The organism is Myxococcus eversor, assembly GCF_010894455.1.
Taxonomy (GTDB): Bacteria; Myxococcota; Myxococcia; order Myxococcales; family Myxococcaceae; genus Myxococcus; species Myxococcus eversor.
In genome coordinates, this window is sequence record NZ_JAAIXY010000039.1 from 1 (window position 1) to 46468 (window position 46468).

36 protein-coding genes are annotated in these 46468 nt (G+C 70.6%); 17 read left to right on the forward strand and 19 right to left on the reverse strand.

The annotated features are described in order from the left end of the window. Nucleotides 1-678: 678 nt before the first annotated feature. The gene (locus G4D83_RS44280) at nucleotides 679-1209 is read right to left on the reverse strand and encodes a GNAT family N-acetyltransferase (RefSeq protein ID WP_240357173.1); all 531 of its coding nucleotides are present in this window, start codon (nucleotides 1207-1209) and stop codon (nucleotides 679-681) included. 146 nt (nucleotides 1210-1355) lie between these two features. Between G4D83_RS44280 and G4D83_RS44285 the strand changes: the two genes are divergently transcribed. Both G4D83_RS44285 and G4D83_RS44290 read left to right on the forward strand, forming a co-directional pair. Beyond that, complete coding sequence (locus G4D83_RS44285) at nucleotides 1356-1880, forward strand: hypothetical protein (protein ID WP_163871008.1); 525 nt, start codon at nucleotides 1356-1358, stop codon at nucleotides 1878-1880. Nucleotides 1881-2517: 637 nt separating this feature from the next. Next, nucleotides 2518-3267 (forward strand): DUF1338 domain-containing protein, encoded by a 750-nt coding sequence (locus tag G4D83_RS44290; RefSeq protein WP_163871009.1) that lies wholly within the window; start codon nucleotides 2518-2520, stop codon nucleotides 3265-3267. A 5-nt stretch (nucleotides 3268-3272) separates the two neighbouring features. On the opposite strand, the gene G4D83_RS44295 is transcribed toward G4D83_RS44290, so the two are convergent. After that, on the reverse strand, nucleotides 3273-3833 hold the full coding sequence (locus G4D83_RS44295; protein ID WP_163871010.1) for a maltose acetyltransferase domain-containing protein: 561 nt from the start codon (nucleotides 3831-3833) through the stop codon (nucleotides 3273-3275). A 235-nt stretch (nucleotides 3834-4068) separates the two neighbouring features. Between G4D83_RS44295 and G4D83_RS47060 the strand changes: the two genes are divergently transcribed. Then, on the forward strand, nucleotides 4069-6162 hold the full coding sequence (locus tag G4D83_RS47060; protein WP_163871011.1) for an alpha/beta hydrolase family protein: 2094 nt from the start codon (nucleotides 4069-4071) through the stop codon (nucleotides 6160-6162). A gap of 18 nt (nucleotides 6163-6180) precedes the next feature. On the opposite strand, the gene G4D83_RS44305 is transcribed toward G4D83_RS47060, so the two are convergent. The 4 genes from G4D83_RS44305 to G4D83_RS44320 all read right to left on the reverse strand — a co-directional run bounded on the left by G4D83_RS44305 (nucleotide 6181) and on the right by G4D83_RS44320 (nucleotide 9043). Further along, nucleotides 6181-6501 carry a DMT family transporter gene (locus G4D83_RS44305; RefSeq protein WP_163871012.1) on the reverse strand — a complete coding sequence of 107 codons (321 nt, stop codon included), beginning with the start codon at nucleotides 6499-6501 and terminating at the stop codon, nucleotides 6181-6183. Nucleotides 6502-6516: 15 nt separating this feature from the next. Further along, nucleotides 6517-7110, reverse strand: a complete 594-nt coding sequence (locus G4D83_RS44310) for a GNAT family N-acetyltransferase (RefSeq protein WP_163871013.1) — start codon at nucleotides 7108-7110, stop codon at nucleotides 6517-6519. A gap of 239 nt (nucleotides 7111-7349) precedes the next feature. After that, on the reverse strand, nucleotides 7350-8660 hold the full coding sequence (locus G4D83_RS44315) for an OmpA family protein (protein ID WP_163871014.1): 1311 nt from the start codon (nucleotides 8658-8660) through the stop codon (nucleotides 7350-7352). Nucleotides 8661-8683: 23 nt separating this feature from the next. Beyond that, on the reverse strand, nucleotides 8684-9043 hold the full coding sequence (locus tag G4D83_RS44320; protein ID WP_163871015.1) for a DUF4398 domain-containing protein: 360 nt from the start codon (nucleotides 9041-9043) through the stop codon (nucleotides 8684-8686). 213 nt (nucleotides 9044-9256) lie between these two features. Between G4D83_RS44320 and G4D83_RS44325 the strand changes: the two genes are divergently transcribed. Then, nucleotides 9257-10141, forward strand: a complete 885-nt coding sequence (locus tag G4D83_RS44325; protein ID WP_163871016.1) for a 5'-3' exonuclease — start codon at nucleotides 9257-9259, stop codon at nucleotides 10139-10141. A gap of 6 nt (nucleotides 10142-10147) precedes the next feature. On the opposite strand, the gene G4D83_RS44330 is transcribed toward G4D83_RS44325, so the two are convergent. Continuing rightward, nucleotides 10148-11767: a sensor histidine kinase gene (locus G4D83_RS44330; protein WP_205522862.1), complete on the reverse strand. Its 1620-nt coding sequence runs from the start codon at nucleotides 11765-11767 to the stop codon at nucleotides 10148-10150. Between the two features lie 203 nt (nucleotides 11768-11970). On the opposite strand from G4D83_RS44330, the gene G4D83_RS44335 reads away from it, so the two are divergent. The 6 genes from G4D83_RS44335 (at nucleotide 11971) to G4D83_RS44360 (ending at nucleotide 19659) form a co-directional block, all read left to right on the forward strand. Beyond that, nucleotides 11971-12411 carry a group II truncated hemoglobin gene (locus G4D83_RS44335; RefSeq protein ID WP_163871018.1) on the forward strand — a complete coding sequence of 147 codons (441 nt, stop codon included), beginning with the start codon at nucleotides 11971-11973 and terminating at the stop codon, nucleotides 12409-12411. A 55-nt stretch (nucleotides 12412-12466) separates the two neighbouring features. Beyond that, nucleotides 12467-13066 carry a TetR/AcrR family transcriptional regulator gene (locus tag G4D83_RS44340; protein WP_163871019.1) on the forward strand — a complete coding sequence of 200 codons (600 nt, stop codon included), beginning with the start codon at nucleotides 12467-12469 and terminating at the stop codon, nucleotides 13064-13066. A 40-nt stretch (nucleotides 13067-13106) separates the two neighbouring features. Next, nucleotides 13107-14069, forward strand: coding sequence for an alpha/beta hydrolase (locus tag G4D83_RS47065; RefSeq protein WP_163871020.1), 963 nt, complete (start codon nucleotides 13107-13109; stop codon nucleotides 14067-14069). A 94-nt stretch (nucleotides 14070-14163) separates the two neighbouring features. After that, nucleotides 14164-15006, forward strand: coding sequence for a hypothetical protein (locus tag G4D83_RS44350; protein ID WP_163871021.1), 843 nt, complete (start codon nucleotides 14164-14166; stop codon nucleotides 15004-15006). A gap of 124 nt (nucleotides 15007-15130) precedes the next feature. After that, the gene (locus tag G4D83_RS44355; RefSeq protein WP_163871022.1) at nucleotides 15131-16063 is read left to right on the forward strand and encodes an ABC transporter ATP-binding protein; all 933 of its coding nucleotides are present in this window, start codon (nucleotides 15131-15133) and stop codon (nucleotides 16061-16063) included. Then, entirely contained in the window at nucleotides 16060-19659 is a 3600-nt protein-coding gene (locus G4D83_RS44360; protein ID WP_163871023.1) for an ABC transporter permease/M1 family aminopeptidase, read from the forward strand. The genes G4D83_RS44355 and G4D83_RS44360 overlap by 4 nt, the downstream gene beginning before the upstream one ends. Nucleotides 19660-19709: 50 nt before the next feature. Here G4D83_RS44360 and G4D83_RS44365 read toward each other — a convergent pair whose 3' ends face one another. Next, nucleotides 19710-20264 (reverse strand): hypothetical protein, encoded by a 555-nt coding sequence (locus G4D83_RS44365; protein ID WP_163871024.1) that lies wholly within the window; start codon nucleotides 20262-20264, stop codon nucleotides 19710-19712. Between the two features lie 352 nt (nucleotides 20265-20616). On the opposite strand from G4D83_RS44365, the gene G4D83_RS44370 reads away from it, so the two are divergent. After that, nucleotides 20617-21267 carry a hypothetical protein gene (locus G4D83_RS44370; protein ID WP_163871025.1) on the forward strand — a complete coding sequence of 217 codons (651 nt, stop codon included), beginning with the start codon at nucleotides 20617-20619 and terminating at the stop codon, nucleotides 21265-21267. Between the two features lie 14 nt (nucleotides 21268-21281). Here the strand turns inward: G4D83_RS44370 and G4D83_RS44375 are convergent, their stop codons facing one another. From G4D83_RS44375 to G4D83_RS44400, 6 genes are all read right to left on the reverse strand, one after another. Beyond that, the gene (locus G4D83_RS44375) at nucleotides 21282-22214 is read right to left on the reverse strand and encodes an acyl-CoA desaturase (RefSeq protein WP_176436880.1); all 933 of its coding nucleotides are present in this window, start codon (nucleotides 22212-22214) and stop codon (nucleotides 21282-21284) included. A 166-nt stretch (nucleotides 22215-22380) separates the two neighbouring features. Beyond that, nucleotides 22381-24117: a caspase family protein gene (locus tag G4D83_RS44380; protein WP_163871027.1), complete on the reverse strand. Its 1737-nt coding sequence runs from the start codon at nucleotides 24115-24117 to the stop codon at nucleotides 22381-22383. A 154-nt stretch (nucleotides 24118-24271) separates the two neighbouring features. Continuing rightward, a complete protein-coding gene (locus tag G4D83_RS44385) occupies nucleotides 24272-25132 on the reverse strand; it encodes a hypothetical protein (protein ID WP_163871028.1) in 861 nt (286 codons plus the stop codon). Nucleotides 25133-25149: 17 nt separating this feature from the next. Then, nucleotides 25150-25836, reverse strand: a complete 687-nt coding sequence (locus tag G4D83_RS44390; RefSeq protein WP_163871029.1) for an RNA polymerase sigma factor — start codon at nucleotides 25834-25836, stop codon at nucleotides 25150-25152. Between the two features lie 13 nt (nucleotides 25837-25849). Next, the gene (locus G4D83_RS44395; RefSeq protein ID WP_163871030.1) at nucleotides 25850-27064 is read right to left on the reverse strand and encodes an RCC1 domain-containing protein; all 1215 of its coding nucleotides are present in this window, start codon (nucleotides 27062-27064) and stop codon (nucleotides 25850-25852) included. Between the two features lie 108 nt (nucleotides 27065-27172). Continuing rightward, complete coding sequence (locus G4D83_RS44400; RefSeq protein ID WP_163871031.1) at nucleotides 27173-28642, reverse strand: DUF4397 domain-containing protein; 1470 nt, start codon at nucleotides 28640-28642, stop codon at nucleotides 27173-27175. A gap of 211 nt (nucleotides 28643-28853) precedes the next feature. Here G4D83_RS44400 and G4D83_RS44405 point away from each other — a divergent pair, with 211 nt between their 5' ends. Together G4D83_RS44405 and G4D83_RS44410 are read left to right on the forward strand one after the other, a co-directional pair. After that, on the forward strand, nucleotides 28854-30881 hold the full coding sequence (locus G4D83_RS44405) for a S9 family peptidase (protein WP_163871032.1): 2028 nt from the start codon (nucleotides 28854-28856) through the stop codon (nucleotides 30879-30881). A gap of 193 nt (nucleotides 30882-31074) precedes the next feature. Further along, the gene (locus G4D83_RS44410; protein ID WP_163871033.1) at nucleotides 31075-31620 is read left to right on the forward strand and encodes a hypothetical protein; all 546 of its coding nucleotides are present in this window, start codon (nucleotides 31075-31077) and stop codon (nucleotides 31618-31620) included. Between the two features lie 20 nt (nucleotides 31621-31640). Here the strand turns inward: G4D83_RS44410 and G4D83_RS44415 are convergent, their stop codons facing one another. Further along, nucleotides 31641-34349 (reverse strand): sensor histidine kinase, encoded by a 2709-nt coding sequence (locus G4D83_RS44415; protein WP_163871034.1) that lies wholly within the window; start codon nucleotides 34347-34349, stop codon nucleotides 31641-31643. Between the two features lie 231 nt (nucleotides 34350-34580). Between G4D83_RS44415 and G4D83_RS44420 the strand changes: the two genes are divergently transcribed. Next, entirely contained in the window at nucleotides 34581-36542 is a 1962-nt protein-coding gene (locus G4D83_RS44420) for a potassium transporter Kup (RefSeq protein WP_163871041.1), read from the forward strand. Between the two features lie 579 nt (nucleotides 36543-37121). Next, nucleotides 37122-38141, forward strand: coding sequence for a hotdog family protein (locus G4D83_RS44425; RefSeq protein WP_163871035.1), 1020 nt, complete (start codon nucleotides 37122-37124; stop codon nucleotides 38139-38141). On the opposite strand, the gene G4D83_RS44430 is transcribed toward G4D83_RS44425, so the two are convergent. Both G4D83_RS44430 and G4D83_RS44435 read right to left on the reverse strand, forming a co-directional pair. Continuing rightward, nucleotides 38142-38723 (reverse strand): TIGR02265 family protein, encoded by a 582-nt coding sequence (locus G4D83_RS44430; RefSeq protein ID WP_163871036.1) that lies wholly within the window; start codon nucleotides 38721-38723, stop codon nucleotides 38142-38144. A 63-nt stretch (nucleotides 38724-38786) separates the two neighbouring features. Beyond that, nucleotides 38787-39524, reverse strand: coding sequence for a metallophosphoesterase (locus tag G4D83_RS44435; RefSeq protein WP_163871037.1), 738 nt, complete (start codon nucleotides 39522-39524; stop codon nucleotides 38787-38789). A 452-nt stretch (nucleotides 39525-39976) separates the two neighbouring features. Here G4D83_RS44435 and G4D83_RS44440 point away from each other — a divergent pair, with 452 nt between their 5' ends. Both G4D83_RS44440 and G4D83_RS44445 read left to right on the forward strand, forming a co-directional pair. Continuing rightward, nucleotides 39977-41608: a golvesin C-terminal-like domain-containing protein gene (locus G4D83_RS44440; protein ID WP_205522863.1), complete on the forward strand. Its 1632-nt coding sequence runs from the start codon at nucleotides 39977-39979 to the stop codon at nucleotides 41606-41608. A gap of 25 nt (nucleotides 41609-41633) precedes the next feature. Further along, nucleotides 41634-42716 carry a TolB family protein gene (locus G4D83_RS44445; RefSeq protein ID WP_163871038.1) on the forward strand — a complete coding sequence of 361 codons (1083 nt, stop codon included), beginning with the start codon at nucleotides 41634-41636 and terminating at the stop codon, nucleotides 42714-42716. 7 nt (nucleotides 42717-42723) lie between these two features. Here G4D83_RS44445 and G4D83_RS44450 read toward each other — a convergent pair whose 3' ends face one another. Together G4D83_RS44450 and G4D83_RS44455 are read right to left on the reverse strand one after the other, a co-directional pair. After that, complete coding sequence (locus tag G4D83_RS44450; RefSeq protein ID WP_240357174.1) at nucleotides 42724-45111, reverse strand: sensor histidine kinase; 2388 nt, start codon at nucleotides 45109-45111, stop codon at nucleotides 42724-42726. Between the two features lie 164 nt (nucleotides 45112-45275). Then, nucleotides 45276-46145: a carboxypeptidase regulatory-like domain-containing protein gene (locus tag G4D83_RS44455; protein ID WP_205522864.1), complete on the reverse strand. Its 870-nt coding sequence runs from the start codon at nucleotides 46143-46145 to the stop codon at nucleotides 45276-45278. Between the last annotated feature and the right edge of the window lie 323 nt (nucleotides 46146-46468).

A 46468-nucleotide genomic window follows, 5' to 3' on the forward strand; every position in this document is an offset into this window, starting at 1 on the left:
GGCGGCGGCGGCGCGATGGGTGGTGACGGCGGCGACGGCGGCGCGACGGGCATCACCTCCGGCGCTGGCGCGGCGGGCTTCACCTTCCAGACCGTGGTTCCCGCGCCGGAGAACATCTTCCTCTAAGCGGGGGAAGGCGCCCGCCGTCTCGTCCTCGAGACCTGACGGCGGGAGTCGTGATGTGGAGGCTGAGTCGCTGGAGCGGCTCACCTCGGCCTTCTTCGTGGGGCACCCAGGTATCCCCCGCCGTCTGTCTTCGGGACTGACGGCGGGAGTCGTGATGTGGAGGCCGGGTCGCCACGGGCGACCCACCTCGGCCCTCACGGGCCCACCCGGTGCTTCGTGTCGTCCGGCCCTCGCGGCCCGACGGCGGAGGGGCCGGGCGCATGTGCTGAATCGCTGGACGGGGCGGCTCGCATCCGAGTCGGGGGGACACCGCTGGCATCCAGGCCATGGACGTGGCGCGAGCGGCCCCGTGCCAGCCCATGGCTTCATCACCCGGGTCGTGCGAGCGACCCCGGAGCAAGCGCGCGGAAGTGTCCTCCCGTTGTCTGTCTTCAGGGCCTCCGCGCGCTTCTTCGCATTTCCCCGGCGGCGTCACGGTGCGCGCAATCGGCGCGCGGCCCGTTCGTGTTCCAGGGGCATGGCGCGCTTCCCCCAAGCCGGGCCTTGTCGCCCTCAGCCCGCATGTGACGCGGGCGTCCACTCCATGGCCACGTACGGAGAATCCTCCGGCGTGGGCGGAGCGCCGGACTCCTCCTGGAAGCCCAGTCGCGAGTACAGCTTTCGCGCGGGACTGTCGCGGAGGACGTGCAGGCGCACGCACACGCGCGCCTCGCCCGCGGCCTCCAGCAGCTCGCGCAACAGCCGTGCCCCCAGGCCCCCGCCCCGGCGCGTGGGCAACAGGGCGATGTCCACCAGCCGCCACTCCTTCTCGCCGCGCGCCACCAGCAACCTGCCCGCCGGCTGACCGTCCACCAACACCACCCGGTCCTCCGCTGTCGGATACCGCGCGGACCAGTCACGCCCCCGCGCCTGCCACTGCATGCGCAGGAACACCTCCGCCTGCGCGGGTGTCCAACCCCACGCCGACAGCTCGCCCTCCCGCGTGCTGGCGTACAGGGCGAAGAGGAAGTCGCTGTCGGAGGGGGAGATGGGACGCGAAGCCAGGGGCACGGTGCCGCGAAGCATGGCCGCGCGGGCCCGCACCCGTCCACCTCCCGACACCGCGCGCGGACCCCGTCCGCCACCCGACGCACGAGTGAAGCAACCGCGAACACCGACGTCCGTGGATTCGAGGTCCACACGTCAGACCCGGATGAGAGCTTGCGGGGCAATCCCGACAGGAGCACGAGATGAAGAAGACGCGAGACCCTGAGTTGACCCTGGCCCTCCAGGAGGCCCGCGAGACGGAGGACCGGTGGCGAGGGCTCGCCACGCGCCTGCTGGAGCTGGGGGACGATGCGATGGATGCGCAGCTGCTCGTCGCCTTCCGCGCCGCGCGCGAGGAGGGCGTGGTGCCGCCGGACGCGGGCTTCTTCCTGGTGGCCCACATCCTCACCGCCATGGCGGACGAGGCGCTGACGGAGGTACCGCGCGTCCAGCGCCTGGCGCTGGAGCTGGACCTGATGGAGCGCGAGTACGGCATGGAGGACGGCATCTGGCACGACGACGAGGAGCCGCCGCCGGAGGACTGGGAGGCCCTGCTCGCCGAATACGAGAACGCCTGTGACGAGGCCCGCGCCGCCTTCTTCCGCGCCTACGGTGAGGAGGACATGGCCCGGATGTACGTGGAGGACCGCGTCTGCTTCCACCGCCGCTTCGAGAGCGGACGCCGCTTCTTCCACGGCCTGCCCATGTTCCCCGAACACCTCCACTGACGCGCGTCCACCATGGAGCGGTGCGTCATTCTCGGGCGCTGATGAGGCGCGAGTCACAGGACGAGAAATCGAGAGGGCGGAGGGAAGATTCTCCGGGGCCCGCGTTCATCAGCGTGCCGACCGGGTCCGCCGTTTCGCGGAAGCTCATCCGCGCGTGCTTCTCCGCCCCAGTGGAGAGGTGACGCGTGCGCATCCGGCGGTGCTCGGGGGTCGTCCAGCGCGAGCCCGGTGTGGGGTTTCGTGGTGGAAGAGGGTGGAGGTGGGCCTGGGGGCTCGTCTCCGCCCTCGCCTGAGTCGGGCGCGTTGACGGCGACGTGACGTGTGCGACACAGCAACGGCGCAACTTTCTATTCACAATCGTGTCAATTAGTGGGGCTACAGGGTGGCGCAACGCGGCTTTGATGCTCACTCTTGCGCGGCACTGGCGTTTTCCAACGACGCACCCTATTTCGCCGCACGACTTCGGGTGGCGCCGAGCGGGCCGGAACGGAAGTCAATGCATACCAAGAAGGGTACAGAGACTCGAAACTCCAAGGCGAGTCTCTAGCGCGCGGCGCGCGTCTCCGAACGAAGTCCCCTCCAAGGGCTCGGAGTCGCGCGCCGCCGCACTTTTCTGGGCGGATTAGAGTGCGCCGCCATGACGACTTCTCAGGCCACCCGGCTGTTGGACTTGCTCTGGGAGCGCTACGCCTCCGAGGTGCCCTATGCGCGCACCTTCGTGCAGCTCTCCGGGGGCAGCTTTCGCAATGACCACGTCGCGCTGCGCTCGCTGGCTCGGCCCGGCGGCGGCATCGCCCTCTTCTCGCGTCCGTTCGAGCGGCTGGGCTGGAAGCCCGCGGGGGCGTACACCTTCCCCGACGCGCACCTCTCCGCCATCTACCTGTCGCACCCGGAGGGGCTGCCGCGCGTCTTCCTCTCCGAGCTGAAGTCGGAGGAGCTGTCGCCGCGCGCCCGGGAGCTGCTCGGCACGCTGCCGGACGACCCGCCGCCGCCGGAGGACGTGGACGCGCTGGCGGCGTGGTTCTGTTCGCCGCCGCCCCCGTCGGAGGCCGCGCTGCTGGAGCTGGAGAAGGAGTCGCAGTACGGCGCCTGGCTCCTGGCCTTCGGCCGCAAGGTGAACCACTTCACCGGCTCGGTGGACGACGTGGAGGCGTGGCAGCAGCGCATGCGCGACGCGGGCGTGCCCATGAAGGCGGACATCGAAGGCGCGCCGGGCACGTCGCTGCGGCAGACGGCCACCCAGGCCGCGCCGCTGTCGGTGACGCTGCGCGAGGGCGGCCGTCGGCCGTGGCCCTATGCGTACTTCGAGATTGCCGAGCGCTCGCCGGCCTTCGACGGGTTCCTGGGCCCGCAGGCGCGCGCGCTGTTCGACATGACGAAGCGCTGAAGCCCTCAGCGCAGCGAGCGGATGACGCGACAGGGATTTCCCGCCGCCAGCACGTGCGGCGGGACGTCCTTCGTCACCACGCTGCCGGCGCCGATGGTGACGCCCTCGCCGATGGTGACGCCCGCGACGATGATGGCGCCGCCGCCCACCCACGTCTTCGCGCCGATGGTGACGGGCCTCGCCAGCTCCGGGCCCTTGATTCGCGCGTCCGCGTCCAGCGGGTGCGTGGCCGCGTAGATGTGCACGTTGGGGCCAAATGACACGTCGTCACCAATGGTAATCTGGTTGCAATCCAGGATGACGCACTGGAAGTTCATGTAGACGCGTTCGCCCAGGGTGATGAAGGTGCCGTAGTCGCAGTGGAAGGGCGGCTCCAGGTAGCAGCCCTCGCCCCGCTTCCCGATGAGCTGGTCCAGCAGCCTCGCACGGGCCTCCTCGTCCTCCATCAGCGTGTCGTTGTAGAGGCGCAAGAGCCGGCGCGCCCGGGCCCTGGCCGCCGTCAGCTCCGCGTCCCAGCCGTTGTACAGCTCCCCCGCAAGCATCTTCTCGCGCTCGGTTCGTGCCATGGCCCGGCAGTCTTCACCGGCCCTGGCGCATGGCTCCCTCGAAGTGTGGCGTCTGTCGGGCGATGGACGCGCTGAGTCACTCCTCGCACGCCAAAACTTCCGAGGTCCAACGAACGACATGCCTGGCCTGGGCGCCGTGCGAAGGGTGCGCGGAGCAAGTGTCCGGATGCGAGGCCGTCCCACTCATGTAGTCTGGTGCTCTCTTCCAGACCCGTGGGGGGATGTGTTGATTCGGATGGTGGCGAGAGTCGTCGGCCTGGGGATGGCGCTGTGGTGCGCGGTGCCTCCTGCGTTCGCGCAGGTGGGGGAGTCGGCGCCCGCGCCCTCCGCGTTGGACCGTGAGACCGTCGTCGTCCGTGGGGCCGCGACGAAGACGGGCAAGCTGTCGGTGGAGTCCATCCTGGGCGCGGTGGGGCGCACCACGCGCTTCCGCCAGGTGGCGCTGTCTCCGGAGGGGACGTGGGTGGCGTGGGTGGAGGCGGCGTCGACGGGCGGTTCGCTCATCCACGCGGTGGAGTTGGACGTGAGCGAGCCCAAGGCGGTGCGCATCAGCGCCTGTCCCGAGGCGCGCGCGTGTGACGAGTCGTCCATCGCCTGGAGTCCGGACGGCAAGCGGCTGGCGTTCCTCTCCGACGCGCTCCAGCGGGGTCAGCCCCAGGTGTACGTCGCGGAGCTGGGGCAGGTGCCGGCGCGGAAGGTGACGTCCTTCACGGGGCCTCTGGCCTCGCCGCGGTGGTCGCCGGATGGCGCGTCCCTGGCGGTGCTGGTGATGGAGGGCGAGGGGGCCGCAGAGGCCAAGGGCCCCTCGGGTCCCGCCGCGCGCGAGACGGGCGTGGTGCGCGAGTCCAGTCCGGTGCGGCGCGTGGCGCTGGTGTCCGTGGCGGACGGCGCCCACCGCGCGGTGTCCCCCGAGCAGCTCTTCGTCTACGAGTACGCATGGAGTCCGGACGGCACGCGGCTGGCCTTCATCGCGGCGCCGCCTCCCGGAGACGCGAGCTGGTGGCTGGCGAAGCTGTACGTGCTGGAGACGGCCAACGGCCGCGCGCGCGTGGTGTACGCGCCCCGGTGGCAGCTCGCCGAGCCGGTGTGGAGCCCGGATGGGAAGCACGTGGCCGTCATCGAGGGGTTGATGAGCGACCAGGGCGTCAACGGAGGGGATGTGATGCTGGTGCCGCTGGATGGCGGCAAGGCGCGCAACCTCACGGAGGGGATGAAGGCGACGGCGACGACGCTGGAGTGGGTGGCGCCCCGCAGGCTGATGTTCGGCGCGCAGGTGAGGGGCGAGTCGGCGGTGGCCTCGGTGGACCCGACGGGGCAGGGTGGGGTGACGGTGCTGTGGAAGGGGCCGGAGCGGGTGAGCGCGGGCGGCTCCGTGGGGCTGTCGCTGTCGCGGGACGGCAAGCGCAGCGCGGTGGTGCGCGAGTCCTTCGCCCAGGCACAGAATGTGTGGGTGGGGCCGGTGGGGGACTGGGAGCGCCTCACGCGTCGCGAGGAGGACCTGCGCGCGCTGGTGGGCGAGACGAAGGACCTGTCGTGGAAGAGCGACGGCGTGGAGGTGCAGGGCTGGCTGGTGGCGCCCGCCCCGTCGATGGCGCCCACGTCGGGTGCTCGGGCGCCCATGGTGACGATGATTCACGGCGGGCCGGCATCGGGCGTGGTGCCCTCGTTCCGGCCGGACGTGCTGCTCTTCACGGCCCGGGGCTACTATGTCTTCCTCCCCAACTTCCGGGGCAGCTTCGGCCAGGGCGCGGACTTCACGCAGGCCAACCGGCGCGACTTCGGACGCGGGGACTTGCGCGATATCGTATCGGGCGTGGACGCGGTGCTGGCGCGCGCGCCGGTGGACCCCTCGCGCATCGGCGTCATGGGGTGGAGCTACGGCGGCTTCATGACGATGTGGGCGGTGACGCAGACGCAGCGCTTCCGCGCGGCGGTGGCGGGCGCGGGCATCGCCAACTGGCAGAGCTACTACGGCACCAACCGCATCGACGCGTGGATGCGGCCGTACTTCGGCGCGTCCGTGTACGAGGAGCCGGAGGTGTACACGCGCAGCTCGCCCATCAACTACGTGAAGCTGGCGCGCACGCCCACGCTGGTGCTGCACGGCGAGCGGGACGTGGAGGTGCCCGTCACGCAGGGCTACGAGTTCCACCACGCGCTGAAGGAGCTGGGGGTGAAGACCCAGTTCATCGTCTACGCGGACGAGGGCCACACCCTGCGCAAGCCGGAGCACGTGGTGGACCGGATGCGGCGCACGGTGGAGTGGCTGGACACGCACCTGCCCGCGGGAGCGAATGGCGCGCCCCGGGCCGTCGCGTCTCCGCGCTGAGTCGCCCCGCGCGGGCGCTCAGTGCGCGCCGCGCAGGTTGAGCAGCACGACGCCCGAGATGATGAGCGCCACGCCGAGGAGCTTCGTGGCGCTCATGGGCTCGTCCAGGAAGACGACGCCGATGGCGACGATGGCGGCCGTGCCCAGGCCGGACCACATCGCATAGGCGACTCCCACCGGCACCTGCTTCACCGCCTGCGACAGGAGCGCGAACGCCACCGCGTAGCCCGTGAGGCAGCCCACGGTGGGCCACAGGCGGGTGAAGCCCTGGGTGGATTTCAGCAGGCTCGTCGCCACCACTTCGCAGGCGATGGCCCCCAGCAGGAACAGATACGCCACGGTGCGGCCTCCAGACTATTCGGCGGCGGTGGGGCTGCCCTCGGGGGCGACGAGGGCGGTGAGGATGTGGTCCCTCCAGCGGCCGTCGATGCGCAGGAAGTCGCGCGCGTAGCCCTCCACGGTGAAGCCCAGCCGTCGCAGCACCGCGGCGCTGCGGAGGTTCTCCGGCAGGTGGTTGGCCTGGATGCGGTGCAGGCCCATGGTGGTGAAGGCGTGGGCGCAGACGGCGCGCAGGGCCTCCGTCATCAAGCCCTGTCCCTCGTGGCGGTGGTCCAGGCCATAGCCCAGCGTCACCGCCTGGAGCGGACCCCTGACGATGTTCGTGAGGGAGATATTGCCGATGACGGGCGCGGACGACAGCGGCTCCGCGCGCGGGAGGACCACCAGGCGCAGCGACATGTCGAAGCGCGCGTCTTCCAAGTCCTGCGCCAGCCGCGTGCGCCAGTACGTCAGCGTGTAGAAGTGGGTGGGCCGCGTGGGAGACACCGGGCCCAGGTGGTCGCGGTTGGCCTCGTAATAGGCCACGACGCGCGCCGCCCCGTCGGGGGGCAACTGCGTCACCCTCAGGCGCTCGGTGGTGAGCAGGACGGTGTGTTTGTCGGAGGCCATGGCGAAAGCGGCCCGCAGGCTAGCGTGTCCTCTCGCCGCGCGCGCCTGAACCGGAAGGCCCGAGGTGATGGGCCTGCTCCAGGGAACAGGGGCTCGGCGGGGTGGCCGAAGCACCACGCTCCGGGCCTCCCGGGGCCCAGGGGCCACCAGCAAGTCCGGAGCGAGGAGTCTTCACGCACATCACCGAGGCGCTTCATGCCAGGCCCACCCGGCGCGAGGCCGGGCGGGCGTCGGCGTGACTACTGCTTCCCGTCCGGGTTGGAGCCGCCCGCGCCATGGAAGTCCTCATGGTCGGCCGACGTGCCCTGCTGCCCCTGGCTCTCCGACGCGGGGATGTTGCCGCCGCCCCCCGTGCCGCCGTGGAAGTCCTCGTGGTCCGAGGCAGGGCCCTGCTGGCCCGAGGGCACCGCGCCGCTCGTGTTCTCCTGGGGCGGCAGGGTGTCATTGGAGGAGCCCGACTCCGGAGCCTGCTTCTTCTGCTCGGAGCCCGCGCCACCGGTGCCCTCGCCCTGGCCGCTGCCACCGACGGCGCGCTGGCCGCCCCGCTCGATGACGATTTCCACGCGGCGGTTGTTCGCGCGACCCTCGGCCGTGGCGTTGGTGGCCACGGGCTGGAACTCACCCATGCCGCGCGCCTCGATGCGATTGGCGGGCACGCCCTGGTCGATGAGGAACTCCTTCACGCGCTCGGCGCGCGCATAGGACAGCCGCTCGTTGAGCGCGTCCGAGCCCTGCGAGTCCGTGTGTCCCTCGATGAGCAGCGGCTTGTCGCCCTCCTTCAGCACCTGGGCCACGTCCGCCAGCCTGTCCCGGGCCACCGGCAGCAGGTCCGACGCACCGGAGGCGAAGAGGACGCTGCCCGACAGCGTCAGCACCGTGCCACGCGCCTCCTCCTTCACCTTGAGGTCCTTGTTGGCCCGGTCCAGTTGCGTCAGCGCCGCGCTGGCCTTGCGCTCGGCCTCCAGGCGCGCCTGTCGCTCGGCCTCGAGTTGCTGGGCGGTCTGCTGGTCCGCCTGGCTTCGCGCCTGCTGCTGCGCCTGCAGCTCCGCCGTCTGGCGTTGCAGCTCCTGGTTCTGCTGGGCCAGGCGCTGGGCCTCGGTCTCCAGTTGCTGGCGTCGGGAGGACTCCTCCGACAGCCGCTGGTCATTGACTTGCTGCTGCTGGGCCGCCTGGGTCTGCGACAGCCGCTGCTGCTCATGTCGGGCCTGGGCCTGGCTCAGGGCCCGCTCGGCCTGGGCCTGCTGCCTGGCGGCGATTTCCGCGCTGCCCCAGGCGTTGGCGGTCTCCGTCTTGCGCAGGGCCACGTACGCCAGCACCCGGGCGCGGGTGGAGTGGTCTTCGTTCTGGTACGCCTGCTCCGCCTCGCGCAGGGCATCGCGCGCCTCGGTCACCTCCCGGGGACGCTCACGCCCCTGGGGACTGGCAATCAACTGCTGGTAGGCCGACCGCGCCTCCACGAGCTCCTTGGGCGGAGCGGCACTCGCGCTCCCCGCCGCGAGGAGCGTCGTCGCTCCGACGAGGGCCTTCCATCCACGCTTGGTTCGCACCATGACGGTTTCCTCCGGGAGTGGGCTCACTGCAGGCCGCGTTGCAGCGCCTGGGCCTGCTGGGTGGTTTGCTGTGCCTGCCGCTCCAGGGGCAACGCACGTGCGAGCGCCAACGCGAGGTCCGCGTCCGCGTCCGCCTGCATGAAGCTCAGCTCCGCGCCTGGCGTGTCCTCATCCACCAGAAGCTGCTCGCCGTTGTTGACCTGCTGGCGGGCAAACTCCAGATGTCGCGCGGCTTCGGGGATGCGCGCGGCGCCGGCTCCTTCGGCTGCGCGCATGGAGGCGATGGCCTCCGTTCGTTTGCTGTTCGAGACGTGTTTCACGCTCTGGCCGGCGCACCCGAACAGGGTGGCGCACAGCATCGCGGCAAGCAGCTTCGGGCGCACGGTCTACCTCCAGCCGTCAGTCCACGGAGCGCGGGTGTCGCGCCCCAGGTCCTGAAGTGTGCTCGGGCCGACAACCCGGCAATCCACACCGGGACAAGCCGCCCGGAGAGGGAGCGGGCGGCCACGCGATATCGCAAGCCATCCTTGCGCGCTCGCGGCGTCGTGACGTCGGCGGAAGCTGGCTGGAAGGCGCCAGGAGCGGTAGGAGGAGGCATGCGCCTGCATCTGGTGGATGGCACCTACGAGCTGTACCGCGCCCACTTCTCGCCCCGGCCGGGACACGCCGCGCCGGACGGGCGGGACGTGAAGGCGTCGGTGGGACTGATGTCCTCGCTGCTGATGCTGTTGCACGACACGGACGAGGCCGTCACGCACGTGGCGGTGGCGTTCGACAACCCCATCCGCTCGTTCCGCAACGCGCTGTTCGCCGAGTACAAGAGCGACGAGGGCGTCCCGCCGGAGCTGCACGCGCAATTCAACCTGGCCGAGGAGGCCGTCGCGGCGCTGGGCGTGCGCGTGTGGTCCATGAAGGAGCACGAGGCGGACGACGCGCTGGCCACCGCCGCGGCGAAGTGGGCGGACCAGGTGGAGCAGGTGCGCATCTGCACGCCGGACAAGGATTTGGGCCAGTGCGTGCGCGGCCAGCGCGTGGTGCAGGTAGACCGGCGGCAGGAGAAGGTGCTGGACGAGGACGCGGTGCGCGCGAAGTTGGGGGTGTCCCCCGCGAGCGTGCCGGACTGGCTCGCGTTGATGGGCGATGTCGCGGACGGCATCCCCGGGCTGAAGGGCTTCGGGGAGAAGGGCGCGGCGTCGCTGCTGACGGCCTACGGGAAGCTGGAGTCGATTCCGGACGACGCGAGCACGTGGACGGTGCGCCCGCGCGGCGCGGACAAGCTCGCCGCGACGCTGCGCGAGCACCGCGCAGATGCGCTCCTGTACCGGCGGCTCGCCACGCTGGTGACGGACGCGCCGCTGCCCGGCACGAAGACGCTGGAGGACCTGGCGTGGCGGGGCGTGCCCCGGGCGACGTTCGAGTCCTTCTGCGACAAACTGGGTGTCACCACGCTGAAGCGCAGGCCGAAGCGCTGGGTGGAGTGAAGGCCGCTACCCCGCGGCCTGGCCGTCATCCTCGGCCGCCTTGGTGGCGAGCGCGACGGGCGGCTGACGGGGGAGGTGCACGGTGAAGGTGGTGCCCTGCTCCTGGGTGGAGTGCGCCTCCACGGTGCCGCCGTGCGCCAGGACGATGCTGCGCACGATGTAGAGCCCCAGGCCGATGCTGCGCATGCCCCGGTCCTCGGGACGCTCCACGCCGCGCTCCAGCGGCTCGAAGATGCGCGACTGGATGTCGCCGGGAATCGGCAGGCCCTTGTTGTGGACCTCCAGCACGATGCCCGAGTCCTCGCCCCGCGCCATGACGCGCACCACCGTGTCCGGCGGGCTGTACTGCATCGCGTTGCCCACCAGGTTGCCGAGCACTTGCACGATGCGGTCCGGGTCCCACGAGCCGGCGCCGGTGCCCTCGTACTCGGAGACGATGCGGCGCTCCGGCCAGGCCGCCTGGAGTTCGTCCAGCGCCGCGTGCACCACCTCGTGCAGGTCCATGGGGCGCGGGTAGATGGGCAGCCCCCGGCCCTGCCGGGCCCGGGTGAAGTCGAGCAGGTCGCGAATCATCCGCGTCGCCCGCTCCGCCGCGCGCAGGATTCGCTGCACGTTGCGCTGCTGCCGGTCATCCGCGTCCGGACGCTGCGCCAGGAGGGACGCCGCCAGCGTTATCGCGCCCAGGGGGTTGCGCAAGTCATGGCTGACGATGCCGATGAGCTGCCGCTCGAAGTCCGCCTGCGCGTGCACCTCCGACAAGAGACGCAGGCGCTCGGCCTCCGTCTGCTGCCACTCGGTGACGTCCTGCATCGCCCCCACCACCTGCACCGCCTGGTTGTCCGAGTCGCGGACGATGTGGCACCGGTCCACCACGTGGGCCCAGGTGCCGTCGCCGCGCTGGAAGCGGTAGGTGTCCTGCCACTCGTGGCTCTCGCTGGAGACGGCCTGCCGCAGGCCACGCACCACGCGCTCGCGGTCCTCCGGGTGCAGGCGCTCCGCCCACCAGGCGCGCGTGTCGCGGATGTTCCCGGACACATGGCCGAACAGCTCGTGCAGGCCGCTGGTCCAGTCCACCGCGTCCGTGCGCGGGTCCCACTCCCACACCGCGTCGCGCGTGGCCCGGGCGGCCAGCCGGAAGCGCAGCTCGCTGCGCCACGCGCGCTCCTCCGCGGCCTGCACCTCCGTCAGCGTGCCTTCGGCCAGCATGCGCCGCGCGCGCTCGTCCTCCAGCAACTGGCGGCGCTGGCGCTCCAGGCGGGCCAGGGCGAGCACGCGCGCCTCCAGCTCCACCGGACGGAAGGGCTTGAAGACGTAGTCGTTGGCGCCCGCGGCGAGCGCCTCCACCACGTCGTCCGCGCGCGTGTTGACGGTGAGCAGCAGCACGGGAATCAGCGAGGTGGCGGGCCCGGAGCGCACGAAGCGACACACCTCCAGGCCCGACATGCCCGGCAGGTACCAGTCCAGCACCAGCACCTCGGGCAACAGCCCGTGCTCCTGCCCCAGCTTCTCCAGCAGGGCGGCGCCGTCGATGAACGTCTCCACCTGACAGGCGGGCGTGAGCGCTCGGCGGATGGCCTCGGTCTCGACGGAGCTGTCGTCGAGCACCCAGACGCGAGGAGGAGGCATCGCGCGGGTCCGCGGAGGAAGGGTGGATGGGGGCACGGGTGGCGCAGGCTCTAGCAACCGAGTCTCACCCCGGTCAAATCTTCGATGGGCAACCCGCGAGGGCCCTGCCAACCTGTCGCCCTCTCGACAGCCCTCACGACGGCGCACCGAGCGCTCGTTCCACCGAGGGAAGACCCGCGCCCGCACCGATGTTGAAGGATGTCATGCCCGTTGAGCTCAAAGTTGCCCCCTCGGATGATTGGGTGCCCACGTTGGATGACACGCCGTACCAGCGCATCGGTGGCGCGGATGCGGTGATGGCGCTGGCGGGGGCCTTCTATGACGCGATGGACGCGCACGAGCCGGTGCTGGCGAAGCTGCACGAGTTGGACGAGCAGGGGCGGGTGAACGGCGGGACGCGCGAGCGCTTCGGCCTCTTCCTCATCGGGTGGCTTGGCGGGCCGCAGCGTTACGCGGAGCGGCATGGCCACCCGCGCCTGCGGATGCGCCATGGCCATGTGCCCGTGGATCTGTCCATGCGCGACGCGTGGCTGCGCGCCATGGGCAAGGCCCTGGACGCGCGGGGTGTCACGGGTGGGCTGCGCCGCTTCCTGGATGACCGCTTCGCCCAGGTGGCGGATTTCCTGCGCAACTCCGAGGGCTGAGCGGTCTCCCGTTCATCGACTTGCGGAAAAAAGCACGAGCGTTTAGAAAGAGCCCATGCGCAAGGGCGAGCTCACCCATCAGGCGATTCTCGAGCGGGCCATCCAGCTCGCCAGCCGGGTGGGCTTGCAGGGGTTGAGCATTGGCGGGCTGGCGGAGGAGCTGCAGCTCTCCAAGAGCGGCCTGTTCGCGCACTTCCGTTCCAAGACGTCGCTCCAGGTGGAAATCCTGGAGGCGGCGACGGCGCTGTTCACCGAGCGGGTCATCCGCCCGGCGCTCACGCAGCCCCGGGGTGAGCCTCGGGTGCGGGCCCTCTTCGAGAACTGGCTGACGTGGGAGCGGGAGCTGGTGCCGGAGGGCGGGTGCATCTTCGTGGCGGCGGCCACGGAGCTGGATGACGCGCCCGGGCCCGCGCGCGACAGGCTGGTGCAGACGCAGCGGGACTGGCTGGACTGCCTGGCCCAGGCCGCGCGCATCGCCGTCGCCGAGGGGCACTTCCACAAGGACGTGGACGTGGAGCAGTTCGCCCACGATGAGAACGCGCTCCTCCTGGGCTTCCACCACTCCGCGCGCCTCTTGAAGGAGCCGCGCGCGGAGACGTGGGCCCGGCGCGCCTTCGACGCGCTCCTGCGCGCCGCCCGTCCCCAGGGCTCCTGAGATTTCTTTGGCGGTGTGTCGTTCCGAGGAGGACCTCGTCATGGCGAAAAATAGCACGAACGTTCGGGCGAAATTGTCGATGTGGGGTGTGCGGGCGGCGGCGTTGAGCGTGGGGGCGGTGGCTCCGGGGCTGACGGCGGCGTGGGCGGAGCGGATGTTCCGGACGCCGCGACGGCCGCATCGCTCGAAGACGGCGGAGGCGGTGCTGGCGCGGGGGCAGCCTCGGATGCTGACGCTGGGGGGCGAGGAGGTGGCGGTGTGGAGCTGGGGCGTGGGCCCGCGCGTGCTGCTGGTGCACGGGTGGAGCGGGTATGGCGGGCAGCTGACGGCCTTCGTGGAGCCGCTGGTGGAGGCGGGCTTCTCCGTCGTGACGTACGACGCGCCGGGGCATGGGCAGTCGACGGGGAGGACCAGCTCGTTGCCGGAGATGGCGGAGCTGGTGGCGGACGTGGCGCGGGCGACGGGCGGGCCGTACGCGGTGATTGCGCACTCACTGGGCGCGGCGGCGACGGCGGTGGCGATGCGCGACGGGCTGAAGGTGGGGAGGGCGGTGTTCGTGTCGCCGCCGGCGGACCCTCGCGGTGGCATCCAGGCCTTCGCTCGGGCGATGGGGCTCACGGATGGGGTGTGGATGCGGATGGAGCAGCGCATCGAAGCGCGCTTCAGTCTGCGGCTGCGGGATTTGGCGCTGCCCAACTTCGTGCCGCTGTTGGGGCGTGTACCGCTGCACGTGTTCCACGACGTGGGGGACCGGGAGGTGCCGCTCGTCGCGGGCGAGTCGGTGGCGAGCGCGTGGCCGGGCGCGCGGCTGACGCGGACGCAGGGGCTGGGACACAACCGCATCCTGTATGCGCCGGAGGTGGTGTCGCAGGCGGTGGGCTTCCTCGCGGAGGGCAAGCCTGAGACGGCGTGGGCGGACGTGGGGTTGCTCGCGTCGGCATCGGCCGCGGCGTCGGCCCACACGGCGTCGCGCGCGCCGCTGCGGCTGGTGCGGCACTCGTGAGGTGACGCGGGCCCGCTGGTGGTGCGAGGGCGGTGTTGCTGGGACAGGCCCCGCGTGCATGGTGTCGTGAGAGGGATTGGCTATAAGTGCGCGCATGTCCCGTGAAGAGAATGCCCGCTACCTCGAATCGATTCGCCAGCGCGGTGCTCTCGCGCCCTTCAAGCGTTGGATGAAGCTGTGGCCGTTCCTGCTCGTCGCGTACGCGGTCATGTACTTCATGTTCAGCGGCGGCAAGCTGCCGGGGCCGCCGTCCTTCGCGGACCTGAGCCGGGTCGGCTCGCAGCTCCTCATCGGAGTCGTGGTCTTCGTGGGCGCCCTGGGCTTCGTCTTCTGGAAGGGACAGTCGACGCGCCGCGAAATCAAGGCGGCCTTCCTGCATCCCGACGCGAGTGCCCTGCTCGCCGTCTACGACCGGATGCTCGCGGCGAACAGCCGGTTTCCGGATATCGACTCCGTCCGTGTGAGCTCTCGTGCCTTGGCCCATGCCTTCTACGGCGACGCGGCCTCCGCGCGCCGGGAGCTGGCGAGCATCAACTGGGCAGGGCGTCCCCCCGTCATCCGCGCGATGGAGCGAGTGGGTGAGGCGACCATCCTCCTGCTGTGCGAGGACGCGCCCGAGCAGGGGCTCCTGCTCGCGAAGGAGGCGCTCTCCATGGTGGACGTTCCCTCGGTGGTCGGTGCGAACAAGGCGCGCGCCTACTACGAGATTCTCGTGAGCATTGGCGAGGTGCTCACCGGCACGGCCACCCCTGCTTCGCTTCAGGTGCTGGAGCAGCATCACCAGAAGACCCGACTGGCCGTGGCCCGACTGCCGAGCGCCTGGGGCCTCCGGGTGGCGTACACGCGGGCGGGCGACACGGCGCGCGCCGAGGCGATGCGCGAGGTGCTCCAGCGTGAGGCGCCGCACTGCGCTCCACTCCATCGAATCCCCGGCTGAGTCCCCGGGTGGGTGGGCACCGTGGCGTCACGGTGCTCCAGCCCACATCTGCGCCCAGCCACAGTGAGCGTCGTCCGCGCGCGTCCTGGGAAATGAGTGCCCGTCTCCAGACGTAGAGGGGGGCATGCTCTCCCTCCGCAATCTGGTGAAGGTGTATCCGGGCCCGGTGTCCGCCCTGCGGGGCGTAGATTTGGAGATACCTCGCGGGATGTTCGGGCTGCTGGGGCCGAATGGCGCCGGCAAGTCCACGCTGATGAAGATTCTGGCGGGCCTGCTGGAGCCCACCTCCGGTGAGGTGACGCTGGACGGATTGGACATCGTCCGCCACCCGGAGTCGCTCCGACCCCAGCTGGGCTACCTGCCACAGGAGTTCGGCTTCTACCCGTACCTCACGGGCGAGGCCATGCTGCTGTACCTGCTCAAGCTCAAGGGCGTCACCGCGCCACGGGGACTGAAGGCGCTGTGCGCGGAGCTGCTGGAGCGGGTGAACCTCACCTTCGCCGCGAAGCGCAAGGTGAAGGAGTACTCGGGCGGCATGCGGCAGCGGTTGGGCATCGCCCAGGCGCTCGCGGGCGACCCGAAGCTCATCATCGTGGACGAGCCCACCGCGGGCCTGGACCCCGAGGAGCGCCTGCGCTTCTACCGGCTGCTCGCGGAGGTGGCGAACGAGCGCACCGTCCTCCTCTCCACGCACATCGTCGAGGACGTGGCGATGCTGTGTCCGCGCTTCGCCGTCATCCGACAGGGCCGCGTGGTGGCGATTACGTCCCCCACCGAGGCGAAGGCCGCCATCCAGGGCACCATCTTCGAGGGCACCGCCTCCAACGCCGAGCTGACCGAGCTCCAGCGCACCCGCCGCGTCACGCAAGCCGTGCTCTTCGAGGGCCGCAATCGCGTGCGCATCCACTCGACGGGAAGCGACGTGCCCCCGGGCTTCGAGCGCGTCACGCCCACGCTGGAGGACGCCTACCTGCTCCTGATGAAGGACACGCGCGAGGCCCCCGCGACGTCGCAGCCGACGCCGGGCGTGGAAGCCGCTCGCGAGGTGGCGCGATGAACGTGGCCCGGCTGGGCACGGTGGTGCGCACGGAGTTGTCGCACCAGCTTCGTCGCCCGCTGTTCGTCATCCTGCTGTTCATCACCTTCCTGTCGGTGTGGGGCCTGTCCTCGGGCAACGTCACCATCGAGTCCGGCGCCAGTCAGGTGGGCGGACAGAAGGCCTGGGTGACGAGCGAGTTCGCCGTCTCGCAGACGCTCCTGCTGCTCATGTTCCTGCTGTACACCTTCTTCATCTCCGTGGGCGCGGGCATGGGCGTCATCGCGGACGAGGAGGCGCGGGTAGGCCCCATCCTCCACACCACGCCGCTGACGCCGCGCGAGTACGTGTGGGGCAAGTTCCTCGCGGTGCTGAGCGCTTACGGAGTGGCGCTCGTGGCGCTGGTGCTCTTCCTCGTCTTCTTCCACCACGTGGTGCCCGCTGGAGAGAGCGCGGAGTTTCGAGGCCCGCTGTCGTGGCTCAACTACGTGCGGCCCGCGCTCTTCTTCGGCGTGCCGATGCTGGTGTTCTTCGCGGGCACCGCCTTCGCGCTGGGCGAGGGCACCCGGCGCCCGGTGCTCGTGTACTTCCTGCCGGTGACGACGCTGTTCGTCTGCGCCTTCTTCCTGTGGGACTGGTCTCCCGGGTGGCTGGACCCTCGGGTGAACCGGGTGCTCCAGGCGCTGGACCCCGCGGGCATGCGGTGGCTGAGCGAGACGTGGGTGAAGGTCGACCGGGGCGTCGCCTTCTACAACGTGGAGCGCGTGGGACTGGATGCGCTGTTCGTCCTCAGTCGACTGGGCTTCATCGCGGTGGGCCTCGGTGGCGTGGCCTGGAGCGCGCGGCACGTGGCCCTGGGCCTTCGCGGTGCGCCGGTGCGCGACGTGCGCGGCAAGACGCTGGCGGACATCCCGCTGGCGACGCCGGAGGGAGTCACACGCGAGCAGACACCGCTGTCGACGCTGGGCATGCGCGCCCGACCTCCCGGCGCGCTGTCGGGCCTGTGGGTGGTGGCTCGCGCGGAGGTGCGAGGGCTCTTGTCGCAGCCAGGCCTCTACCTGTTCATGCCCATCATCCTGCTGCAGACGGTGTCGCAGGCGTTGAACAAGGTGGGCCCGTTCGACACGCGGCTTTTGACGTCCTCGGGCTTCTTCGCGGTGGGCACGATGGGTGTGGCATCCACGCTCGCGTGTCTGCTGCTCATGTTCTACACGGTGGAGTCGCTGGAGCGGGAGCGCGCGTCCCACTTCGCGCCCATCCATGACGCCTCTCCGGTGCGGACGGTGTCGGTGCTGCTGGGCAAGGCGCTCGCCAACAGCCTCGTCGGCGTGTCGCTGCTGGTGGCGGCGGGGCTCGCGGGCAGCCTCGTCCAGCTCTCTCAAGGACAGGTGGCGCTCTCGTTGTGGCCGTATGTCCTGACGTGGGGGTTGATGCTGCCCACGTTCTTCGCGTGGACGTGCTTCGTGCTGGCGGCGCGCGCGGTGGCGGGAGGGCGCTTCGGCGCGTATGGCCTGGCGCTCGCCGCGCTGTGCCTGACCGGCTACGCGGCGGTGCGCGGCAACCTCCACTGGGCGACGAACTGGCCGCTGTGGGGCGCGGTGTTGTGGTCCGATATGGGGCCCTTCGAGGTGGACAGGTCCGCGCTCCTCTTGAATCGCCTGGGCACGCTGGGGCTCGCCGCCTTCTTCACGGCGCTGGCGGTGCGGTTGGATGGGCGGCGCGCGGCGGACTCGGTGAGCCTGCTGGAGCGCCTCCGGCCCGGGGGATTGCTGCGCGGCGCGTGGCGACTGTCTCCGTGGGCGGTGGTGCCCGCGGTGGCCCTGCTGGCGGCCGCCGTGCAAGTGGGACAGGGCTGGCAGGGTGACGCCGCGAAGAAGCGCGCGAAGGAGTACTGGCAGAAGAACCTGGCCACGTGGCTGGACGCGCCGCAGCCGTCGATTCAGGACGTGGACCTGGACGTGGAGTTGGAACCCGAGGGGCGCACCCTTCGCACGCGGGGCACGTACACGCTGGTCAACCGGCACGCGAAGGCGCTGGCGTCCTTTGCCTTCACGGGAGGAGACCACTGGGAGGACGTGCGCTGGACGTTGGATGGGAAGGACGTCACGCCGGAGGACCGCTCGCGGCTGTATGTCTTCAAGCCCGAGGCGCCCCTGGCCCCCGGCGCGGTGGTGCGCGTGGGCTTCGAGTTCCATGGCGAGTTCCCCAAGGGCATGACGAAGAACGGGGGCAAGGTGTCGGAGTTCATCCTGCCCTCCGGCGTGGTGCTCACCAGCTTCGAGCCAAGCTTCGCCCCGGTGGTGGGCTTCCGCGACGACATCGGCGTGGACAAGGACGAGAACAAGTACGAGCCGCGCGTCTACCCGGACGACTTCTACGAGGGCGTCACGGAGGCCGCCTACGGCATGGGCACGCCCTTCACCACGCGCATCCGCGTGACGGGGCCGGCGGAGTACACGCTCAACTCGGTGGGCGTGCTGGAGAGCGACGAGGTGAAGGACGGGCGCCGCGTCAGCGTGTGGCGCAGCGACGCGCCGGTCAGCATGTTCAACATCGTCGCAGGCCGCTGGACGGTGCTGCGCGGCGAGGGCACCGCCGTCTTCCATCACCCCGCGCATGTCTACAACGTGGAGGAGATGCGGCGCGGCCTGGAGGCGTCACGCCGGTACTACTCGGAATGGTTCCACCCCTTCCCGTGGAAGGAGCTGAAGCTGTCCGAGTTCCCCGGCCTCGCCACCTACGCGCAGGGCTTCGCCACCAACATCACCTTCTCGGAGAGCATCGGCTTTCTCGCTCGGAGCACGCCCGAGGCGAACGCCGTGCTGCTGATTACCGCGCACGAGGCGGCGCACCAGTGGTGGGGCAACATGCTCATCCCTGGCAAGGGGCCGGGCGGCGCGGTGCTGTCCGAGGGCACGTCCCACTACTCGGCGATGAAGCTGATGGAGCAGTTGGAGGGGCCCCGGACGCGGATGGAAATCGCGAAGCGACTGGAGGAGCACTACGCGAAGGAGCGGCACGTGGACGCGGAGCGGGCGCTGGTGAAGCTCGACGAGTCGCGCGAGGGCGACACCACCGTGCTCTATGACAAGGGCGGCTGGGTGTTCTGGATGATGGAGGACCTGATGGGCCGCCCGGCGATGCACGCGGGACTCCAGGCGTTCCTCCAGAAGTACGTGGGCCACGAGGACCACCCCGTGCTGCAGGACTTCACCGCGGCGATGCGACCCTTCGCGCCGGACGCGGCCGCCTACGACGCCTTCGTCCAGCAGTGGTTCCACGAGGTGCATGTCCCGCGGTACCGCCTGTCCAACGCCCAGGTGAAGCAGGAGGGCGGACAGTGGGTGACCACGGTGACGGTGGAGAACGTGGGCGACGGCCGCATGCCCGTGGAGGTCGCCGCGGTGAAGGGCGAGCGCTTCACGGAACGCAGGGACGCGAAGACTCCGGACGTGCAGTCACCGGATTACCGAGATGCGCGTGCGCGCGTGGTGCTGGGCGCGGGCGAGAAGGCCGACGTCACGGTGCGCGCGGACTTCCCGCCCGAGCGCTGGGTGGTGGACCCCGATGTGCGCGTGCTCCAGCTTCGTCGCGAGCAGGCGGTGGTGCCGCTGTGAGCCGATGGCCGCGCTCCGGCGGTGTTCTCGGAGCGCGGTCGCCGGACGGCTCAGGGTTGCGTGACGTGGAGGAAGCGCGTCTCGACGCCGGGCAGGGACTCGGCGCCCGTGCGCGTGCCGGTGAGCACCAGGGTGAAGTCCCCGACGACGGGCAGGGGGAAGCAGTCCCCCACCGTGAACTTTCCCTCCAGGGTGAGCTGGAGGGGGCCATTCGTCGCCCGGCTTCCTCGCCCCGAGGTGACGCTCAGGGTCGCCGTGCAGTTGCTCTCCTCGACGAAGACCTCGCACGAGCCTTCGCTGGTGGAGAAGGTGTTCTCTCCGGTCATCGTCGCCCGCAGGTCCTGGTCGCAGGTGAGGGACTCGGAGCGGATGGTCAGGGCCGTCTTGGAGCCGGAGGCCGCCGAGATTCGCACCGTGTCCTCCAGCTCTCCGTTCTGGGTCTGTCCGTTGAGGGTGGCACTCAGGGTGCCCGTGCTGTCGTAGGCCCCGGTGACGTTGGACCGATGGTCCGTCGTGTTGTCCTCGCCCCCGCCCCCCTCCGCGTCGTCGTCACCACAGCCGCCGAGCACCAGCAGCGCGGACGCCAGCAGCATTCGCATGCGCATCACTTGGACTCCCTCCATCCCCAGATGAGTGCCTTCGTGTGAGAAGGCTCGGGCGGGAGTATCTGGATGCCCGGCGCAGCGCGCAACGTGATGTGAGTGGAGGCCCCCGCTCCTGACGCCCTTCGCGTGCTGGCGGACAGTGCCCGGTGTGTCACGGCGTGTGGAGCGGGGGGCTCGGTCCGCGCGCTGTCAGCGTGTCACGCGTCTCGCGGGCCCTCGTTGACACGATGTCGCGGGGTGGAAGGCTCGTGAGGTGGAGCTCCCTCTGGAGTGAGGTTGTGCACGCTCATTGCACACGGGGAGTGGGTCGCTGGACGAGTGCTCCAGGGACGTCATCGGGGGAAGTCCGAACATGAAGCCCATTCACATGCTGTGTCTGACGTTGCTGTCGTCCGCTGTCGCTCACGCCCAGGAGATGAGCGTCGCGCCGTCCGTTTCGGAGGGTCGCAAGACGGTGCTGGGGGTCGCCATCACGCCCAATGAGTGGAGTGTGGTGACCTTGGAAGGGGAGCGCGTGGTGAGTCCTCGCGTGTCATTGGGGCTGGGGCTGCGCACGGGCTTGAGCCGCCGCGAAGGGGATTCTGGCCTCTTGGTGAATGGCGAGGAACCCGAGACGATAAACTCGACCTTCCTCCTGGGTGTCGTGCCCCGGGCGCGGTTCTTCCTGGTGGGGGACGCGCCAGAAGGGCTGTGGGTTTCTCCCCAGGTCGAAGTCACTCGGATGTGGTCGCGCTACGAACAGGAATGGGCAGGGAATGTCACGGGGAGTCGAACCCGCACGTGGCACCTCGGCATGACGGGGTTGCTGGGGTACACGGTCATCCTGGGGCGGGGGCTCGCGGTGCAAGCAGGTGTGGGCGCCGGGGTCTGGCGTGAGTCGAGCCACAGCACGCTGCGAGGCATCAGCTATCCAGACGGTGAGGTCGTGCAGGAGACCGAGGAGGAGGACAGCAGATGGGGGCTCGATGAGCGCATGATGTTGTCGCTGGGCTGGGCCTTCTGAGCCGTGGCGCGGTGCTACACCGGCAGGTGTCGGCGGAGGCATCCACGCGGGCCGCGCGGGTGCTTTCGGGGGCCTTGGCGTCGGTGCGCTCCGGGCCGCAGTGGCAGGTGGTTCATCGTCTTCACGTCGTGCACGAGGCCCAGCGTGGCCAGTGCCTTCACCGCCCACCAGCCCGGGTCCGGCTGTCGCCAGCCGAAGCCCATGCGCGCCGAGCTGGGGTAGGCGTGGTGGTTGTTGTGCCACGACTCGCCCATGCTCACGAGGGCGAGCCAGCCCGCGTTGCGGCCCTGCTCCGCGCACCCCTGCATCTCGTAAGGCTGCTCTCCTTCGACGTGGCTCACGTAGTGGATGAACCAGAAGCCGTCCTGCGTGAGCGCCAGTCGCACGAAGACACCCCAGAACACCCACGCGGGGCCGCCCACCGCGTACAGCGCGAGCGCGAGCGGCACCTGGAGCCAGAGGTTGGCGCGCTCCAGCGCGAGGAAGAACGCGTCATTCTCGAGGTCGGGTTCCACGGGGGGATAGACGCTCGCGTCGCGTGCATGCCACGTGCGGAAGAGGGCGTGCGTCATCGCGCTGAGGAAGCCGTCGCGGTAGCCGAAGTACTCGGGGCAGTCGGCCTCCGGCTGGTTCTGGTGGAAGTCGCGCAGGTGGTGCATGCGGCTCATGCCGAGGACGCTGCCCAGGCCCGCCAGCGTGCCGAGGAAGCCGAGTGCCCGCTCCACCGCGCGCGGCGCGCGGAAGGCGCGGTGGATGAGGCCGCGGTGGATGCCCACCGAGAGACCGAGGCACATCGTCGCCACGGTCAACACGGCGAAGACCGCCACCGCGCTCCACGAGAAGTACAGCGTCCCGCCGACGAGTGCGCCCACATGGAGAAGGGTCCATCGGAGCACCTTGCCCGCGTCCCACCGTGCCTCGCCCCACCTCGTGATGTCCGTGCTCATGCACCGCCCCTTTCGGAGCGGGTCCAACGCAAGCATCCTGCCAGGAAGACACGGGCCTGATTCCAGGGACTTGAGCGGGTGCGAGGGCGCTGCTGTCAACGCCGTTCACAGCGCGCCGCGCACGGTGTGGACGGTGATTGGTTCCGCACGGTGTCAGTGGTGGCGCTCAGCGCTCCAGTCCCAGCTCCACGCCTGGAATCCAGCGTCCACGACGATGCCCGTCCACGCGGACTCCATCGAAGTCGAGCCCGAAGGCGCCGCGCACCGCGAAGTCGCCCGCCCTCCAGCGCAGGCCCGCGGCACCGCGCGCTGTCAGGCCAAGCGAGTCACCTTCCCTGCGGCCGGGTCTGTCCACCACCGTCATCAACCAGCCCGCGCCCAGCTCCGCGAATGGCGCCAGCGTGCCTCGGCCACTCAGGCCGCCCATGGCCAGCACCGACACTCGCTGAAGCGTGGCGCTGTCCACCCAGGCATCCGGCGCGAGCGAGTAGCTGGCCCGCGCGCCCCACCGGATGATGCCGGGGCCCGGTACCCGCCAGGACAAGGACAGCCCGCGTGCGACGCCTCGTCCACCCAGCGGCGGCGCGCCGAGCGTGAGGCCCACCTCCAGGCCCAGCGAGCGCGGCAGGCTCGACGGGTCTCCGGGCGTTACGGCCCGCGAGAAGTCCACAGCGGGCCCACCCGCCGACGTGACATAGCCCTCGTAGAAGTCGCGTCCGAAGGGCAGGGCGAAGAGCCCCTGGAGCAGGCTCTCCTCGGCCGCGCCGCGCTGGGCCACCTCGGGAGGCGAGGGGCGGGGAAGCCGTCCCTCCTTCAGGTCCTCGAGCCGCACGCGGGCCTCTCCCCCGGGAGTGCGCAGCCAGTACGCATCGCGCTTCGGCAACGCGAGGGCCAGCGCCTCTCCAGCAGCCTGATGCGCATCCGCGAGTCGCACGCCCGAGGTGTCCTCCACGGAGATGCGCGCGCCCCGAGGCGTCGCTGGCAGGTCGATGCGGGGACCGTCGGGCACGGGGCCGATGAGCGCGCGCGAGGGGCTCAATGTCGGCGGGAAGGTGCGCAGCGCGAGCCGGGCCTGCGGAGACTTCACGCCCCGGATGGCGGCGGCGACGAAGGCGTCCAGTTCGCTGTACTCGACTCGACCGTCGCCGTTGACGTCCGCGCCACCCATCAGCGCGGAGCGCGCCGCATGGCTGAAGACACCCGCGCGGATGCGAGACCATTCGTGCGTCTCGCCCTCGTTGCTCTCCGCGAAGATGGCGCCGACGCTGGGGTGACCCGCGAGCTGCTCCTGCTCCAGCGCGCGTCGCAACCTCCGGAGCACCAGCGGGTCCGCGCCCCGGCTGCCCACGACGCCGGCCGCGTGGCAGGCGTCCACGAGCAGGTGCACGTAGTCCGCCTCGGCCCGCTCCACGACGCGCGAGTACAGCGCCTCCTGGTCCAGTCGTCCGTCAGCGAGCGTGAGGTAGGCGCGCGCGGACTCACCGGTGCGGCCATGGCCCACGTAGACGAAGAGGAAGTCCACGGTGCGGCCGGCCGCGCGGTCCGCCGCGTTGCGCTGGGCCAGCGACGCCACGGCTTCATCAAGCGCGGCGAGCGTGGGCACACGCGCGCCCGTCAGTCGCTCACGTTCCGCTTCGGCGGTGTCGGCGTCGGCGACGGTGAGCAGCACCACGTCCACGCCGAGTCGCTGAAAGGTCTCCATCCAGCGCACGCCGTCATCGTCCGCGTAGCGCAGGGGCGGCATGCCCGGGGAATCGCTCCCGTTGTATGCGACGACCAGGGCCCGTCGAACGGGAGGTGGCTCCGAGGACGTGGCGCCCGTCTCCGCGAAAGACACCGTCGCCCAGCACGCGAGCAACAGGACGAGGACACCGCCAGGCACCGGAACCGCGAGGAGTCTCATGCTGTTCCTTCCACGGACACGGCCGCGTCCCGTGCGGCGAACGGTGGACTCACGAGCAACGAACAGGCACGGACATCACCAGACGCCGGAGCCGCGATGGGGCTCATGGTGCCCTCCGCGCCCGCACAGCCATGGCTCGAAGCAGGAAGCAGGCTCATGGCTTCCCCGCGATGCGGACGCGATGCTGCACGCGCACGACATCCTTGACCGACTCACCGCGCGCGGCGGCGAGCGCCTCGGATGCGCTGCTCGCGAACACGGCGGTCAGCTCCACCTCGCCCGTGTCGGGCAGCTTCGGCGTGAGGTCCAGCGCCGCCTCCGAGCCTGGAGGCGCCTTCACCTCGAACGGCCCTTCCACTCGCAATCCCTTGTCGGTGCGCACCGTCACCACGACATGTGTATAGGGCGCGCGGACTCCCGCGGCGAAGGCGAGCGCCGCACCCGCCGGACAGTCACCCTGTCCTCGAACCTCCCGAAGCTCCGCCTCCTCGGGGACGCAGAACAGCCGCATCACCGTGGCGGCACCCTGTCCCTCGCCACGCGTGCCCCACTCCGTCGTGTCGCTCGGCAGGCTCAGCCACAGCAACCCCGCCGCCGCCATCAAGCTGGCCACCCATGCGCCGCCCACATGTCCCAACGACGGCGCATTCCAGACCCCAAGCACCCACGCCCACACCCGTCGCCCCAGACTCCACGCACCGCCCAGGTCCTCCTTGTGCAACCGGTCCACGCGCGCGGCCTGTCCAGAGGACTCGCGAGACGCCTCCTCCTCCACGGCGGCGAGGACAGCGCTCAGTCCGCGCGACTCGAGCGACTCCAGCTCCCCCGGCGTGGGCTCGGTGATGGTGTCGCGGGCGAACATGCGGCGCAGGTTCATCACCCGCTCGTAGCGCGCGCCGCACCGGGCACAGCCTCGGGCATGACTCAGCACGCGGCTCCACTGGCGCGGAGGCAGGACACCCTCGTTGGCGAGGTGGACGAGCTGTCGGTCCACGTGTGGGGTGAACAAGGCCATGGGGAGACTCACTCGGGTCAGGGCACGAAGTGGGGGAAGAGCAGGGCCATCACCGCGGCCGTGGCGGCGGCGGAGGGCAGGGCATCGGGCGCGTCAGCGGTGAGCCAGCCCTCCTCGACGAGGAAGTCGGTCATCGCGCGGCGCAGCTTCGTCTCGCGCGTGCGCAGCTCCTGTCGGGACCACCCGAGCACCAGGCCCGCGCGCTCCTGGGACAGGCCCTGCACGAAGCGCAGGTCCGCGAGCCGACGCGTCGCCTCGTCGAGGCCGGAGAGAAAACGTTGCACCAGCTCGCGCGTCTCCGCCTCCAGCGCGCGGTCCTCGGGTGAGGGCGAGTTGCTCGCCAGCCGCTCCGCCGTCGGCGTGTCATCCAGCGCCACCGCCTCGCGAGCGATGCGCCCCGCCGCCCTCAACACATCCACCGCCGCCTGCCGCGCCAGCGCATTGAGCCAGAGGGAGTATGGCCGCACGCCGTCATACGTGTGCCGGGCCTGCTCGCGGAACGCGCGCACGAAGGTCTCCTGGTGCGCGGCCTCCAAATCCAACGGTCCCACGCGCGCCAGACCTCCAGGTCCTCGCGACACGTACGTGCGCGACAGGAACCGCGCCACATGTCCGGAGTACGCCCGGTACACGCGGGTCAGCGCTCCCGGCTCTCCCCGGCGAAAGGCCTCCAGCAACAGCGGGTCTTCCTTCAGCAGCGACATGCCGTCCTCCTTCTCAGGGGGCCCCAAGCCCCTGGACCACGGCCGGCGCCACGCGGTCCGACTGCGTCCCATCACCCAACTGGCCGGTGGCGTTGCCGCCCCAGCACCGCACCTGTCCGTCGCGCATCACCGCGCAGGTGCTCGTCACTCCGGCGGACAGGTCCACGACTTCATTGCCCAGGGCCGTGACGTCCACGGGCGCCGCGCGGTGGATGCGCGTTCCATCGCCCAGTTGTCCGTCGCCATTGAGTCCCCAGCACCGCGCGCCTCCCTCCGGGCCCAGCGCGCAGGTGAACTCATTGCCCGCGCGCACCTGACGCATGGTCGACGGCAGCCCCACCGGTCGCACCGGCGTGGCGCTGTCCAACGCGGTGTCATCCCCCAGCGCGCCCGAGACGTTCCGCCCCCAGCACTCCAGGTCGCCCACGCCCACGCGCGCGCAGGTGTGGCCCAGGCCCGCCGTCAGCGCGCGCACCGGCCCGGACAGTCCTCTCACCCGCACCGCTCCCGGCTCGGGCGTCGGACTGGCGAGGCCATTGCCCAGCTCGCCATAGGCATTGGCCCCCCAGCACCACGCCTCGCCATCGGTGGTGGCGGCGCAGGTGTGGTTGGCACCCGCCGCGAGCACCGTGAGGTTCGCGGGAAGCCCCAGCACCGGCACGGGCCTGGGCGTCTTCCCCGTGAACTCCCCGCCGAGCTGGAAGAAGTCGTTCGCGCCCCAGCACATCACCTGTCCCCCCGCGTGCAGCGAACAGGAGTGCGCCAGACCCGACGTCACGGTCACCACGTTGGTGCCCGCGCCCGGCACGTCCACCGGCTCCAGCGAGGCCATCGTGTTGCCGTTGCCGAGCTGCCCCAGGGAGTTGTCCCCCCAGCACCGCACGGTGCCACCCTCCACCACCGCGCAGGTGTGCTGCCCTCCGGCGGCAATCGCGAGCACGCCCGAGCCCAGTCCCCGCACGTCCACCGCCGAGGCGCGAAGCGCGCGCGTCCCATCCCCCACCAGCCCGACTCCGCCCCAGCACCGCACGCCGCCCGTCTCCAGGAGCGCGCACGCGTGCTGACTGCCCACCGACACCTTCCGGGCCAGGCCACGCTGCCCGCTGTCCGGGGCCGGGCACGAAGCGCCATCCTCGTCGCAGTCTTCGGCCGTGGTGCTCCGGATGGGGTCCAGACACGCGCTGGTCGACGCGAGGAGCAGCACGAGGAGGCCGAAGCGTCGCTTCATGGGACTCGGTTCTCGGGGAAAGAGACAAGCGGGCGCCGCGGAGGAAGTGGCTCCGCGATGCCCGCCCTGGCGTCTGGGTATTTCCGGGACGAATGTGCTGGGAAAACGTTACGGGAGCGGATGCACGTTGATTGCGCTCCACGGCGAAGTGCTCGTGTCCACCAGCACCAGCCGGAAGCCCGCCTCGTTTTCTCCAGGCGTGGGAGCGAGCGCGCCCGCGGCCACCGCGAAGACGCCCCGACCCACGAAGGCGGACGTGTCCAATTGGAAGCGGGCCACCGGGGAGCGCTCGGAAGCCGCCGAGGCGGACACCCCCACCACCACCGCCGTGAGCGAGGGAATCGCCGCACCCTCCGCCGCCGAGGCGCGGCGATAGGGCACGTCATTGAAGGCCGCGTTCGTCGGGACGACGCCACCCTCCAGCGGGCCCACGTCCACCATCGGCGCGTCGGGCGAGGCGTGCACCACGCGAAGCCGCAGGTTGTTCGCATCCGACGCGAAGCCCTCGGAGAACGCGAGCAGTTCGAACGTCGAGTCCGCCGGGTCGTCCCTGGACGGGCTGAGGAAGCCCCCGGCCAGCGCCAGGTAGCGCTCACCGGCCACCAGCGCGGGCGTGGCCCTGGAAGCGGCGGGTGCACCCGACGGACGCGTGCCGCCAGCGGCGTTGGCGAAGAAGTCCAGCGTGTAGCTGCCCGGGGGCACCTGGATGGGAGTGGACAGCTCGCCGAAGGTGAGGTCATCCACCAGCTCCGTGGTGCCCACGAAGAGGTCCACCGAGGGCGCATCCGGCGAAGCGTGCAGCGCATAGACGACGGGATTCTGGCGAACCAGTCCGACACCCGCGGCCAGCAGGCCGAAGCCCGCGGGAGCGCTCGGCTTCTGGGAGAGCTGTCCGGTGGCGATGACGAACACCTCCCCGCGCGAGGGCAGGGCGGGCACGGTGAAGGACGTCACCTTCGCGTTGGTGGCGGTGCGGATGCCCACCTGGAGCGACTGGCCGGAGGGCAGCTCCACGCCCGTGGCGCCCGTGTCCTGGAAGCGCTGCAGGCCGGTGATTTCCGAGGAGCCGTCATCCCCCACGTCGATGGAGACGGTGGGCGCGTCCGCGCCCGCGTGGACGATGCGCACCCGCGTCCTGCCATCGGCGGGAGGATTGAAGCCCTCGGTGAGCGGCAGCACGCGGAAGGCGCGCGTCGCGTCGCTGGAGGCCAGCAGCCCCGCGGCCACCGCGCTCACGGTGTGGCCCGAGCCCAGCACGAGCGGGCCGGTGGAGTAGACGGGCGCGGAGGAGGCGAGCGCACCCGCCGCGCGCACCTGGACGTTGTACGTACCCGTGGGCACGGTGGCGTAGGCGGTGGCGTCGCCGTACTTCACGTTGGTGAAGAGGGGCGTGGACTGCCCTTCCGCGTAGATGTCCACGGCGGGGGCGTCCGAGGACGCGTGGATGATGCGCAGCTTCGCCTGCGTGGACGGCGTCTGGTCGGGCGGCGTCTCGTCGTCTCCGCAGCCGGCGAGGGTGGACAGCGTGGCGGCGAGCGCCGCGGTGAGGCAGCGATGACTCCAAGGGCTCTTCGGCATGTCGCACTCCAGGGGTGTGCGGCCGTCGCCCGAGGGAGCGCGACCGCGTTTTCGGGAGCCCCTTACGGAACGAGCCGTGAAACCTGGTTGGTCCCGCTGTCTGATTTGGCGCGGCGAAGGATTGTCCACCCTCGAGCAATCACCGGGCTCGGGGTGGAATGACGCGGTGCGGGCAGGACAGCCGGAACGCTGCTGGTAGCGTGCGCGCACCATGAACCCTGGACTGCTTCCTCTCGTCGTGTCCCTGCTCGCCGCGCAGGCCCCCGCGCCCGCTCCGGCGGCCCAGGCCCCCAAGCCCCAGGCCTCCGCCAGCAAGCCCTCGCAGGTGCCGGGAATCGCGCCGCTGCCCGGCCAGCCCAACCTGTGGGTGAGCAACGTGCCGCCGGTGCCGGACGCGTTCCGTCAGCGGATGGAGCAGTACCTGGAGGCCCGCTCCGCGTCGCTCGTGGACATCAGTGATGACGGCAAGCAGTTGCTCATCACCACGCGCTTCGCCGACACGAATCAGCTCCACGTGGTGGAGATGCCCATGGGCGCGCGCACGCAGCTCACCTTCGCGAAGGAGCCCATCAACAGGGCGGCCTTCCAGCCCGGCGATTCGAACGTCATCTACTTCCTGCAGGACAAGGGCGGCGGGGAGTTCTTCCAGGTGTTCCGCCTGGACAGGCGCACGGGGCGCTCGGAGTTGCTGACGGATGGGAAGAGCCGGCACTCGTCGGTGAGCGTCTCTCCGGATGGCCGGTGGCTGACGTACGGCGGCACGGGGCGCAACGGCAAGGACACGGACGTGTACGTGGCGCCCACCGCGCAGCCGAAGCAGGCCCGTCGCGTCACGGAGCAGGAGGGCTCCTGGGAGCCGATGGCGTTCTCCAACGACGGCACGAAGCTGCTGGTGGCGCAGGCGCGCGCCATCGACGACGTGGACCTGTACGTGGTGGACGTGGCCTCCGGCGCGCGTCAGCGAATCACGCCCCAGGAGGGCAAGGGCGGAGTCACCTCCGTCGTCTTCGCGCACGACGGCAAGAGCGTGTACCTGGCGACGGACCGCTACAGCGACTTCGCGGAGCTGTACCAGGTGGCGCTGGACAAGGCGCCGCCCACCGCCGCGCCGGAGTCCCTGACGAAGTCGGTGAAGTGGAACGTGACGGGGCTGGCCCTGTCGCCGGATGGCCGCAAGCTGGCGGTCTCCTTCAACGAGGATGGCTTCACGAAGGTGTCGCTGCTGGACACGCGCACCAAGGCCCTGTCGCCGCTGGACTCGCTGCCCAAGGGGGTGGCGTTCGGCATGGGCTTCCCGCTCAAGCGCTCCGACCTGCTGGCGCTGACGTTGGGGGATGCGAAGAGCCCCATGGACGTGTGGACGGTGGACTTGAAGTCGCGCAAGCCGACGCGGTGGACGCGCTCGGAGGTGGGCGGGCTGGACACGAATACCTTCGTGGAGCCGACGCTGGTGCGCTACCCGTCCACGGATGGCGTCCAGGTGCCGGCGTTCCTCTACCTGCCCAAGGACGCGAAGGGGAAGGTGCCCGTCATCGTCAGCTTCCACGGCGGCCCGGAGGCGCAGAGCCTGCCCACGTTCAGCACCTTCGCGCAGTTCGCCACGGCGGAGCTGGGCATGGCGGTGCTGGTGCCCAACGTGCGCGGCTCGGATGGCTACGGCAAGGTGTACCGGGCCATGGATGACGGCGTGAAGCGCGAGCAGAGCCTCGCGGACATCGGCGCCACGCTGGACTTCATCGCCTCGCGCAAGGAGCTGGATGCCTCGCGCGTGGGCGTCTCCGGCGGCTCGTACGGCGGCTACATGACGCTGGCCTCGGTGGCCTTCTATCCGGAGCGCTTCAAGGCCGCGGTGGACGTGGTGGGCATCTCCTCGCTGCCCAGCTTCCTGGAGAACACGCAGGCATACCGCCGCGACTTGCGGCGCGCGGAGTACGGCGACGAGCGAATCCCCGAGGTGCGCAAGGTGCAGGAGCGCATCTCTCCCTTGGGCTCGGTGTCGAGGATTCGCGCGGCGCTCTACGTGCAGCAGGGCGCCAATGACCCGCGCGTGCCGCAGTCGGAGGCGGAGCAGATTGTCCAGGCGGTGCGTCAGCGTGCGCCGGACGTCTGGTACATGCTGGCCACCGACGAGGGCCACGGCTTCCAGAAGAAGGCCAACCGCGACTCCGCGCAGATGACAACGATGATGTTCTTCGAGAAGCACCTGGGCGCGCCCCGGAACCCCGAGGCCGCGAAGTAGCCGCGAGCCGACACGCTGGTACCCCTGGAGGAGGAGCGAGCAGGCCTCCTCCTGGGGGGGGCGAGCGCGGGTGGGCGGGCCTCCCAGGTCCAACACAAATCCGCGGGGTTGCGACGCGAGGCATGACGTCGCGGTATGAGATGCGCAGACTGACGTTCATGGGAATGTCAATCCAGGACGAGGAGCTTTCCCGATGAAGCGCTTTCTGAGCCCGCTGCGGCGGGGTGTGCTGGCGGTGGCAATCGTATTGGGGGCGGGAGTCGCTGTCTCTGCGCCGAAGGACGACGCCATCAACCTGCGAATCGCCCGGCAGCAGTACAACCTGGTGATGACCTCCGAGAACGTGACGGGCCAGGACTTCCAACTGGCGCGGACCGCCAACGGGCTGCGGGGGCAGACCTACCTGGGCGTCGTCGACGTGAAGTTCAAGGAGGGCGAGGTGAAGGGCTCGCTGGGCAGCGCCCTCGTCAACCTCAAGGTGAAGCGGGACGGCGACACGGTGGAGGCGGAGGGCGGCTTCGGTGGGCGTCCGGCGACCGTGAAGCTCAGCAAGGATGAGCTGAAAATCTACATCCGTGACTGCACGTACCGGCTGAAGGCGCGCGAGCCGGGCCGCTCCTACGCGGGCAAGCGCAGTTGCGACACGTCGCTGGTGCCCGAGTCGGAAATCTGGCTGCCGGACGAGTTCCTGGCCGCCAGCCCCGAGGAGAAGGTGGCCCTGCTGCTGCTGGCGCTGTGAGTCGAAGGGCGGCGGCGCTCTCAGCCGCGCGTGCGTGGCAGCTCCACGGTGAAGGTGGAGCCCACGCCCAGCACGCTGCGCACGGCGATGTGGCCGCCCATGGCCTCGACTATCTGACGGGAAATCCACAGGCCCAGGCCGAAGCCGCCGTAGTTGCGCTCGGACACGGCGCGCTCGAAGCGGTGGAACAGCCGCGACAGGTGCTCCTCGCCAATGCCGATGCCGCCGTCGCGCACCTCCACGCGCACCCTGGCCTCGTCCTCCAGCAGCACCACGTGCACCGGGTTGCCGCGCCCGTACTTCACCGCGTTGGACACCAGATTCGTCAGCACCTGGTCGACTCGCAGCTTGTCCCAGAGTCCCGGGGCCTGGGGCGCCAGTTGAAGCTCCAGCCGCGTGCCGGTGCGCTCCGCCTCCGGCTCGAAGCGCTCCACCACCTCGCGCACCAGCGCCACTAAATCCAGCGGCTCCGGGCTCAGCTCCAGGCGTCCGGCGCTGATGCGGGACACGTCCAGGAGGTCGTGGATGAGCTGCGTCTGCCGCTTCACCTGGCGGTCGACGACTTTCAGGGCGCGCTCCAGCCGCTCCGGCGTCACCCCCGCGGGAGCGCGCGCCAGGCCCGCGAGCAGGCTCTGCACCTGGAGTTGCAGCGCGCTGATGGGCGTCTTCAGCTCGTGGCTGGCGATGGAGAGGAACTCCTCGCGCAGCCGGATGGCCTGCCGCGCCTCGCGGTACAGGCGCGCGTTGTCGATGGCCAGCGCCGAGCGCCGCGCCAGCTCCTGCGCGAGCGCCAGGTCCTGCGCGTCGTAGTCCCGCCGTGAGGTGACGAAGCTCAGCGCGCCCAGCGTCTGCCCGCGCACCTGGAGCGGCACGCACAGCCAGGAGAAGCAGCCGCCCGCGCCGGGGGGGCGCACGCACTCCGGGGCGTCCTCGCTCATGCCCGTGCGCAGCTCCGCCTCGCCGGAGGCCACCACGCGCGCGACGACGAGCAGGCCCGGCGAGGGCTGGCCGTCCAACGCGCGGTACTCCTCGCTCGCGTGCGCCGAGGCCACGCACTTCACCTCGCCGTCCTCGTCCGCCAGGAACACGCCGCAGCACTCCGCGTAGGACGGCACCGCCAGGTGCGCCACGCGCTCCAGCGTCTCCTCCTGCTCCAGGCTCGTGGCCAGCACGCCGCCCGCCTCGGCCAGGAAGCGCTGCGCCGCCTCGCTGCGGTGTCGCTCGGTGACGTCCACCGCCATGCTCAACACCTGCTCCGCGCCGCCAGCGGAGGGCTGCACCAGCGCGGTCCACAGCGCCACCTGCAGCGGCGTGCCGTCCTTGCGCCGCCGCTGCATCACCGCGCCGCCCAGCGACTCGCCACGGCCGGCCTTCTCCAGATTGCGGCGGAACTCGTCGTGCTTGCCCTCGGGCACCACCGGCAGCACGGTGCCGAGCACCTCCTCCGCCGTCCACCCGAAGATGCGCTCCGCCGCCGGGTTCCACATCCGCACCGTGCCGTGGATGTCCACCAGGATGATGGAGGCGGGGGAGGCCTGGATGATGGCCGCCAGTCGCTCGTTGGCCTCGGCCAGCTCCGCGCGGGCGCGCTGCTCCTGCTCCAGGAGCCGGGCCCGCGCCACCGCCTGCGCGCCATGGTGGGCGAGCAGCTCCAGGAAGGCGCGCTCGTCCGCGTCGAAGACGCGCGCCTCGGAGAAGGCGAACAGCAGCACCCCCAGCGCGCGGCCCTCCACCAGCAAGGGCAGACACACCGAGGCCGGCGCGGGCTTGCGCACCACCCGGTGGCGCGTCTCATCCATCTCCGGGTAGCGCTCCGCCAGCTCCTCCGGCGTCTCCAGCCACACTGGCCGCGCCTCCAGCAGCGCCTCCGTCATGGGCCCCCGTCCGTCCAGGGGCAGCACGCCGAAGGCCTCCATGAAGGGCCGGGGGTCCTCGTAGCCCGTGCACCTCAGGAGCCGCGCGTGCCCGGCGTCCAGCCGCCACAGCGCGCCGCGCGCCGCGCCCACCGCCTCCACGCCCTGCTCGACGATGACCTCCGCCACGCGCTCCGCCGACAGCACCTGGGACAGCTCCGCCGTCACCCGCTGGAGTCGCGACAGGCGCCCCGCGGAGACCTCCGCCGCCTGTCGGGCCTCCTTCTCCGCCGCGTACGCGCGCGCCACGTCCAGCGCCAGCGCGGCGCGGTCCGCCAGCTCCTGGAGGAGCAACTGCTCCCCCGCCTCGCCGGGGCGCTCCGCCGCCGGGTCCTTCCACACGGTGAGGGTGCCCAGGCTCCGGCCCCGCGCGCGCAGCGGCAGCACCATCAGCCGGGTGAAGGGGAAGTCCTCCAGGAGCCCGTGCTGCTGCGGAGGCACCAGGCGGCGCAGCGCCTCCGGGTCGGACTCCGACAGCCACAGGGCCTCGCCGGTGCGCAGCACCTCATGGGACGGGCCTTCGTCCGCGCGCACGGCGGGAGGACTGAGTGTCTGGAACAGCAGCCGGGCCTCCGGGGTGGAGGCGGCCGAGGCCACGGTGCGCAGCCAGAGCCCGTCCTCGGACAACAGCCGCAGCGTGCAGGCGGCGCCGAGCAGCGGCACCACCAGCGCGCACAGCCGCTCCATGACGGCGGGAGGCTCCAGGCTGGCGTCGGCGAGCACCCGCGACGCCTCCGCCAGCAGGGCCAGCCGCTCCTCCACCTCCGGGGCGTGGACCCCGAAGTGCCGCGCGTCTCCGTACCGGGCTGCTGCCATGTTCGATTGCGCCCCCGCTCGCGCGGCATGGGAGCACGGGAGGGCGGGAAGGGGATTCCCCTGAAGGCGCCCCCCGGCCCTCCGTCATGGCTAACCAACATACGTCCACTCAGGACTGTTCGTAGGGGACGCACGCTCCGTCGCACACCGACAGGCGGAGGCAGCGGGGTCCACCCGGTCATACATTGGCCTACACGGGCGTTGGAATCCACGGAGCGTCGCTCCGCGTCCATTGCTACCCCCAGGCGTTCGGTTAAAGGGGGGACCGTGAAAGCCACCACCACCGGGGTATCGGGCGGCGAAGAGGCTCGGGAAGGCCCCGACTCCTTCAAGCGCACGGCACTCCTGGCCCTCGGGGCCCTGGGCATCGTCTACGGCGACATCGGGACGAGCCCCCTCTACGCGCTGCGCGAGTGTTTCACCGGCCCGCACGGCATCCACCCCACGCCGGAGAACGTGCTGGGGGTGTTGTCGCTCATCTTCTGGTCCCTGCTCGTCATCGTCTCGGTGAAGTACCTCATCTTCGTGATGCGGGCGGACAACCGGGGCGAGGGCGGAATCCTGGCGCTGATGGCGCTGGTGATGCAGCGGCAGAAGGGACAGCAGGCGCACACGGCCCGCCCCGTGCTCATCACCCTGGGCATCTTCGGCGCGGCGCTCCTCTACGGCGATGGCCTCATCACCCCGGCCATCACGGTGCTCAGCGCGGTGGAGGGCCTCAGCGTGGCCACGCCCCTGGTGGAGCCGTTCATCGTCCCCATCACCCTGGCCATCCTCGTGGTGCTCTTCCTGGTGCAGCGGCACGGCACGGCGGGCATCGGCGCGGTGTTCGGCCCGGTGATGTGCGTGTGGTTCTTCACGCTGGCGGCGCTGGGTGTGAAGGAGCTGGTGCACAACCCCGCGGTGCTGGGCGCGCTGTCCCCCACGCACGGGGTGATGCTCTTCGTGCACAACGGCTGGCACGGCTTCCTGGTGCTGGGCGGCGTGTTCCTCGTCGTCACGGGCTGCGAGGCGCTCTACGCGGACATGGGCCACTTCGGGTGGAAGCCCATCAAGCGCGCCTGGTTCTGGGTGGTGCTGCCGGCGCTGATGCTCAACTACCTGGGCCAGGGCGCGCTCCTGCTCCGTGACGCGAGCGCCGCGCGCAACCCCTTCTTCCTCCTGGCCCCGTCGTGGCTCCTGTACCCGCTGGTGGCGCTGTCCGCGGTGGCGGGCGTCATCGCCTCGCAGGCGCTCATCTCCGGAGCCTTCTCGCTGACGCGTCAGGCGATGCAACTGGGCTACAGCCCGCGCATGGAGGTGGTGCACACCTCGGCGGAGGAGATGGGCCAGATTTACCTGCCGGGCATCAACTGGGCGCTGATGGCGGGCGTCTTCACGCTGGTGCTGACGTTCCGTTCCTCCAGCGCGCTGGCGTCCGCGTACGGCATCGCCGTGTCCACGACGATGGTCATCACCTCGGTCATGGCCTACATCGTCGCGCGTGAGCGCTGGGGCGTCAGCCGCAAGGTGGCGATGCCGGTGGCGGGCCTCATCCTCACGGTGGAGCTGGCCTTCTTCAGCGCCAACGCGATGAAGCTGGCGGACGGCGGTTGGTTCCCGCTGCTGCTCGCCGTCGCCGTCTTCACGCTGATGACGACGTGGAAGCGCGGACGCGACATCCTCGCGGCCAAGCTGCGCGCCTCCAGCATCCCCCTGAAGGAGCTGTTGGGCAGCTTCGGCGACCACCCGCCCGTGCGCGTGCCGGGCACCGCCATCTTCATGACGGGCAACGCGGAGGGCACGCCGCCCGCGCTCCTGCACAACCTGAAGCACAACAAGGTGCTGCACGAGCAGGTGGTGCTGCTGACCATTCAGTCCGAGGACGTGCCCCACATCCCCGCGGCCGAGCGCGTGGAGGTGGAGCCCCTGGAGCAGGGCTTCGTCCGCGTCGTCGCCACCTACGGCTTCATGGAGAACCCCAGCATCCCGGACGTGCTCAAGCGCTGCCGCGAGAAGGGCCTCCAGTTCCAGCTCATGGGCACCAGCTTCTTCCTGGGCCGGGAGACGCTGATTCCCACCAAGCGCCCCGGCATGGCCGTCTGGCGCGAGGCGCTCTTCGCCTGGATGAGCCGCAACGCCCGCAGCGCCACCGCCTACTTCCGGATTCCCCCCAACCGGGTGGTGGAGCTGGGCAGTCAGGTGGAGCTGTAGCAGGCCTTGGCGTCCCGGCCCCGTCTTCCAGGGGCCGGGCTTCGCGTCCTCCGAGGAACGCGCAACACGCCGGAGCGCGTCTTCCGCCCAGGCCACCTCCCGACAGGTGAGGGCCGGCTGGAAAATCCTCCGGAAATTCCCCCAGCGGAAAACCCGCTCCGCTGGAAAAGGCGTCCACCGGCCTGGAATGGGTGGTCGGACTGGAATCCTGCCGGTCCACCATCACTTTGCCTACGGTGTCCGGAAAGACGCGCTGTGTCTGAGGACCCAGTGACATTGTAACTCTGCGGAAACACGGCTGCGGCGCGGGCGATAATGGGGTGAGTTCAACCCACTCGGCGTCCTGACGCCATGCGTTGAGTGTGGGTTTGGGGTGTCCTTTGACACACTCCAGGTGACACGGAGTGGTGATTTTATCCTCCCTGAACATAAAATTACCTCCCCACTGGCAACTCCAGGCCTGGTTGTGCGATGATATTTCCACCGTACAGAAATAATCCTGTACGGATGAAAGCCTGCTCGCTTACAGTGCTTTCAGGTGTCGCGCACAACCCCGTGTCCGAACTGAGGTCATCCCCCATGCTCGACGTCGCCTCCTCGATCCTCTCCTCCGGTCTCTCCTCCTCCGCGCCTTCGGCGACGCCTTGGACTGAGCAGCCCCTGCGCGACTGGTCGAACCTGGCCCCGCACACGGTGCTGAGCGCGCAGGAGCTGTATCCGCGGATCTGCGTGCGAGACCCGTACTTCGCGCTGAAGGACGTGACGGTGATGGGGCAGGGCGAGGTGGTGGCGCGAATCCCCGTGCAGCAGGACCCGGACGCGGAAGCGGGCCTCATCGGTATCGCGGAGGCGGGGCGGCACCTGGCGATCCTCGGTTCCTGCGCCTCGGCGCTGGTGACGCCCAAGGACGGGCAGCACTTCTACCTGGCGTGCGGCGCGCGCGGTGAGTGGCTGCGCCGCGAGCCGATGGCGCGCTCCACGGACCTGCTCTGGGGCCTGGCGCAGGCGAGCTTCACGGGCAAGCGCACCGCCACGGCGCGCACGCTCCTGTCCGCGCCGGACGGCACCCCGGTGTTCCGCCTGGAGGTGGACTACAACGTGCTGTCCGCCGCCGCCTTCACCCGCCTGTTCGGCGAGGCCCGCGTGGAGATGCGCAGCGAGCCCCGTCGCGACGACGGCGTGCAGCGCACCCCGGAGGAGTGGGCGCGCATGCGGCAGAACCCGTATGGCAAGTCGCTGGCCCTGCGCGACTGGCGCCCGGACGGTGAGAGCCTCACCGCGTCCCTGGGCCCCGTGACGGCGGAGATGTGCAAGGGCCACTTCGCCCTGCACCCGGTGATGCCCGTGGCCATTGTCGCCAGCGGCATGACGCGCGTCGCGACGACGCTCCTGCGCAAGCTGGAAGGCGCGCCGTGGGCCCGCGTGCTCGCCAAGAACGTGAACCTCAAGGCGGACAGCCTCGCGTACGCCGGCCAGACGGTGGTGTTCGGCGCGGCGCGCCGCTCGCACGACGGCGCCGACCACGTCTTCACCTGCCAGGCGTCCGTGGGTGAGCGCGTCGTCGCCGAGCTCGACGTCACCTTCGAGCGCGTGGAGTAATCACTCCCAGGTGATGTCGTAGTCCACGCGGTCGATGCCCTGTGGATGGGCCTTCGCCGTGCCAGTCAATCCCAACACTTTCAAAGCGCCGGTGAGAATGCCCTCGTGATACGCGGGAGGCAGCATGTCTCGACGTACGCGAAGCGTCCCTGACTTGGGTCCCGTCGTCACATACTCGCGGGTGCCGTACGTCACGGCCGCGCTGTAGCCCATCTGCGCTCCAGAGAAGAGCTTCTGCGGGTCTCCTCGGGAGATGATGCCGAAGATGAGCATCCCCGGGCCGGTGGAATAGCGTGTGACATTGGACTCGCCGCACGCGTGGTACACGGCGTTCTCAGGCCCCATCTCCGGCTCGAGCGCGTCCGCCGCGACATAGAGCAGGTGGAGGAACTCCTGCACCGGATAGGTGCGCAGGTCCGAGTAGTCCTTCGACAAGTCACCCACGCGCAGCTTCTCCAGCGCGGCCAGGCCCGCCCGCTGCTGGACCATGCTGAACACCGCCTTGAAGAACAGACCGCGTACCGCGTCGCCGGGCTGGGTGGCCGCGAGGCGCTCGGCGAGCTCGGCTTTGTTGGACGGCATGTCTTTGAGCTCCTGCTCCGGCCCGTGCTCCGATGACGGAAGCACGTTCAGCTTAACCCCACTTCACACCTCGTCGAGCAGCATCGGCTTGAAGCCGGCCGCATCGCACGACGCCAGCACGTAGCGCACGCCCGCGCGCTCCCCGGTGAAGCCCGCCGGGATTCCCGTCGAGTGCAGGTGGCCGTACACGCAGACCTTCGGCTTGAACGCCTCAATCGGCTCGCTGAACGCCGTGGGCTTCTCGTTCGCGTACAGCGGAGGGAAGTGCACCGCGGCCACGCGCACCAGCGGCGTGCGACTGGCCGCCTCCTTCTTCTTCGCGTCCTCGATGGACGTCGCCAGCCGCCGCGTCTCCCGCTCCACATAGCCGTCGTTGACGGGCTCGTCCCCCATCTCCCCGCCGGGCATGGGAGGCGCCTCGGGCGCGGTCCACAGCCGCGTGCCGGCAATCACCCACGGCCCCATCACCGCCGCGCTGTTGTGAAGGAACGCCTCCAGCGTGCGGAATGGCTCCAGGAGCTTGCGCAGCTTCGACGCCGAGTCGCCCCACCAGTAGTCATGGTTGCCGCGCACCAGCAGCTTGCGCCCCGGCCGCGCGTCCAGCCACGCCAGGTCGTCCATCACCTCGTGCGCCCGCGTCGCCCAGGAGATGTCGCCCGCGACGATGACCACGTCGTCCGGCCGCACCATCTCGTCCCACGCGCGCTGGAGCGGAAGCGGGTGGTCCGTCCACCCGAAGCGATGCATGTCCTTCTGTCGCGTGGAGGGCAGATGCGTGTCGCCGATACCAAAGAGCCGCATGCGCCCCCTCATACCGGATGATTCGCCCTCCAGGCCCCAGAACTCCACGCGCCCCAGGCCCTCGCCTGCTTCCCCCAGAAACCCCGCACGCCGTCCTCAATCCGGCCAGGGGATAAAAGACGAGAAATACGAGAAATGTCGTAAAATCAGTTTACGCCGGGACTGTCTCGAAATGCGCCACTGCGACACGGGCGGCCATTCCGGGGGTGGGTGGAAGTAGGCCTGATGTGGGCGTGCCCGTCATTTCAGCGGGTTGAAATGTTCACTCGGATTTCGAGGAGCGAGAAGAGAGGCGCGGAGGTGGAGCATGGATGCTCCACCTTGGGGGGCGCGTGGGGGTGGAAAGCGGGGATGGCGTGGCTGGCATGCATGCTGCTCAAGGGCCCGCGCTGCGCCGCTCCCGTGGACGGGGGCGGACCGAAGAGCTGCTGACCCCCTCGAAGGAGCTCCCCATGCACGTGTTGTGGAAGACGTTCGCGGCCTCTGCCGCGGCCCTGGCCCTGTCTGCCTGCGGACCGCAGCCAGAGGCGCCGCCGCAAGAGACCCCCCCGGCTTCGACGGAAGTCCCCTCGGGTGCGGCGGATGACGCGGCCCGCGCGGTCGCGGATGCGGCCCGTCGTACGCCGACGGAGCTGGACGCGCTGTTCGCGCAGGCGGCGAAGGAGTTCGACGTTCCGGTGAGCCTGCTCAAGGCCATCTCCTATACGGAGACGCGCTGGGAGCACGTGAAGGGTGAAGAGGAGTTCGAGGGCCGTCCCGCGGCGTTCGGTCTGCTGGCCCTGCGCGGCGCCAAGGTGACGGACGGCGCGGCGCTGGCGGGTGTCTCCGCCGAGGCCGTGCGTGACGACCGGCTGGCCAACCTGCGCGCTGGCGCGGCGCTGCTGTCGAAGTACGCCGCCGAGGCGGGCATCGACCGCGAGGATTTGGGCGCGTGGGCGCCCGTGGCCGTTCAGTTGACGGACATCACCGACGCGGACGTGCAGGCGCACTACGTCCACAACGAGCTGTACGCGGCGCTGCGCGAGGGCGCGGGCGCGTTCACCCCCGAGGGCAAGGTGGCGGTGTCGCTGGACGCCGCGCGGGTGGAGGCGAAGTTCGCCCTGCCGAGGATGCAGGCGCTGGCGGCGGGCCCGGACTACGGCGCCTCCATCTGGCGGCCGTCGCCCAACTACAACGCCCGTCCGTCGGGCACCAACGTGTCGATGATTGTCATCCACACGTGTGAGGGTGGCTACGCCGGGTGCTGGGGCTGGCTGGTCAACTCCGCGTCGGGCGTGAGCGCGCACTACGTGGTCAACGAGAGCGGCAGCGAGGTTTCGCAGCTCGTGCGCGAGTCGGACCGCGGTTGGCACGTGGGCGCCAGCTATACTTGTAGCCTGAACGGCAGCGTGGACTGTGGCCTCAACGGCGTGTCGGTGAACCACTTCTCGGTGGGCATCGAGCACGGCGGTTTCGCCAGCCAGACGTCCTTCCCCGCGGGCCAGATTGACGCGTCGGCGAAGCTGTCCTGCGACATCTCCAAGGGGCAGGTCATCACCCGCGACAGCTATCACATCGTCGCGCACGGCCGGCTCCAGCCGTCCTCGCGCACGGACCCGGGCCCGAACTGGCCGTGGAGCAGCTACATCTCGAAGATCAAGAGCTACTGCGGTGACGGCGGCACGCCCACGGGCACCATCATCGTGGACAGCCACAACGCGAACAACGACTCGACGAAGGCGCGCACGGACGTGCCGGCGTCGTGGGCGGCGGGCACCAGCGCGGGCTACTACGGCAGCGGCTACTACTACGCCTCCACGCAGCCCATCTCCGAGCCGGTGGTGTTCAACTTCTACATGGCGTCCGCGGGCTCGAAGACCATCGACGCCTGGTGGGTGGCCGGCACCAACCGCGCTCCGGCGGCGCCGTTCATCATCAGCCACACGGGTGGCAACAGCACGGTGACGGTGAATCAGCAGGCCAACGGCGGCGCCTGGGTGGCCCTGGGCACGTACAACTTCGCCGCGGGCTGGAACAAGGTGCAGCTCAGCCGCTGGACCACTGAAGGCTACGTCGTCATGGCGGACGCCATCCGGGTGCGATGACGTGAGGAAGCAAGGCCGAGAACGGATGCCGCGTTCCTGGCCGTGGCGAGCGCGGTGGAGTCTCACCGCGCTCGCCGTGCTCGGCGTCGGATGCTCCGGCCGGTGTGGCGGAGCGTCGGGCGTCGGGCCGCTGTCGAAGGAGGAGGCACGCGCCATTCCGGGCGTCGTGGTCTTCCTGTCGGAGCGGGCGGGACAGAAGGACGTGTGGCAGGTGAGTCCCGACGGGACGGAGACGCAAATCACCCGAGGCCCCGAGGACGACTACCCCGGCCCGGTGTCCCCGGATGGGAAGTCGCTGCTGGTGGTGGCCGTGCGCGAGCAGGGTGGAATTCAGTTCCAGCAGCTCCGCGTGCAGCCCCTCGCGGGGGGAGACGCGGTGCCGCTGCATGCCCCCAGGGCCCGGGCGCGCAACGCGAGCTGGGCGCCGGATGGCTCGTGGCTGGTGGCGGAGTCGGATGCCCAGGGCTTCAGTGATTTGGTGCGCCTGGAGCCGCGCGAGGGCGCGCCGGAGGTGCGGCTGACACAGGTGAAGGAGGGCTGCTTCGAGCCCGCCGTCTCACCGGACGGCAAGGAAGTGGCCTTCGTGTGCAGCCGCGAGGGCGACCCCGAAATCTACGTGACGAAGGCGGACGGCACCGAGGAGCGGCGGCTCACCGCCTTCCACCGCGAGGACCGCGCGCCGCTGTGGAGCCCGGAGGGCAAATGGCTCCTCTTCGTCAGCGACCGGGAGGACAAGGAGCGGCTGTACCTGGTGCGCCCGGATGGCTCGGAGCTGCGCGCGGTGTCGGGGAGCGGCTTCGCTGGCGACGAGCGCGAGCCGGCCTTCAGCCCGGATGGCCAGCGCCTGGTGTACGTGAGCCGTCTGCCGGAGGGCCTCAGTCGCCTCTGGGCGGTGCCCGTGGAGGGCGGGGTGCCGGTGGCGTTGACGGACGGCAAGCACCGCGACGACATGCCGGCGTGGAGCCCGGACGGGAAGTACCTGGCCTTCACCTCGGAGCGCGAGGGCAACACGGACGTGTACCTCATGCGCGCCGATGGCAGCGGCCAGACGCGGCTCACCACCGACAAGGCGCCGGACTGGCTGCCTCGCTGGGTGGCGCGCCGCTAGCCAGGTCTCATGCGAGGCCCTTCGAACCGGGCCCCTCTGGACGACGGAGGGGCTCCGGGCTCGGAAGGGCCGTGGGCACGCTGAAGCAGAAGGTGGCGCCGTGGCCCGGCTCGCTCTCCACCCAGATGAGGCCGCCGTGCGCCTCGATGATGAGCCGACAGATGTAGAGCCCCAGCCCCAACCCTTGTTTGTCGGACGCGCTGCCCTGTCGCGTCCGGTAGTACTTGTCGAAGACGTGCTCGGTGTCCTCTCGCGCGAGGCCCGGACCTTCGTCCCTCACCGACACCACGACGAGGCCCTCACGGAGGCATGCGCGCACCAGCACGGGCTTGTCGGGCGGGCTGTACTTGGCGGCGTTGCCCAGCAGGTTGGACAGCACCCGCTCCAGGCGGCGCGCGTCCACCCACGTCAGGGGGAGCGGCGTGGCCACCTCCAAACGGAAGCGCTCGCGCAGGTCCGGAGGGACGTCCCGCTCCAGCACGTCCTCGAGGAAGCGCGCCACGTCCGTCGGCTCGCGGCGCAGCTCGATGCGGCGGGACTCCAGGCGCGAGCCCTCCAGCAGCTCTTCAATCATGGAGCTCATCCACTCCACGTTGCGGAGGATGGCGTCCGTGAGCGCCTCCTCGCGCGAGAGCCGTCGCTCCTTCAGCTCGCGCAGCAGCATGCTCGCGCGCAGGGTGATGCCCTGGAGCGGGTTGCGCAGGTCATGCGAGATGAGGCTCACGTACTCCTCGCGCAGCCGCTCCAGCTCCCGGTGCGCCGTGAGGTCATGGCCGGTGATGACCACGCCGCGCTGCTCGCCTTGCGGCCCGAACACGGGCGCGGCGGTGATGAGCACGGGCGTCGTCCCACCATCCGGCCGCGCGATGATGATTTCGACCGGGCCCACCACCTTGCCCGTCTTCAACGCCCGGGTCGACGGCAGCTCCTCCCTCGTCAGAAGCCGTCCATCCGCATGGCGCAGTCGACTGAGGTAGGCGCCGCGCTTCGTATTCTCGGGGACGGGCCCGAGCAACGTCTCCGCGAAGGGGTTCGTCACCAGCGTGCCCAGCTCCGGGTCGATGAACAGCACCCCCACCGGCGCGTGGTTCAGCACGGCCTGGAGCAGACCCCGTTGCACCTCCGCCTCCTCGCGGGCGGCCTGCAGCCGGGCGATGGCCTGCTCGCGCTCGGTGACGTCGCGGAGCACCGCGAGCAGGCTGTATCCCTCGGGGCCTGACACCTGGCGCAGGCGGGCTTCCAGGGCCACCCGGGTGCCGTCTGCGCGCAGGCCATGCAGGGCTCGTCCATCCTCCGTGCCCCCCAGGCGGTGTCCGCCGAAGAGCCCCTCCGGCACCAGCCGCTCCACCTCGCGGCCCAGCAGCGCCTCGCGCGGGTGGCCGAACACGCGCTCCGCCTCCGCGTTGACGAAGCGCAGCAGCCCATCCGAGTCGACGATGAGCAGCGGCTCCGGCGTCGTCTCCAGCAGGCTTCGGTAGCGCGCCTCGGAGGCCTCCAGCGCCGCGGTGGCGCGCCGCCGTCCCGCCTCCAGTGTGTCCAGGGCCCGAGCGGAGAGCAGCACCAGCACCGCGCCGCCCGCGCTCAGCAAGGTGGCGAAGAGTGGGAGCTTCGCCTCACGCCCGAGCAGTCCCTCCACGCTGAGCAGGGCCAGTGCCGCGCCCAGGAGCGATGGCCCCAGCAGCGCCACGGGAACGAGCCGCCGCGCCAGGAAGCCGCCCAGGGTGTCCCGAGTGATTCTCCCCGTGAGGCCCCGCTCCGGCCGCAGGCAGAGCAGGCCCACGCCCAGGAGCAGCACCGCCAGCGCCGTGTACAGGCCCATGCCGCGTCGCGGAGGAAAGAACCCCCCGTCCAGCGCGATGAGGGGACCGAACAGCAGGCCATTGAAGCCCAGCAGCGCCACCAGCAGCGCGCCCACGACGAGCGCGTCCCGCCACGACTGTCGCTTCCCCGCGCGCCCCGGTACCAGCAGGGCGAGGCCCAGGAAGAGCACGCACAGGGGCGTGAGGGGCGAGGGGCGAATCATCGCGCTGAGGACGCCGAACGTCCTCGCGAGGAACGCCTCCAGCGCCGGCGGCAGACCGGCCAAGACCTGCAGCAGGCCGACGAGGCCGATGAGGCACATGCCCGCCGCGCAGAGGGCGGACAGCAGGCGGCTCATGGGGGAGGGGCGGGCGGGCAGCCTCAGTCCGAGCGCCACGCCTCCGAGCACCAGGGCGACCCCCGTGCGAGGCGCCGTCATGGGCATGCCGGAGACCTCGGGCCACGCGGAGTGCGCCGCGAAGGCCCAGCTCGCCAGGGAGACCAGCCCCATCAGTGGAGCGCCCGCCGCCGCGACCCAGGCGAGCGCGCGGGCAACGGCCTGGCTCTGGGGCTGGGCCCTCCAGGTCCGATTCATCGGCGTCCCCCCGGAACGCACGGGTGCTTCCGTCGAGGGCGGGTGGCCGCGTCACACGTGACGGCCCGCTGCCTCGCTCCTCACGCACCTGTCAGGGACATGGATGCGCACGCGCGCCGCGTCCGGCGTCGCACGGCGGGGCAGGGTGCCTGCCTGACCGCCGCTCATCGGGATGCAGGCGGATGGAGCCCCGGATAGAGGGTGAGCACCAGCCCCCAGCCGGGCGCGACGGCCACATTGCGCGCCACGTAGGCCTCCTCGCCCTCCACGCCCAGCCGGAACGTCTCCGCGTCCCCGGCGGTGTGCACGTAGAGGAAGAGGCCGTCCGCGGACGTGCCCACCTGGTTGACGCCGTTCAGGTCCGCCGTCGGATAGTAGATGCGCTCCGTCAACTCGCTCCGGTCCGGCACCACGCGCACGCCGGCGCGAGGCTGGCCGTTCTCGTCGACGACGCGCCCCAGCGCGAAGCCCGCGTCGCGAAGCGTGTGGGCCCGGTCCTCCGTGTGGCCTCGCAAGAGCGGCTCGCCCATGGCCGTGCCCAGCGCGTCGTGGAACGACTCCGGCAGCGCCCAGGCGCTCGACTCGATGACATCCGTGCGAGGCCGCGCTCCGGTGAAGACGCTGTCGTAGACGACGGTGACGGTCCGCACGAAGCCGGGTCCGCCCAGTCCCACGGCCAGCCCCTGGTGCACCTCGCGCACGGGGACCTCCGTCACCGCGAAGGCTCCGTCCTCCTGGAGCACGCCCGTGCCGAAGGTGGCGTTGACGTCATTGACCGCCACCCGCAGCGGCTCCTCGACGAGGATGGGCATGCCGCCGAGCGAGGGCACCGGCTGGCCCAGCGCGGTGAAAAGTCGCGCGGCCTCGGGCAGCACCTGTGCCTGTCCGCTGACGCGGATGCGCAGGTTGTCCAGGTCCACCGACTCGGCGTCCTCGGTCTGGAAGCCGGGGTCCGGAGCAGGGCCGCCGGAGCCGCAGCCGGACGACGCGAGCCCGAGAAGTACACAGGATGCCAGCAGGAATGGGCGCTTCATCGCTCGGCAACATTTCCATGCCCCCTCCGCGCGGCAATCCACCCGCGAACGCTCCGTCCCCTGTCCGACGCTCAAAGACAGACACCGGGCCGGCCACTCGCCCGTGAGGGACAAGGGACGCGGTCCGGTGTCGGAAATCCATCAACGGGGGTGGGCGGATTCGCCCGGAGGCTCAGCGCCAGCCGCCCTTGTTGTCACGGGAGCCGCCCGAGCTGCCACGACCACTCGGCGCGGAGGAGCCGCCACCCGAGCTCTTCGAGCCGCTGCTGCCGCCACCGCTGCCCCAGCTTCCACCGGAGCTCCGGCTTCCGCCGCCGCTGCTT

Bases quoted from the DNA above. Each gene is read 5' to 3' on its own strand.
- G4D83_RS44430 (WP_163871036.1), bottom strand. From the start codon at position 38,723: ATGCCGTCCAACAAAGCCGAGCTCGCCGAGCGCCTCGCGGCCACCCAG.
- G4D83_RS44380 (WP_163871027.1), bottom strand. From the start codon at position 24,117: ATGAGACTCCTCGCGGTTCCGGTGCCTGGCGGTGTCCTCGTCCTGTTG.
- G4D83_RS44355 (WP_163871022.1), top strand. From the start codon at position 15,131: ATGCTCTCCCTCCGCAATCTGGTGAAGGTGTATCCGGGCCCGGTGTCC.
- G4D83_RS44445 (WP_163871038.1), top strand. From the start codon at position 41,634: ATGCCGCGTTCCTGGCCGTGGCGAGCGCGGTGGAGTCTCACCGCGCTC.
- G4D83_RS44440 (WP_205522863.1), top strand. From the start codon at position 39,977: ATGCACGTGTTGTGGAAGACGTTCGCGGCCTCTGCCGCGGCCCTGGCC.
- G4D83_RS44375 (WP_176436880.1), bottom strand. From the start codon at position 22,214: ATGAGCACGGACATCACGAGGTGGGGCGAGGCACGGTGGGACGCGGGC.
- G4D83_RS44365 (WP_163871024.1), bottom strand. From the start codon at position 20,264: ATGCGCATGCGAATGCTGCTGGCGTCCGCGCTGCTGGTGCTCGGCGGC.
- G4D83_RS44410 (WP_163871033.1), top strand. From the start codon at position 31,075: ATGAAGCGCTTTCTGAGCCCGCTGCGGCGGGGTGTGCTGGCGGTGGCA.
- G4D83_RS44385 (WP_163871028.1), bottom strand. From the start codon at position 25,132: ATGGCCTTGTTCACCCCACACGTGGACCGACAGCTCGTCCACCTCGCC.
- G4D83_RS44335 (WP_163871018.1), top strand. From the start codon at position 11,971: ATGCCCGTTGAGCTCAAAGTTGCCCCCTCGGATGATTGGGTGCCCACG.
- G4D83_RS44370 (WP_163871025.1), top strand. From the start codon at position 20,617: ATGAAGCCCATTCACATGCTGTGTCTGACGTTGCTGTCGTCCGCTGTC.
- G4D83_RS44310 (WP_163871013.1), bottom strand. From the start codon at position 7,110: ATGGCCTCCGACAAACACACCGTCCTGCTCACCACCGAGCGCCTGAGG.
- G4D83_RS44405 (WP_163871032.1), top strand. From the start codon at position 28,854: ATGAACCCTGGACTGCTTCCTCTCGTCGTGTCCCTGCTCGCCGCGCAG.
- G4D83_RS44340 (WP_163871019.1), top strand. From the start codon at position 12,467: ATGCGCAAGGGCGAGCTCACCCATCAGGCGATTCTCGAGCGGGCCATC.
- G4D83_RS44435 (WP_163871037.1), bottom strand. From the start codon at position 39,524: ATGCGGCTCTTTGGTATCGGCGACACGCATCTGCCCTCCACGCGACAG.
- G4D83_RS44415 (WP_163871034.1), bottom strand. From the start codon at position 34,349: ATGGCAGCAGCCCGGTACGGAGACGCGCGGCACTTCGGGGTCCACGCC.
- G4D83_RS44400 (WP_163871031.1), bottom strand. From the start codon at position 28,642: ATGCCGAAGAGCCCTTGGAGTCATCGCTGCCTCACCGCGGCGCTCGCC.
- G4D83_RS44295 (WP_163871010.1), bottom strand. From the start codon at position 3,833: ATGGCACGAACCGAGCGCGAGAAGATGCTTGCGGGGGAGCTGTACAAC.
- G4D83_RS44425 (WP_163871035.1), top strand. From the start codon at position 37,122: ATGCTCGACGTCGCCTCCTCGATCCTCTCCTCCGGTCTCTCCTCCTCC.
- G4D83_RS47060 (WP_163871011.1), top strand. From the start codon at position 4,069: ATGGTGGCGAGAGTCGTCGGCCTGGGGATGGCGCTGTGGTGCGCGGTG.
- G4D83_RS44455 (WP_205522864.1), bottom strand. From the start codon at position 46,145: ATGAAGCGCCCATTCCTGCTGGCATCCTGTGTACTTCTCGGGCTCGCG.
- G4D83_RS44390 (WP_163871029.1), bottom strand. From the start codon at position 25,836: ATGTCGCTGCTGAAGGAAGACCCGCTGTTGCTGGAGGCCTTTCGCCGG.
- G4D83_RS44350 (WP_163871021.1), top strand. From the start codon at position 14,164: ATGTCCCGTGAAGAGAATGCCCGCTACCTCGAATCGATTCGCCAGCGC.
- G4D83_RS44325 (WP_163871016.1), top strand. From the start codon at position 9,257: ATGCGCCTGCATCTGGTGGATGGCACCTACGAGCTGTACCGCGCCCAC.
- G4D83_RS44395 (WP_163871030.1), bottom strand. From the start codon at position 27,064: ATGAAGCGACGCTTCGGCCTCCTCGTGCTGCTCCTCGCGTCGACCAGC.
- G4D83_RS44290 (WP_163871009.1), top strand. From the start codon at position 2,518: ATGACGACTTCTCAGGCCACCCGGCTGTTGGACTTGCTCTGGGAGCGC.
- G4D83_RS44360 (WP_163871023.1), top strand. From the start codon at position 16,060: ATGAACGTGGCCCGGCTGGGCACGGTGGTGCGCACGGAGTTGTCGCAC.
- G4D83_RS44450 (WP_240357174.1), bottom strand. From the start codon at position 45,111: ATGAATCGGACCTGGAGGGCCCAGCCCCAGAGCCAGGCCGTTGCCCGC.
- G4D83_RS47065 (WP_163871020.1), top strand. From the start codon at position 13,107: ATGGCGAAAAATAGCACGAACGTTCGGGCGAAATTGTCGATGTGGGGT.
- G4D83_RS44330 (WP_205522862.1), bottom strand. From the start codon at position 11,767: ATGCCTCCTCCTCGCGTCTGGGTGCTCGACGACAGCTCCGTCGAGACC.
- G4D83_RS44285 (WP_163871008.1), top strand. From the start codon at position 1,356: ATGAAGAAGACGCGAGACCCTGAGTTGACCCTGGCCCTCCAGGAGGCC.
- G4D83_RS44315 (WP_163871014.1), bottom strand. From the start codon at position 8,660: ATGGTGCGAACCAAGCGTGGATGGAAGGCCCTCGTCGGAGCGACGACG.